Here is a 57,671-nt window from a genome sequence, read left to right on the forward strand (position 1 = left end):
CCAGGATTTGGTATGATCTTCCTTAAGAGGATGTACCAGTAGCAAAGCCAAAATCCCAACAATACTATAGGCTAAAATAAGATAGGAAACCCAACCTCTCGGAAGCTCCCAGTTAATAAGTATTTTGAACGAATAGAAATATAGAATGATTAAATAAATAAAAAGAAGCGGGATTAAAACAAACTGGGTAAAAAACTTTAAAATAACAGGATATTTTCCGTCTTTTTCCAGATGATCAAGTCCTCTTTCATTGAAAAGAAGAAAAATGAAACAGCTTCCGAATATAGCTAAAACGTAAAACGTATCAGTATATAATCTGTCGCTGAAATTAAAGTCAAACAGTTTGTCTACGGCAAGAATAGCCAGTTCAACCCCTCCTGTAAAGACTCCAGTAAAAACGGCGGTAAGAAAAATATTAATGAAAAGATTTTTATTGTATTGCCAAAATCTGAGTTCTCTGTCTCTGTTCAGAAAAGCGACAAAAGAAACTAATAAGTGAGATAATAATGCAGTAACAGCAATAATATAGCCGTAGACTTCCGTGAAATTCTTTTCTTTGGCAGGTAATATAAAATAGAATCCTATTAAAAAAGCAACTCCGGCAATTTCCAGAAAATAAGCCTTTCCAATCCTTTGGGAAAGCATTTTTAAAGCAAACATCAATGAGATTCCAATACAGCAGCAAATGGTGAATTTGGAAAAAGTGAAAAAAATATCTTTGTACTGATTGTTTTCAAACATACAAACAGCTCCGATAGAAGCGAGCAATGCCATTACCAGCACCATGGGATAACGAAGCAGGACTTCACCTGCTTTCAGTATAATTTCCTTAAATTTTGTTTTCATGATCAGGTTTTTATAGGTGTTTTAATTTTTTTTCTTCTTTTTCTTTTTGTCTTTGCTTTTTTTATCCTTTTTGGGATTCAGAATTTCGTTGGCAATTTCAAGTTTCGGCTCTTTGATTTTCACAGGCTTCATCTCAATTTTTAAATCAAAATAATCTTTAAGATCGTTTTGTGAAATCAGATTTTCATTGAATAAAAACTGAAGGATTTCTTTCCCGGAATGATTGAAGAAATTATTCGAAAGTTCTTTCAGTAAGAATTTTTTATAGTCATCAAAAGGAACCATAACGGTATATTTGAAAATTCTTCCTTCCTTTTCGGTGGAAAGATATCCTTTTTCAACCAATATTTTAAGATAGGTGGAAACCGTATTCTGGTGAGGCTTAGGCTCCTGATGCTGTTCCATTATATCCTTTAGATAAAAAGAGTTGAGCTTCCAGAAAAGCTTCATTAAATTTTCTTCTGCAGACGTAAGGTGATTGATTTTCATATGATCTTCCTGATTCTAATAATGTTGAAACTGTATGTTGCAATAAAGATAAATAAAAGATACCACAATTGCTATTCCTGCGCCCATAAATACTTCTTTTACAGTATGTCTTTTTAAAATGATCCTGGTTATTCCTACCATAGTGGCGATTCCCAACCATATGAGGCCCATTTTCAAATCCAGTGCAAAGAATAATGCCGCCACAAAAATATTGAAAGCCGTATGCATAGAGCTTTTAATGAAAAAATTACTGACCTGTAAGGCAAAAAGAAGGATAAGGATAAAGAGCATGACAAAGTCAATGGAGCCGCTTTTTATATAATGGAAAATAAGATAAGCAATAACACAAACTGCAATAAAAATATATAAAGTCTTCCTTTGTACCCGGTTGGAGACATCCATATTGGTATATCTCCTTGTTTTTACATTCCAAACCAGCCAGATAATGACAGGAAGGATAATCATTAATAATATAGGTAGGAAATACAGCATTGAATCTTTCAAAGAATACTCCTGAACACTCATATAAATGAAAAATATGAACAAAGAAACAAGAGGATTGAAAAAATCGGAGATAATTTTTGAAATGCTATGTATGAATGAAGGTTGTTTTTCTTCCATAATAAGTTTAAAATCCAAATATAAGACTAAACTGAAAAAACAATTGGTTATGTATACAATAAAACAAAGTTTTTTTTATAATTTTGCTCAACTATTTCATCATAAATAAGCAAAGAGCTAACACATGAAAGAATTTTCGAAAGAGGTATACCTGAAGTGGTATGAAGATATGACAATGTGGAGAAGGTTTGAAGACAAATGCCGTTCTCTTTATCTAAAACAAAAAATCAGAGGTTTCTTACATTTGTATAACGGCCAGGAAGCTATTCCTGCAGGTTTTACGCATGCAATGGATTTAACTAAAGATAGTATGATTACCGCTTACAGATGCCACATCCATCCAATGGCGATGGGAGTAGATCCTAAGAGAATCATGGCGGAACTTTGTGGTAAAGCAACAGGTACGTCAGGAGGAATGGGTGGTTCTATGCACATTTTCAGTAAAGAACACCGTTTTTATGGTGGACACGGTATCGTTGGGGGGCAAATCCCTTTAGGAGCCGGGATCGCTTTTGCAGATAAATATTTTGACAGAAAAGCGGTGAACATTTGTTTCTTCGGAGACGGAGCTGCAAGACAGGGATCACTGCATGAAACATTCAACATGGCGATGAACTGGAAGTTACCGGTAGTATTTGTTGTGGAAAATAACCAGTATGCAATGGGAACTTCTGTAAAAAGAACTGCGAACCACGAGGATATCTATAAATTAGGATTAGGATATGAAATGCCTTGTCTTCCTGTAGACGCAATGGATCCTGAAAAAGTGGCGGAGGCTGCTTATGAAGCTATTGAAAGAGCAAGAAGAGGAGACGGACCAACTTTTATCGAAGCGAGAACATACCGTTACAGAGGACATTCAATGTCTGATGCAGAACCTTACAGAAGCAAGGAAGAAGTAGCTATTCATAAAAATGATGACCCTATTGAATTGGTAAAACAAAGAATTTTAGCCAACAGCTGGGCCACAGAAGAAGAGCTGGAAGCTCTGGATAACAAATCAAGAGATTTCGTAGAAGAATGTATCGAATTCATGGAAAATTCTCCATATCCGACTGCAGAGAAAATCTATGAATATGTTTACGCTCAGGAAGATTATCCGTTCTTAGATAAATTAGAAAATAATAATTAGATAATTTGAGAATTTGAAAATGAGTTAATTATTTTTAATTCTCACATCATCACATTAACAAATTATCATATTAGAAAATTATGGCAGAAGTAATTACAATGCCTCGTCTTTCCGATACCATGACGGAAGGTAAAGTGGCAAAATGGCATAAAAAAGTAGGAGATAAAGTAAAGGAAGGAGATATTTTAGCTGAAATTGAAACAGATAAAGCTGTTCAGGATTTCGAATCTGAAATTGAAGGTACCCTTTTATACGTAGGTGTAGAAGAAGGTAATGCTGCAGCTGTAGACTCTGTTTTAGCAATTATAGGGAACGATGGGGAAGATATTTCCGGGTTAACCGGGGGAAGTACTCCTGCAGCTTCTGGTTCTGAAGAAAAAAAATCGGAAGAAGAATCTAAAACAGAAAACGAAAGTACAAGTGTGGAGCAAGCTTCAACAGAAGTTCCTGCCGGTGTAGAAGTTATTACAATGCCAAGGCTTTCTGACACCATGACGGAAGGTAAAGTGGCGAAATGGCACAAAAATGTTGGCGATACAGTAAAAGAAGGTGATCTTCTTGCTGAAATCGAAACAGATAAAGCCGTTCAGGATTTTGAATCTGAATTCAACGGAGTATTATTGAAGCAGGGTGTAGAAGAAGGCGGAGCTGCTCCGGTTGATTCTGTTTTAGCGATTATAGGTCCTGAAGGAACGGATGTTTCCGGAATAGGAGCTGGAAAACCTGCTGCACCATCTACAGAAAAGCCTGCAGAACAAAAACCTGAAGCTAAAACGGAAGAAAAAGCTGCTCCGGCTGCAAGCTCTTCATCTACTGATAGAATTGCTATTTCTCCATTAGCGAAAAAAATAGCTCAGGAAAAAGGAGTAGACATCAATAGCGTGCAAGGATCCGGAGAAAACGGAAGAATCATTAAAAAAGATGTTGAAAATTATCAGCCATCCTCGAAACCTGCCGCATCTGCCTCTGCTCCGGCAGCAAGTGCAGCTGCACAGGTAGCAGTAAACTTCGTACAGGGTGAAGATACAGAAACTCCAAACTCTCAGGTAAGAAATATTATTGCAAAACGTCTTTCCGAAAGTAAGTTCTCTGCTCCTCATTACTATCTGATGGTAGAGATCAATATGGATAAGGCCATTGAAGCCAGAAAAGAGATCAATTCTTTACCAGATACGAAAATTTCCTTTAACGACATGATTATTAAAGCAACAGCGATTGCTTTAAGAAAACATCCACAGGTAAATTCAAGCTGGGCAGGAGACAAGATCATCCACAGAGGAAACATCAATATCGGAGTAGCTGTGGCAATTCCTGATGGATTGGTAGTTCCGGTTCTTAAGAATACTGATCAGATGAATTACACTCAAATTTCGGCTGCTGTTAAAGACATGGCTTCAAGAGCTAAATCCAAAGGCCTTAAAGCAAACGAAATGGAAGGCTCTACGTTCTCTATTTCAAACTTAGGAATGTTCGGAATTGAAACTTTTACAAGTATCATCAACCAACCTAATTCGGCTATCCTTTCCGTAGGAGCAATCATTGAGAAGCCAATTGTTAAAGATGGGCAGATTGTGATTGGAAATACCATGAAACTTTCACTGGCGTGTGACCATAGAGTTGTAGATGGGGCTACAGGTGCGGAATTCTTACAGACTTTAAGAACATATCTGGAAAGTCCTTTAACTTTATTACTGTAACAGTTTAAAATATAATACATTAAAACCTCTCATTTCGAGAGGTTTTTTGTTTGATTGAATCTTGAAAAATTAGAAATTATCATTTACATTCTTGCCTGAATTTTAAAATCAATTTACTATTTTTGAATCATGATTAGAGCAAGGAATATCCATAAGTCTTATGGGAATTTAGAAGTATTAAAAGGAGTGGATATCCACATAAAAGTTGGAGAAGTAGTATCTATCGTCGGAGAATCCGGTGCTGGAAAATCAACGCTTTTGCAGATATTGGGAACATTGGATCAGCCCTCCAATTCTAAACATTATGAGACTGAAATTACCATAGCAGGAGAGTCATTCATCAATATGAATGATAAACAGCTTTCTAAATTCAGAAATCAGAATATAGGTTTTGTATTTCAGTTTCATCAATTACTTCCGGAATTTACCGCACTGGAAAATGTATTGCTGCCTACAAAAATTGCCGGGGCTAATGAAAAAGAAGCTGTTGAAAAAGCCTATGCTTTATTCGAAGACTTAAGGATTGAGCAAAGATTGCATCATAAACCTAATCAATTATCGGGAGGTGAGGCACAGAGGGTAGCGGTGGCAAGAGCTTTAATCAATTCTCCGAAAATCATTTTTGCTGATGAACCCACAGGAAACCTGGATTCAAAAAATGCAGATGATCTTCACCGTTTATTTTTTGATTTAAGAGACAAATATGACCAGACCTTTGTGATTGTAACCCATAACCCAAACCTTGCAGAAATTACAGATAGAAAGCTGATTATGAAGGATGGTATGATCATTGAATAAAACACGCCGTCTTATGATGAAACAATTTTTTTTCCTGTTCCTTTTCATTATTTCCTGTTCCAGAGTAGAATCTCAGGCAGGTAATGCGCTTGATGTTCCCCAATCAAAAATCTCAGAGATTAAAAACTTTGTTAAAGGTAAAAATTATAATCAGGATCTGGCTGTCTTTATCAATTTTAAGATACACTCCGGAAAATACCGTTATTTCGTTTATGATCTAAAGAATGATAAGATATTGCAAAAAGCAATAGTATCTCATGGCTCAGGTTCTGTAATCCCGAACTCGAATGTACTTAAATTCAGTAACATTGAAGGCTCTTATCAATCATCCTTAGGAAAATATGAAATAAAAGAAAGCTATATAGGAAAATTCGGAAAATCTTACAGATTAAACGGACTGGAAGACACAAACAGTAATGCCTTACAAAGAGCCATCGTTCTACATTCTTACGGCTGTGTTGCGGATAAAGAATCTCAAAACCCGGCATGCCTTAGTCTGGGATGTCCGATGCTTTCAACCAATGCCTTTAATCAAACTGCAAAATATATAGATCAATCAAAGCAACCGATTATTCTTTACGCATTTTATTAGCCCTCATTCCTAAAAACACAAATATTATGACTATCAAATTCCTAGCACAAGACGACCGCCCCAGAGAAAAATTTTTACTCAAAGGGAAAAGCTCACTTTCAGATTCAGAGCTTCTTGCCATTATTATGGGAAGCGGGAGCAGAGATGAATCTGCCCTGGAACTGGCTAGAAAAATATTGATTTCAGTGGGAAATAACTGGAATCAACTCAGCTTACTATCCGTAAAAGACCTGATGAAATTTAAGGGAGTCGGAGAAGTAAAAGCGATTTCCATAGCAACGGCTTTAGAAATCGGTCGCAGAAGGGCAGGTCAGGAAGTCTCTGAAAAACCTGTTATTTCAAATAGTAATGATGCATATAATGTTTTCAGGAATCAACTGTCTGATTTACGCACAGAGGAATTCTGGGCTGTTTTTGTGAATCAAAGTAACAAAATAATTCATCTCTCCAGGCTAACTCAGGGAGGGATCAGCCAGTCTGTTGTTGACGTAAGAATCTTATTCAAAACAGCTTTGGATCACTTGGCCACAGGAGTTATTATTGCTCATAATCATCCTTCGGGAAGCTTAAAACCGAGCCGTGAAGATATGACTATTACACAAAAAATAAAAGAAGCCGGAAAATTCTTAAGTGTTCAGCTTTTGGATCATCTCATTATAACACAGGATTCATATTTTAGTTTTTCAGACGAAGGATTATTATGATAAGAAAACTAAAATACCATGAAATTGATTTCAAAAAATACTCGGAATGCCTTGAAAACTCTGAGCAGAGAAAGTATTCTGCTTCAAAAGATTTTCTGGACATTACTTCAGGAAAGCAATGGGAAGTTTTAGTTTATAATGATTATGAAGCAGTAATGCCGGTTCCTTTTATCAGAAAAGCGGGATTGAAAATTGTAATAAACCCTAAGCTTTGCCAGCAATTAGGGATTTTTTCAAAAAACGATAATATTCAGACTAACGACTTGTTTTTGAATTTTCTGGAAAAAAAAAATATGATCTGGTATTATGCGTTCAATGATTTAAATAAATTCAGCAAACCGTTAAAACAAAGGAAGAACTTTCTTATTTTTCAGCAGCCCTATGAAACGGTAAAACAGAGATATTCACCCAAAAGAAAAAGGAAGTTGCGATTGGATGAAGAAGTACTTGCAAAATCTGAAATCCGGGAAGTACCTCTGAAAGAAATATGGGAATTTATTTCCGAAAATATGATCGGTGCAAAAAAACAGAAAGACAAAAAAGCATTTTTGCAGTTATTTCTGGACTTTGAAAAAGCCGGATATCTTACAATAACAGCTTTTTTCTATGATCATATGGTGATTAATGCTATTGCGGTATATAATGATCAGAAAACGGCAGCACTTTTAGGAACTTTTAATAATAAAGATTTCATCAAGCTTTCCGGATCATCTGTTATTATAGATCATGTTATTTCAAAAAATATAGAAAGCAAGATTTTTGATTTTGAAGGTAGTGAAGTTCCTGCTATTGAGGAATTTTTCAGAGGTTTCCGTCCGCAACTTGCAATGTATCCCGTAATTGCTCATTCCAAGCAGCAGCTCGTAAAGCAGGTCATAAAAATTTTTTCACACCTATTCTTTATTCACAGATAATACGGCATTCAGATGCTGCCTTATTTTATAACCAAAAGGTTCCAGGTCCTTGTTCAGATCTTCCGGAGTATAGGGGTGGTGAATTTCGATGATAATATTTTTAACTTTCTCCAACCAATAATTATTTTTACTTAAAAGATCAATTTCACCTCCTTCAATATCTACTTTAAGTAGATCTATTGGGTTCAATCCATACTCTTTCATTAAACTGTCAATAGAAACCGCTATCGTTGGTGTTCCTCTGTCTGAAACCTTTTGATTGTATGAAAGTTTTTCACCTCCGAAATTTACAATTCCGTCCTCAAAATAAACAGCTTTATTGACACATTCGATATTTTTGAATGCAGAGGTATTTTCTTTCAGAAGCAGAAAATTTTCTGTGGAAGCTTCAAGGGCTATAATTTTAGCCTCAGGATATCTTAAACTCAAATAAATTGAGGTCAATCCAATATGAGCGCCCAGATCAAGAATCACTTTTGGTTTTTCTTTAAGAATTTTGAGAGGTTTATCATAGGTTTTTTTCCAAAAAACTTCATAAAAAATATCGATATCCCCCTTAAAAGTTCTTAAATAGAGATTAAATTTTTTACCTTCTCTTTTAAATTTATAAACAAACGTTTCATTGTTGTTGGTATCAAGAGTGTTTCGTTTAAATCGAGAACTATATCTTTTAGAATTAATAATAAAAGCAACAAATGTTTTGACACTAACGCTTATTGTAGCATTAAATAAAAGCTTAGATATATAATTGTTGAAAGACACTGTGATTTATTTACGAGTTGAAATGTATATTATCATTCTGATCAAAAAGAATATAGAGGTTTCAAAATAAAATTTATGATTTTATGACAAGAATTGGCAAAAACTTCCTCAAAAGTACTAAATAATTAGTAATTTTGCCATCTTAAATTATGACAAGTTTTTCAGGATATTTACCGTATGCATTTGCATTAATTATTGCAATACCGTTTTTGGTTTTGCTGAGACAATTTGTATATACTTACATCAACTTAAAGAATCAGGAAATCAAGTTACTTTCAGTAAAATCCAATTCTGAGAATAAGACTCACTCTTATGAAAGAATGACCCTGTTTCTGGAAAGAATGAAGCCATCCAATCTTATTCAAAGATTTGATAAAAACCTGGCGGTTCATGAATTTATTTTTCTAACCGAAAAATCAATCCATGAAGAATTTGAGTATAATTCGTCCCAACAGCTTTATTTAACAAAAAATTCATGGCAGAATATTGTAAATTCTAAAAATGCAATCATAGATTTGCTTCATAAAACATATGAAAGCTTGAATAATAATCCGGATCTGGACGAATTTAAGACCGTTTTCATTATGAATTATATGAACGATGAAGATTATATTGCTGCCACAATAGAAGATTTAAGAAGAGAAATTTTAATAATAGCTTAATAAAAATAAAACAGATAGATAATGATTCCAAATTTTAAAGCACATCCATGGCATGGAATTTCTGCAGGAGAAGATGTGCCCAATGTTGTAAATGTGTTTGTAGAGATTGTTCCTTCAGATACGATTAAGTATGAAGTAGATAAAGAAACTGGATATTTAAAAGTAGACAGACCTCAAAAATTTTCCAATATTATTCCGGCATTATATGGATTTGTTCCAAGAACATATTGTCATGACGAAGTAAAGAAGCTCGCTGTTGAAAGTGGTGCGGATGATGTAACGATGGGAGACCACGACCCGCTGGATATTTGTGTTTTAAGTTCGCATAATATTCATTCAGGGGGAATGTTGATGGAAGCTATTCCAATCGGTGGATTTAAGATGATTGACGGTGGAGAAGCAGATGACAAAATTGTAGCGGTAATGGTAGGAGACCACGCTTTCGGTCACTTCAGGGACATCTCAGAATTACCTGAAGCAGAAGTAAAAAGATTGATGCACTATTTCCTTACGTATAAAAACTTACCGGATGAGCCTGCAAAATGTAGAATTCACGAAGTATACGGAGCAGAGCATGCTAAGAAAGTAATTAGAGCTTCACAGAAAGATTACGCAAATAAATTCGGAGGATAAAATTTTCTTCGTTTGAAATATAAAGGATAAATGGGTTCATTTATCCTTTTTTTATGGAATATAGCCGGGCTTTAAAAATATAAATTTTACAGAGTTATAATATTTTTGACGATATCATGGGAATTATTTATTATATTTAATTCTCTATTACCGAAAAAATATTAAACTATGGATCTATTTGTGTTAGTGCCAATTTTTGGTGTGGTTGCTTTATTGTATACTTTTTTACAGAGTAACTGGGTAAGTAAGCAAAACGCCGGAAATGAAAAAATGAAAATTATCAGCGGACATATCGCTGACGGTGCAATGGCCTTTTTAAAAGCCGAGTACAAGATTTTAACCTATTTCGTAGTTGTTGTAGCCATTTTACTGGCCGTGATGGGAATGAGTAATTCCAACTCGCATTGGAGTATCGGGATTGCTTTTGTAGTAGGAGCCGTTTTCTCTGCTTTGGCAGGGTTTATAGGAATGAAAATCGCAACAAAAGCGAATGTAAGAACTGCCGAAGCTGCAAAAACTTCTCTTTCCAAAGCACTTAAAGTTTCCTTTACCGGAGGGTCGGTTATGGGAATGGGGGTTGCCGGATTGGCTGTATTGGGCTTAGGTGCACTTTTTCTGATCATTAAACAAATCTTTGCACCGGATTCATCCCCGGATTCTCACGAAATGGAAAGAGCAATAGAAATCCTTACCGGATTTTCTTTAGGTGCTGAATCCATCGCCTTATTCGCGAGAGTTGGAGGGGGTATTTACACAAAAGCTGCAGATGTAGGAGCTGATTTGGTAGGAAAAGTAGAAGCGGGAATTCCTGAGGATGATCCTAGAAATCCTGCTACTATTGCAGATAATGTAGGAGATAACGTAGGAGATGTTGCGGGAATGGGAGCTGACTTATTCGGTTCTTATGTAGCCACTGTTTTGGCTACGATGGTTTTGGGACGAGAAACAATCTCTGAAGATTCTTTTGGAGGTTTCGCTCCGATCTTGTTGCCGATGCTTATTGCCGGTACTGGGATCATCTTCTCTATGATAGGAACTTTATTTGTGAGAATCAATGATAATGATGGAGCATCCACTTCTAACGTTCAGAATGCCCTGAATCTTGGAAACTGGGGAAGTATCGTTATTACAGCTATAGCATCTTATTTTCTGGTTACCTATATCTTACCGGAAACTATGGTTTTAAGGGGCCATGAGTTTACCAAAATGGGCGTTTTTGGAGCCATTATGGTTGGATTAGTTGTGGGAACTTTAATGAGTATCATTACAGAATTTTATACGGCAATGGGGAAAAGACCCGTTTCAAGTATTGTGAGACAGTCTTCCACAGGTCATGCTACCAATATTATCGGCGGACTTGCCGTAGGAATGGAATCTACATTATTACCTATTATTGTACTAGCCGGAGGAATTTATGGTTCATATTTATGCGCAGGACTTTATGGGGTGGCTATTGCAGCAGCAGGGATGATGGCAACTACGGCCATGCAATTAGCCATTGATGCTTTCGGGCCTATTGCAGATAATGCGGGAGGAATTGCCGAAATGAGTGAATTACCAAAAGAAGTACGTGAAAAAACGGATATTCTGGATGCTGTAGGAAATACAACCGCAGCAACAGGAAAAGGATTTGCAATTGCTTCTGCAGCGTTAACCGCTTTAGCTTTGTTTGCAGCTTTTGTAGGAATTGCAGGAATTGACGGTATTGATATCTACAGAGCTGATGTTTTAGCAGGCTTATTTGTAGGCGGAATGATTCCGTTTATATTTTCCTCATTAGCAATTACTGCGGTAGGACAGGCAGCTATGGCCATGGTGGAAGAAGTAAGACGACAGTTCCGTGAAATTCCGGGAATCCTGGAAGGGAAGGCTGAACCGGAATATGAAAAATGTGTTGCTATTTCAACCGATGCGTCTATTAGAAAGATGATGCTTCCGGGGGCTATTGCTATTATTTCTCCTCTTTTGGTAGGGTTTATTTTCGGGCCTGAAGTATTGGGCGGATTTTTAGCAGGAGCTACAGTGAGTGGTGTTTTGATGGGAATGTTCCAGAATAATGCCGGTGGAGCCTGGGATAATGCTAAAAAGTCTTTTGAAAAAGGCGTGGATATTAACGGGCAAACCTATTACAAAGGTTCTGAGCCTCATAAAGCATCCGTAACAGGAGATACGGTTGGAGATCCTTTTAAAGATACTTCCGGACCTTCCATGAACATTTTAATTAAGCTAATGTCAATTGTTTCATTAGTTATTGCACCTACTTTGGCTACTTTGCATAAAGATAAAATTGATGCTAACAGAAAAGCAAAAATAGAAGCTTTAACCGGAGTTGCAGGAGTACATTCTGTTACCGATTCCAACGCAGGAAATGGTATTGTAACATTAGCACCAACAGAAGTCAAAGGACGTTTGAATGAAAGCGGTGATTTTGTTTACGAAACCGGAAATATGCAGGAGATCAAACTGGAAGGAGGCCATACTATTTCTATGGGTGAAAACAGTCAGTTATACCGGTTATATAATGATGTAAAAGGAAAAAATCAGGCTGTTTTGGATCCGAACAAATGGTATACTATTGAAAATTTATACTTTGAAACAGGTTCAAGCGACTTAAAAGCAGGTTCTGAAGTTCAATTGAATAATTTAGCTGAAATACTTAATGCCTATCCTGGTTTAAGAGTGAAATTAGGAGGATATACAGACAATACAGGTAATGAAGAAAGCAATATGAAATTATCCAATTTGAGAGCACAAACCGCAAAGCTTAAATTGTTGGAAATGGGAATTGCTTCAGACAGAGTGGAAGCGGAAGGATATGGATCTCAATATCCTGTTTGCGAAGCCAATGATACGGATGAATGTAAAGCTAAAAACAGAAGAATTGATGTAAGGGTTCTTGCTTTGTAGAAGAGAAATTTATATAAACTTAAAGCACCACATTTTGTGGTGCTTTTTTCTATGTATTTTGTTACAAAACAGAGGTTATAAGACTAAGCTTAATTATGTGGGAAATCAAAGATTCTTTTTCAAATGCTCCAACGCCTGAATAATCACTTCATCCTTTTTAGAAAAACTGAACCTGATATAATTGGAATCCTGCCTTGAATTATAAAATGCAGAAAGAGGAAGGCAGGCCACCTTCTTTTCAATGGTCATCCATTTTGAAAACTCTATATCTGTCATGGTTTTAGATACATTTCTGAAATTAACGATCTGAAAAACACTTCCCTGAGCTTTCTGTTCCACTTCTAAAGGAGTTTCTTTAATAAGTTCATTGAAAATATCCCTCTTTCTTTGCATGAAAATCAGGTTTTCGGCAGGATCAAAAACTTCAAGGTATTTTGCAATGGCATATTGGGCCGGTGCATTGGCACTGTATGAAATATATTGTTGATGACATCTGAATTTGTTAGTTAATTCAACGGAAGCTAATAAATAGCTGACCTTCCATCCGGTAGAGTGAAACATTTTCCCAAAAGAAAAAATAGAGAAAGTCCTTTTCTTTAGATCCGGATGCAGGAACGGACTGTAATGCGCTGCGCCATCATAACAATATATATCATAAATTTCTTCGGAAATCAGGTAAATTTCCCTGTTCTCAATTAAAGAGTATAATTGGTTCCAGTCATGTTGTGACCATATTTTCCCGGTAGGGTTTTGAGGAGAATTAATAATGATGGCTTTTGTTTTTTCGGAAATACAATTCCGGAATTTTTCCCAGTTGATGCTGAAATCACAGTCTAAATCATAATATACAGGAATTCCATCATTGAGAACAATTGAAGGTGCATACGTATAATAGGAAGGTTGAATAATGATGACCTCATCTCCCTGATTTAAAATGCATTTCAGGGAAGTATATAATGCAAAGGTAGCACAGGGGACAATGCTTACTTCTTCTGTTTTAAGCTGAAGACTATTTTTTCTTTTTACATTGTATTTAATAATGCTTTCAATTAATAACGGATTACCCGCAAGAGGTTCATAATTGTGGTTGTTGTGATCAGCAGATTCTTTCAGATAATATTTTAAACGCGGATCGATATCGAAATCGGAAACCCCTAAAGATAAATCAAAGCTGTTATGCCGTGAAGCGAGATCAGACATTTCCGTAAAAAAAGAGTAATGTGTAAATCCATAAATATTCTCCATCTATTTGCATTTATATCAAATATAAGAAAATTTGGAATCCATGATCAATTAAATAAATTTTGTTATTTTTAAGCAAATTATTAAAAATGAAAAAACTACTTATTCCTCTGTTTGCTGCTGCTTTACTCGCAAGTTGCGAGGCAGTTAAGGTTTCTGATAACAGCACTTCTAATCATACTTCACCCGGTTCTAAAGATGATAAAGGCTTCCAGATTGCATATAAGGCAATTAAAGCAGATGATTTAAAGAAAAATCTATATGTGATTGCTTCTGATGAGATGGGGGGAAGAGATACGGGAAGCCCTGGACAGAAAAAGGCAGGAGAATATATGGTTAACTATTATAAAAGTCTTGGAATTTCCTTTCCTAAAACATTAGGTTCCTATTATCAAAAAGTACCTGCAGAGTATATGAAGCAAAGGGGTGGAGGAAACCTTCCTGATTCTGAAAATATTCTTGCATTTATCGAAGGAAGTGAAAAACCTGAGGAAATCGTTGTTATTTCCGCTCATTACGACCATGTAGGAACCAGAAACGGAGTAGTGTATAACGGAGCAGATGACGACGGAAGCGGAACAGTAGGGGTTATGGAGATTGCGAAGGCTTTTCAGGAAACTAAAAAAGCAGGAAAAGGCCCTAAAAGATCTATTTTATTCCTGCATGTAACTGGTGAAGAGCATGGCTTATTCGGTTCTGAATATTACAGCGATAACCCGGTATTTCCTCTTGCCAATACGGTGGTAGACCTTAACATTGATATGATAGGTCGTGATGATCCGGAAAACAGAGGAAAAGATTATGTTTACGTGATCGGTTCTGAAATGTTGAGTTCCGAATTGAAAGTTATCAATGAAGCAGCCAATAAGAAAACGAATAATCTTATACTGAATTATAAATATGATGACCCTAATGATCCTGAAAGGTTATATTACAGATCAGACCATTATAATTTCGCAAAGAACAATATTCCTGTAGCATTTTTCTTTGACGGGATCCATGAAGATTATCATAAACCTACCGATGATGTTGAGAAAATCGATTATTCTTTATTGGCAAAAAGAACCCAGTTGGTTTTTGCTACAGCTTGGGAAATTGCCAACAGAGAAAACAGAATCGTGGTTGACAAAAAATAATAATTATAGAGTTTAAATATAAAGTAGGCCTATAAGTTATTTCTTATAGGCCTTTATTAAAATATTGCTGATGACAATTCGTGACGCTAAAATAGAGGATATTCCGCAAATTCAGGTGATAAGGAACTCGGTTAAAGAAAACACCTTATCTGACCCGGGGCTTGTTACAGACAGAGACTGTGAAGAATTCCTGTTTCAGAGAGGAAAAGGTTGGGTATGTGAAATTAATGGGGAAATTGTTGGATTTTCTATTGTTGATAGGAAAGAAAATAACGTTTGGGCATTATTTCTCCACCCGGATTTTGAAAAGCAGGGAACAGGCAGAAAGCTTCATGATAGTATGGTGGATTGGTATTTTGAGCAGACAAAAGATACCCTCTGGCTTGGAACTTCACCGGGCACAAGAGCCGAAGCTTTTTACAGAAAAGCAGGATGGAAAGAAACGGGTAAACACGGAAAAGGGGAAATTAAATTCGAAATGACCTATAATCAATGGCAAAATAATAAATCATGAGACAAAAAATAAAATCAATCCGTCCTTTTGTTGGCGCTGGGAATTTTGAGATCAGCAGAAATTTTTATACTGATCTGGGTTTTGAAGAAATAATTTTAGAACCTAAATTATCTTTATTCAGGAAAAATGAAACTGCTTTTTATCTTCAGAATGCTTATGTGAAAGACTGGATTGATAATACCATGCTCTTCATTGAAGTGGAAGATACGGATGAATTTTGGAAAGAACTTCAATCCCTTAATCTTACAGAGAAGTATGAAGGAGTGAGACTTACTCCTGTAAGGACCATGGAGTGGGGAAAGGAGTGCTTTGTACATGATCCTTCCGGAATTTTATGGCATTTTGGAGAGTTTTTTACTAAATGATTGAAAATGATCTACGCTTTTGATACATATTATTGTAATGACGTTGCCAATACGATCTGTATAGCTTTTGAAAACTGGAATTCTGAAAAGGAAAATAATATTTTCATTGAAAAAACAGCCATCACGTCCGATTATGAAAGTGGCGCTTTCTATAAGAGGGAATTACCTTGTATAATGAGTTTGCTGAAAAAAATTCAACTTAAAGATGGAGATATGATCATAGTAGATGGCTACGTTACTTTGGATGATCATGGAAAAATCGGTTTGGGAGGTTATCTTTTTGAAGCCCTTGAACAAAAATATCCAGTGATCGGAATTGCCAAAAACGGATTTTCGGCCCCGGATTCTCGAAGAAGACATATATACAGAGGAGAGAGTAAAACACCTCTTTTCCTTACAGCGATGGGAATTGATGTGGATGAATTAGTCCCGAAAATAAAGCAAATGTATGGCTCATACAGAATTCCGGCACTTTTGAAAAAGCTGGATCAGTTGACGAGAGAATAGTTTTTAATGATTTTAATTTTTATTAAATTCGTTAGGAAATTAACTACCATGAAAAAACTATTACTTTTCACATTACTTTTCATAACTATTGTAACCAACGGACAGGCTAATTCAAAACCCTTCAATTCTCTTACGGATAAAGATCTTAAAAAGTTTACTTATTCTGAAAATCAATCTGTTATTAAAATATTTAATAAAACAGATAATCCTGATGTGGTCTCTCAATATCTAGAGATCAAAAATAATTTTCTCTATTTTCATTCAGTTATTGAGCACAAGTATAGCAAGACCATTAGATTCAAGAAAGTTATTTTCCAATATGATGACAAGAAAATAGAGTATATTATACCTAAAACAAATGTGAAGTCGTGGAGTTTGCATTATTTTATTGAAGAATCAGATGTGATCATCAGTTCGGAGATGGTTGTTAGATTCAAAGAAATGCTGGATGCCAAATCTAAAATTGAAGTTACACTTGTGGGAGATCCTGAAGTAAAATTCTACTTAAGTAATAAAGAAAAAAAATATTTTAAAAGAATGCTTGAACTCTATGATAAACTTAAAAAATAGATTGTGTGTTTTGAATTAGTTGTAAATCATGTAGATTTTGCTAAATAGAGAGTATGAATTTGATATAAATGATAAATGTCATTACGAACACTATTTTTATTAATTCTAAATAAATATAAATTTGTCTTAATAAAAAATAGAAACCTTGAACTTCTATGATGACATGAAAGATCGTTAAATAAAAGGAATACATATCTAATCATATCCATATCAATTTTTTGTTTTTTTTAACCGGTGAGCCATATCTCATCGGTTTTTAATTTATAGAAGCGGATTTTCCGTTTTGACTACTTCTTACCCCAATTTGGCAACTCTACTCTTTTATTGAAAGCAGAACTTTGTCTTGTAATTTTAAAAGAATAAAAAATGAAAACAATTTTTATAACAGGAGCTTCTACCGGATTAGGAAAAGCTACTGCCAGATTATTTCAAAGTAAAGGATGGAATGTAATTGCTACGATGAGAAATCCTGATTCAGAAACGGAGCTTGCCACATTGGAAAATGTAACATTGCTTCCACTGGATGTCACCAATTTAGAGCAGATACAGACCACTGTAAAAAAAGCTCTTGAAATCAGTGATATTGATGTAGTTTTCAATAATGCGGGCTATGGTTTGATAGGACCTTTGGAAGCATTATCTGATGACCAGATTTTAAAACAGCTGGATACTAATTTATTAGGAGTAATTCGTGTAACTAAAGCTTTCATTCCGTATTTCAGAGAGAGAAGAGAAGGACTGTTTATTTCAACTACTTCCATTGGCGGATTGATAACCTTTCCATTAGGTTCAACTTATCATGCTACCAAATGGGCGCTGGAAGGATGGAGTGAAAGCATGGCTTTCGAACTTAATACATTCGGAGTACATATTAAAACAGTTTCTCCCGGAGGAATAAAAACTGATTTTATGAGCCGTTCCCTGGATATGGCGACTCAACCTGAATATGAAGGAATGATCAACACCATGTTTTCAAATACTGAAAGCATGATGGATGGTGCCTCTACTGCTGAAGAAATTGCTGAAGTAGTTTATCAGGCCGCAACCGATGGTAAAAAGCAATTGAGATACGTCGCAGGGCAAGATGCAAAAGCTTTGTATGCACAACGTTTGGAACTGGGAGACGAAGCATTCAGGGAGCAGTTTGGCAAACAGTTTATTTAAAACTTCAATGGATAGCCACACGGGAACCGGAATCTGTGTGGCTTTTACTTGTTTAAATTCATACATTTATATCATGGAAAAGAAAGATATTACCCCGCTGAAGATTTCATCCATTTCTGAACTACATCATTTATTAATGCTTCCAAAGCCGCTTCATCCTATGATCAGCCTGGTGGATAATACTAAAATGAGTGTAAATACAGAACTGCTTAATAAAAATTTCGTATTAAATTTTTATAAGATCTCCTATAAGATCTCTGTAAACGGGAAAATGGGGTATGGGCAAGGCTATTATGATTTCAATGAAGGCGGTATGATGTTCACTGCTCCCAATCAGGTTTTATCTACAGATGAAGGTGCCGAATATTATGGATATACCTTATTCATTCATCCAGATTTTATCAGAAACTATCCATTAGGAAAAACAATCAAGAAGTACGGCTTTTTCTCTTATGATACCGATGAAGCGCTGCATTTATCAGATAAAGAAAAAAATAATATTCTAAGTCTTTTAGATAGTATTAATGAGGAATTACATACATCCATTGATGAAATCAGCCAGGATGTAATTGTCTCTTATATTGAAGTTTTATTGAATTACAGTAATAGATTTTATAAACGGCAATTCATTACCCGGAAAGCGGTCAGTAATAATTTGCTCTCAAAAATGGAACAGCTCCTGGATGATTACTTCAATCAACAGGAAACGCTGACGAAAGGGCTTCCTACCGTTGAATTTCTTGCTTCGGAACTTAATCTTTCACCCCACTATCTAAGTGATATGCTGAGAAACCTTACCGGGCAAAGTGCTCAGCAACATATTCATGAAAAATTAATTGAAAAAGCTAAAGAATATCTTACAACAACTGATTTTTCAGTAGCGGAAATAGCCTATCATCTCGGCTTCGAGCATTCCCAGTCTTTTAATAAACTATTCAAAAAGAAAACCAATACGACTCCTTTGAGCTTTAAGCAGTCTTTTAATTAAAATTTATTTATTCCTTCTAATTGTAATACAATGAAAAAAAGTGCAGGCCTATTACTATTCAAGAAAAGTAAAGAGGGATTATTGTATTTCCTCGTCCATCCCGGAGGTCCTTTCTGGAAAAATAAAGATTTGGGATCCTGGTCAATTCCTAAAGGCGAAATGTCGGATGATGAAGATGCTCTTGAGCGGGCCAAAATAGAATTTCAGGAAGAAACAGGCCAGGAGATTGCAGGTGAATTTATTCCATTATCCGCTATCCAACAGAAGGGAGGGAAAATAGTGTACGCATGGGCTGTAGAAGGAGATGTAGACCTCAGCTCGTTAAGCAGCAATACTTTCGATCTGGAATGGCCGCCAAAATCCGGTAAAATACTCCAGGTTCCGGAAGTAGATCAATGGGAATGGTTTACCTTAAATGAGGCCAAATCTAAAATTAATCCTGCTCAAGTTTCATTTTTGTTGGAAGTACAAAAGTTATTGGAAAGCAATATATAATATGGTTTTATTAAAAAAAATACAGGTTAAATAAAGCATATTTAATTAAAAGGCATAAAATATGCTTGTATTGTAATATATAACTTTAAAATTTTTTAGTCATGAGAAGTATATTATGGTTAATTGCAGTCATTTGTATTGTTGTATGGCTTTTAGGAATGTTAGGAGTTGTACCGGGAATCAGCACAGGGTATTTACTGCATGTCTTGCTGGTCATTGCCATTATTGTGATCCTGTATAATATTATTACAGGCAGAAAACCCCTTGATTAAATTAAATCCCGCTCAAAAAGCGGGATTTAATTTTAGCAATTGCCTATAAATAGGCTTCAAATAGTTGGTCTTACTCTTAGGCTAATCAGGAAGTTTAAAAGAATTCTTATTCAATATGTCAATTTCATCTTTACCGCTATATTTTTATAATAAATTCTTTTTTATGTTATTGTAATTCAGTTGGGTATGAAAAATTGACAGCATTTCTGAAAAAAAGTCATACGCTGGCCAATGGTATTTTTTTTGTAGTATTTGAAAAAAGCCGGCCGGCTTAGGCATTTTTAATTTTTTGTTTAACTAAATAAAAGAGGTTATTATGAATCTAGCAAAAAGGAATTGGAATTTTCCATTGATTCCCTCAATGTTCGAGGATATGTTTAACCGAGAGCTTTTAAATTGGGGAAACAGCAATTATTCATCAACGAGTACAACAGTGCCGTCTGTGAATATTAAAGAAACAGGTGATGCCTATGAAGTAGAAGTAGCAGCACCCGGCATGGAAAAAAATGATTTTAAGGTTACACTGGATGGTAATCTTTTAACCATATCTTCTTCAAAAGAAGATCAAAGGGAAGAGAAGAATGACAATTATACAAGGAGGGAATTTAGCTACCAATCCTTCCAAAGAAGCTTTCAGCTTCCAAAAGATGTGGTGGATCAGGATAACATCAATGCCAGATATGATAACGGCTTGTTGCGTCTGACTATTCCTAAGAAGGAAGAAGCTAAAAAGAAAGAACCTCGGTTAATTGAGATTTCTTAATAAAAAAGAGGCTGTTTTAAAATAAAACAGCCTCTTTTTTATTGCTATAACATTGAGGATGACTCATTGCTCATTAAACTTTTACTTTCAATCAATACGCACTTCGCTATGTCATCAAGGGTAAGTCGTTTTTGAATCAGCTGATTTTAACAAAATTTGTTTAAAGTAATTGTAGGATAAAAACGAAATGATAAATTTGTCTTCTAATTTTATAACTGTATCATCCTCTACCAATAATAACAACAATACCAATATGGAAAAAGCTAATCTAAAAACACTTGGGCTTATTGGTGGAACGTCCTGGCATTCCACCGTGGAATATTATAGTATTATGAATCAAAAGACAAATGATATTTTCCAAAATAATACTAACCCGCCATTGGTATTGATTAATCTGGATCAACATCATATACACCTGCTACAGCAGTCAGGAAGGTGGGATTCCATAGCGATGATTTTGGCCGATGCGTGTGACAGGTTGCAAAAAGCGGGTGCTGAAGCGGTGCTTTTCTGCGCCAATACTCCACACAAAGTGTATGATGAGGTACAGAGGCATAGCGCCATTCCTATTTTGCATATTGGAGATGCAATAGGGAATGCTATTACGAAAATGGGACTAAACCAGGTAGGTCTTATAGGAACAATATTTACTATGGAAGAACCTTTTATTATACAATGGTTGAAAGATAAATATAATGTTGATACTATCGTACCGAATGACAAAGAACAAAGACAGGAGCTCCACTCCATAATACAAAAAGAATTATCGTTGGGCGTTTTAAAACCGTCAACAAAGAAATATGTTCTTGATCAAATGCTTTCATTGAAAGCCGGGGGTGCAGAGGGAATCATACTAGGATGTACCGAGTTTCCGCTCCTTATACAACAGGAAGATATAGATATCCCGATATTTAATACCACATTACTTCATGCACAAGCCGGGGTTGACTTTATTATAGGCTAGGAGAGCTGTATTTACTTTTGTATTTTAAAAAGTAAAAACAGGAATTATGATTATAAAATACATAATTCCTGTTGAGTAGCCCCACCAGGAATCGAACCTGGATCTAAAGTTTAGGAAACTTCTATTCTATCCATTGAACTATGAGGCCTGATGCCTCAAAGATAAGAAGAAAATGACACTGAAAAAAAGTCCAAAAAAAGAATCCGTTCTTTAGGAACGGATTCAATAGATAAAACATCTCATTTTTTTAATTAGACAACAATAAAAAAGCACAGCCGACAATGCTGTGCTTAAATTTTTATTTCAAATTTAATTGCAATTTCAAAGCTGAAAAAAGCAAAAAATGTTTCCACCTCAGTTTTATTACATAGTAAATGTAAGTATAATTTCAATACGAAAGATAAATTTAATGTTAAAATTCACAACTTATCCACATTTTTTTGTGGATAACTTCAGGGCTTTAATTCTTTTATAAAATTCCAGATAAAAAAGTTTAATGTTTTTTTCTCCTCGGGGCTTGCTTTATCATCCATTTTACCGTGGTTGATTTGTGTTGGCTGAACAACAATACTGTACTTTTTCTGCTCATTCGAATCGGGAAGTACTCCTTCATCGGCAGGAAAGTCATTGGAGCGTAAGGTATAGATTTTGGGTGCAGAAGTTTTAGGAAGATACATTCTCCGGTGATCCAATGTAATGATCTTATACACTTTTTCCGGATATTTTGTGGCCAATAAAGCGATCATGTCACCTCCGTTAGAATGTCCGATTAGTGTCAGATGCTGATAATCAAGCTCAGGTTTTGTTTTCTTCAGTTCATTCACAACGAACAGGATATTGTCAACACCTCTTTCCCAGAACGGCATGCGTACAATCTGTGGTTTTCCATCTGTAGGAATGAGATCATCGGTTGGAAGCTCATGCTGGATACTCACCACAAAATAACCTTTGGAAGCCAGATTTTCCGTGAGATAAGAATAATGCAGGTAATCTCCGCCTTTATTTTGCCCGTATCCATGGCTGAAAATTACGATTTGCTGATTTGAAATTTTATTTTTCAGATCAGGTCTATAAAAGGCTACAGGAATTGTACGGTTTCTGCTGGTATCATATAATGTTAGAGTATCAAGTTTCACTTTATAGGCGGGGAGGAAAGCAGCTGTCTTTTTAGAATTACAGCTTGACACCAATAAAAGGGTAAAAATACAGAAGGTTAATTTGAAAATCATTTTTCAGGATTTTGGGTGATTCAAAAATAGAATATATCCGGATATTTTAAACATTATTTGTTATCTTTGATTCATCAAAATCTCTTTACACATACTATAACACATTCAGGATAATCTGCCTGAATTTAAGGCTCAGATTTTCCTGAGCCATTCCCGTCTATTATTTCAATTTATGCAAATTGTCGTTGAACAGTTTGTATTTCGATAATCCTAATATAGTAAGAGAATCATATGAAAAAACATACCATTGCCGTAATCGGCGGAACAGGAAAATCAGGACAATATCTTGTCCGGCATCTGTTAAGCGAAGGATATTCCATAAAACTATTACTCCGGAATCCTGAAAATTTCACACTTACAAATTCTTTAATCAAAATTATAAAAGGTGATGTAAGAGATTATAATGCAGTTAATGAGCTGATTAAAGATTGCACTGTGATAATAAGCACTTTAGGACAACCAAAAGGGGAGCGTTCCATATTCAGTGATGCTACCGGAAATATTATCAAAGCCATGAATTCGCATTCTGTTAAAAGATATATTGTAACTACAGGTTTGAGTGTAGATACTCCTTCAGATGCAAAAAATGATAAAATAAGAATGGCGACAGAATGGATGTATGCGAATTATCCTGAAACCACCAGCGATAAACAAAAAGAATATGAACTTCTTATAAAAAGCAGCCTGGACTGGACTTTGGTAAGGCTTCCCCTGATTGTACAAACTTCAGAGACTTTTTCAGCAGAAGCTCATCTGAAAGATTGCAAAGGAGAGAATATAAGTGCCGTAGATCTGGCAGAGTTTTTAGTTTCCCAGATCAATGATGCAGATTACCTGCGTAAAAGTCCTTTTTTATATAATAAGAGAAAAGGATTAATTGATTAAAAGAATAGAGAGTCATTGACTCTCTATTGTATTAATTATTTCAGCTTTTCCTTAATATACTGAGCTGTATGTGACTTTTTATTTTTTATCAGCTCCTCCGGTGTTCCTGCAAATACGACTTCTCCACCATGTTTCCCGGCTTCAGGACCAATATCAATAATGTGATCGGCACACTTGATAATATCGGGTTGATGCTCAATAACAATCACGGAATGCCCTAGGTCAATCAAAGCCTGTAAAGATTTCAGCAATTTTTTGATATCATGAAAATGCAGGCCGGTTGAAGGTTCATCAAAGATGAACAATGTTTTGTCCGTTGTAACTCCTTTCACCAGGAATGAAGCCAGCTTTACGCGCTGAGCCTCTCCTCCTGAAAGGGTAGATGAGCTTTGGCCTAACTGTAAATACCCTAATCCTACTTCCTGTAAAGGGGTCAGCTTAGTTACAATTTTATCCTCACGGTTTTCTCTGAAAAATTCAATGGATTCATCAACGGTCATATGCAGGATATCGGAAATGTTCTTTTCATCGTATTTCACTTCCAGAATCTCGCTTTTAAAGCGTGTTCCCTTACATACTTCACATTCCAGCTCAATATCTGCCATAAATTGCATGGAAACATTGATCACTCCTTCGCCTTTACATTCATCACATCTTCCTCCGTCCACGTTGAAAGAAAAATGCTTAGGCTTATATCCCATCATTTTAGCCGTTTTTTGTTTGGCAAACAAATCCCTGATATCGTCATAAGCTTTTAAATAGGTTACGGGATTAGAACGGGAAGATTTTCCGATAGGATTTTGATCGATCAGTTCAATGTTTTTAATCAGCTTTTTAGGAAATTCAACGGAATCGTAATCGCCTTTTTTTCCGCCCATGCCCAACTGGATCTGAATGTCGTTGGTCAGGATTTCCTTCATTAAAGTAGATTTTCCGCTTCCTGAAACTCCTGAAATTACTACCAGGCTTTCCAGTGGGACATCTACGTCTATATTTTTAAGGTTATTTTGACGGGCTCCCTTGATGTGAATCCATTCTTTAGCTTTTCTTCGTTGTTTAGGAACTTCAATTTCCATTCTGCCGGTCAGATACTTCGAGGTCAGTGTATCTGCATTTTTCAAATCTTTGTAATCCCCTGCAAAAACCAGCTCTCCTCCAAGATATCCCGCTTCCGGGCCTATATCAATAATGTAGTCTGCGGCTCTCATTACATCTTCATCGTGTTCCACCACAATAACGGTATTCCCTAAATCGCGGAGGTTTTTCAATACTTCAATTAAGTTTTCCGTATCTCTGGAGTGTAGCCCGATAGACGGCTCGTCCAAAATATAGATGGAGCCGACCAGGGAACTTCCTAAACTTGTAGCCAGATTGATTCTCTGGCTTTCTCCTCCGGATAGGGTATTGGAAGTCCGGTTCAGCGTTAAATATCCTAAACCTACTTTTAATAAAAATTCAAGACGTGTCGTAATTTCGTAAAGCAGTCTTTTGGCCACTTCCTGATCATGCTCAGACAGCTGCAGGCTCTTAATTAATGGAGAAAGCTCATCCAGCGGGAGCTCGATCATGGATTGGATATTGTGAGCATCAATTTTCACCCAGCTTGTTTCTTCACGCAAACGAAGCCCGTCACAGGTAGGGCATAATGTTTTTCCACGATAACGGGAAAGCATAACGCGGTATTGAATTTTATATAAATTTTCTTCAAGCATTTTGAAGAAATTGTTGATCGATGGAAAACTGCTGCTGCCGTCGCCTTTCCACAAAAAGCTTTTCTGTTCTTTGGTTAATTGATGATAAGGTTTATGAATAGGGAAGTCACCGGCTTTTTTAATAAAAGCTTTTTTCCATTCACTCATACTTTCTCCTTTCCAGGAAACCACAGCATCCTCATAAATGGATAAGGTTTTATTGGGAACCACCAGATCTTCATCAATTCCGATCACTTTTCCGTATCCTTCACAGGCAGGACAGGCTCCATAAGGGTTATTAAAACTGAAAAAATGAACATTAGGTTCCAGAAATTCTATTCCGTCCAGTTCAAATTTATTGGAAAACTCTTTGGTTTTACCTGTTTCTGTATTTTTAAGGGAACAGTATCCTCTTCCTTCATAAAATGCCATCTGGATAGAATCTGCCAATCGTTGAAGAAAGCTTTCATCTTCCTCATAGGAGAAGCGGTCAATAACCAGATTAATGGTCATTCCCTTTTCAGGAGTGAATCCAAAACTTTCAAGATCTTCTATTCCTGCCAGATTTCCATTAATTTCTAGTCGGGTAAATCCGGCAAGCTTTAAAATATTCAGGGTTTCGCTGAAATCAGCAATATTGTATTCCAGGGGAGCTGTCAGTAAAAAAGAATCATTTTCTTTGGAAGCCTTGATGAAATCTACAACATCAGACACGGAATCTTTTTTCACTTCCTCCCCGGAAACCGGAGAATAAGTTTTCCCGATTCTTGCGAATAAGAGTTTCATGTAGTCGTAAATTTCCGTTGAAGTTCCTACGGTAGAACGTGGATTGGAGGAAATGACTTTTTGCTGAATGGCAATAGAAGGAGCCAATCCTTTAATATCATCCACTTTCGGTTTCTCAAGCTTTCCTAAGAACTGGCGGGCATACGAGCTTAAACTTTCCACATATCTTCTTTGCCCTTCTGCATAAATTGTGTCAAAAGCAAGAGAAGATTTACCACTTCCGGAAACTCCTGTGATAACAATGAGCTTATTTTTCGGGATTAATACATCTATGTGTTTCAGGTTGTTAAGGTGTGCATTCTTGACAAAAACCTGTTTTTTTATATCTATTTCTGTAGTTGTAGCCATAGTAAAATTAAGACTAACAAAATTACGAATTTTCAATGTATATTTTTAGTCAATTTCATAGAGAAAATTAAAATAAATTATATAAAAGAATTCCGAAATTTAATTAATTTAATAATCATAATTTGATATTGATAGAATATTATTTATTACTATCATTAAAATTTATAATTTTCATTACTTTTTTTATTTGAACTCTTGTTTTGTGTGTTGAAATTATTTAAAATTGCATTCATAAATATGTAATATAGAATGAGAAAACTATTCAGAGATCTAGTTACACATTTAATGAGAAAAAGATAAAGTATTACTAAATCAGTTTCCCACACAAGATGTAGCTTTTGCTGCATCTTTTTTTATGATAACAATCATTTGCCTGTCTTGGCGAACTCCACTACTTTTGGAACCTGCAAAAACTCTTTCAAAATCAACTGAGAATAAATAATCGGATATGCTAAAAAGAATTGGTAGTGTGTTTTTTATGGGATCTTTACTTTTTGTGAATGCCCAGGAGAAAACGGACGATATTGAAACCATAGAAGTTCAGGGAAAGCTTGTTTCCACCCCTTACAAAAGTGCCAATCAGAATATTTCTGTCATTACTAAAGATGAAATCGCCAACTCGCCCGCAAAAAGCATAGATGAAATTCTTCAGCAGATTCCGGGAATGGATATCAGAAGAAGAGGTGCAAACGGGGTGCAAAGTGATATAGGATTCCGGGGAAGCTCATTTGAGCAGGTTCTTCTCCTTTTAAACGGAATACGAATGAATGATTCCCAGACCGGGCATAATTCGTTGAATCTTCCTTTGGATCTTGAAGATGTAGAACGGATCGAAGTCATTAAAGGTCCTGCGGCAAGAAGATTCGGTCAAAACGCCTATGCGGGAGTAATCAATATTATCACGAAAACATATTCCGGCAAAAAAGTAAGAATAAGCGCCGAAGGGGGAGATTATGAAACTTACGGATTCGGATTGAATGCCCAGCTTGGAAACGAAAAGTTTTCTAATTCGCTTCAGGCTAATTCCAACAGTTCTCAAGGATATATGCATAATACCGATTATGAAATCAGGAATGTATTTTATCAAAGCAGGCTGAATATTAAAAATGGCAATTTAAAACTACAGGCGGGATTTTCCGAAAAGAAATTCGGAGCCAATGGTTTTTATGCTTCACCTAAGGCAACGGAACAATATGAAGAAACTCAGGCTTCTGTTGTAAGTCTTGCCCATCAGCAAAATTTTGGAAAATTAAAATTTAATTCCAATATATATTGGAGAAGAGGACAGGATATGTATCTGTATAACAGGGAAAAACCTGAAATCTACAGAAATATGCATATTGGTAATAATGTGGGCGGAGAAGTGAATTCCAGTTATTCTTGGGGACTGGGAACAACAGGGCTTGGGGTTGAACTGAGAAAAGAATTTTTGGCAAGTAATAACCTTGGGGAGAGAAACCGCTTTGTATCCCAGGTTTTCTTTGAGCATCATTTCTCGTTGCTGGAAAACAGGCTGAATATTTCCCCCGGAGCTTCATGGGCTAATTATTCTAAGGAAGGAAACTTTTTCTACCCGGGATTGGATATAGGGTACAACTTTGACCAGAATAATAAGCTATACGGAAATATTTCAAAAGTCTATCGTGTACCTACTTTTACGGATTTGTATTATTCAAGTAAAACAGAACAGGGGAATATCGATTTGCTTCCTGAAAATGCTGTTTCAGCAGAATTAGGGTATCAGTTTCAGAACGCAAAGCTTTTAGCCAAAGTCAGCGGTTTTATGAGAAATTCCAATAATTCTATCGATTGGGTGAAAAAATCGTTGGAAGATCAGGTTTGGTATGCTCAGAACGTAGGAGAAATAGATACAAAGGGAATTGAAGTGGAGCTGAACCACAAAGTTTTTAACTGGTTAACATATTCCGCCGGATATACGTATCTGGATACTTCTTTTAAAGAATCGAACGGAGTAGTGTCGAGGTATGTATTGGATAATCTGAAGCATCAGTTTGTCGCTAAACTGGAGACCAGATTCCTGAAATATTTCACTCATGAATTTATTTACAGATATAATGAAAGGGTGAATTTGGGAAGCTATAACCTGTTGGATCAGAAAACAAGCTATACTCAAAATGACTTTTCAATCTATGTACTCATTAATAATGTTACGAGAACGAAATATACGGAAACGTTTGGGGTTCAAATGCCTGACAGATGGTTCCATGTAGGATTCTCTTATAATATTAATGTTAAGTAAACTTAATATTACCGAATTGTTAAATCCTATATTTTTGCAAAAATTTTTTTTCATGAAACTTGTATTAAGCCTAAGCTTATTGCTTACCATTACATTTTTTAAAGCACAAGAACATATCTCCAGCTTCAATGCACTGACTTTAACATACAAGTTTCATCCTAAATTTTTCCTATATGCAGAAGGTCAGTTAAGAGGTAATGAGGATTTTACTTATCCGGATTATTATGAAATTAAAGGAGGATTAGGATATAATCTTACCAAAAATCATAAACCATTTGTAGGCCTTGGGAGATACGCCAATTACAAAAATCACTCTTTAAGCAGGGAAGAATTCAGGGTTTGGTTACAGGATGTCATCGATATTAAAAAAGGTATCGTAAAATTTGAAAACCGTTTTCGTGCAGAAAAGAGCTGGTTTTATGAGCCAAAAACGGATAAAACCTCACAGAGAATGAGATATCGTTACCGGTTGAATATTACCGTTCCTTTAAATGCCCAAAAAGTAGAACCTGGGACCTTGTTTGCCAATGTATACGACGAAGTTTTCTTTGTAACCCCTATGAAACCGACTTTTGCGAGAAACAGGGTATATGGTGGAATTGGCTATCAGATTGATGATAACTTTGGATTGGCAACGGGATATCTTTGGCAAAGAGAATTTGAAGCTGCAGGGAACAAAAACCTTCACTTCGTGTATCTGGCTTTAAACATCAATATAGACGGTACCAAACACGAAACAAAAACTTACGATTTCCCCGGAGCCGACTAATATTTCTCAATCAAATACCGGTATGCTTTCAGGTATTTGTTGAATCTCTTGATGTCTTTGGGTGTTAATTCCCGGTTTACTCTTCTGAGGTCCATATTATCACGAAGATCATTCAGTTTTACGGCGACAGCCAAAGGAGATCTTTCTGTTCTTTTTACAAAATCGTCATAGTTCTCTTCCGGGTCAAATTTGGTAAGGCAGCTGATGGCGAATAAAATATATTCCGGGAAGCCTTCTGTTCTGAGAAATTCGAGGCTGAACTCTTCCGGATGATCTTCCACCACATCATGGAGCACCCCCACAATCTTTTCATCGATGGTTTTACCATATTCCATTACCCTCATCACATGTGCAATGTAGGGAGCATGGTATTTGTCAGTCTGGCCTTTATGTGCTTTGTCAGCAATTTTTATTGCTTTATGGAGTAATTCTTCTTTTGTCATTCTGGTCACAATGGATTACAAAAATAAAAAATGCCCCAACATTTCGAGGCATTTTTGTATCAATATTTTCACATATTACAAGTTTGTTTCATCTTCTACGGATGCATGGTGGGCATTGCTTTTTACGGATTCAATTCCGTTTTCCATGCCGTTTTCAGATTCATACATCTGGCTGTTGCCTATTACCTGTCCGTTAGCGGCTTTAAGATTGAAATAATATCTGTTATCCGAAGCAGTTTTTCGCTCAAATTTTGAATCATCCTGAGCATTGGTTTTTACAGATTCAATTCCGTTTTCACACGCTGTCTTGGAACCGTATCCCTGACTGGTTAAAATGACTTGTCCGTTTCCCGCTTTAAGATTAAACTGAAAATCACCGTTTGTTCGTTTAGAGATAATAAATTTTCCCATGATATTAATATTTAGTTAAAGGTTTTTAGCTTTTATTTGGATATCTGTTTTTTAAAGACTGTCAGGATTTTTTGTTTTCAAGTCAGATTTTTTGAAACCCTATTTTTCATTACTGGAAAATCAACAATAAAAATCCATAAAGCATTCTACATTTAATATTTTTAATAAAAATAAAAAAAAATTATTGAAAATAAAAAAAACGTCTCAAAATGAGACGTTCAAAATCAAATTATATGTTTAAAGAGACTAATATGTTCCTTTTTCAATATAATGAGCGGCAATTTTTTCAGTTAAAGCTACTACATTCGGATGATTGGTATATTTGGTAAATCTTCTTAATCCGGAAAGCATCATTCTCTGCTCATCACCTTCAGCGAAAGAAACAATTCCTTCTTTGGCAGCTACAATAATTTTTTCCACAGCCCTGTAAAGATTTAGCTGAGCCATTGCAGCTTCCACAGAATCAGCTGAGAAGTGTTTTTCTACTCTTAAGACCGTTGATTCCGCCATGTAGATCTGGTTGAGGATTTCAGAAGCATTCAATAGTAAATGTTGCTGTTTCTCAATATCCATCATATATTTTTGAAGGGCTGCCCCTGAAACCATTAAGAAAACTTTCTTAAGATTTGCAATAATTGCTTTTTCCTCACTCATGAAGGCAGAATAATCAGGAACTTCAAATGACGGAATTCCCATCAATTCTTTGCTGATGGCCATTGCAGGGGATAATAAATCCAATTCTCCTTTCATAGCTCTTTTAATCAACATTCCAACTGCTAATAATCTGTTGATTTCGTTGGTCCCTTCATAGATTCTTCCAATTCGGGCATCTCTCCATGCAGATTCCATTGGAGTATCTTCTGAGAATCCCATTCCACCGTAGATCTGGATTCCTTCATCAGCTGTGGTTTGAGTAAGATCAGATACGAAAACTTTAAGAATGGAAGCTTCTACCGCAAATTCCTCAACACCTTTTAATTCAGCCTGTTGATGATCCATTCCTCCGGAAACCAGTTCTTCAATCTTATCTTCAACATTTTTAGCCAAACGGTAAGAACCGGCCTCACTTACGAAAATGCCTGTCGCCATTTCCGCAATTTTCTTTCTGATGGCTCCGAAAGTTGAGATAGAAACGCCAAACTGTTTCCTCTCATTTGAATATTGAATAGAGTGATTTAAAATTCTTCTTTGCCCGTCAAGATTGGCCGCTGCTAATTTAATTCTACCAACATTCAAAGCGTTTAAAGCGATTTTGAAACCATTATTTCTTTCCCCCAGCATATTTTCTACAGGAACTTTCATGTCATTGAAGAAAACCTGACGGGTAGAAGATGAACGGATTCCCAATTTATGCTCTTCCTCACCTAAGGTCAGACTGTTTGGATCTTCCAGTTCTGAGCGGTTAATCACAAAACCGGTAATGTTTTTATCATCATCAATTTTTGCAAACAATGTAAATGTATCTGCAAAACCGGCATTGGAAATCCACATTTTTTGCCCGTTGATGATGTAATGTTTTCCATCTTCAGAGAGTCTGGCTCTTGTTTTTCCTGAATTGGCATCAGAACCGGCATCAGGCTCTGTCAAGCAATAAGCACCGAATTTTGTTCCTGTAGCCAAATCCGGCAGATATTTCTTTTTTAGCTCTTCGGTTCCATAAAGAAGAGTAGGAAGGGTCCCGATTCCGGTATGAGCTCCATACGCTGTTGCCAATGAACCATTTCCTCCGGAAACATAGTCACAAGCCAACATGGTGCTTACGAATCCCATTCCAAGCCCGCCATATTCCTCCGGAACAGCAACGCCTAAAAGGCCCATTTCTCCAAGTTGACGCATTTTTTCTTCAGTCAGTGCATAGTCTTTTTTCTCAAAACGATCATGCTGCGGAACAACTTCACGGTCTATAAATTCTTTCGCAGAATCGCGAAGCATTTTTTGTTCTTCCGAAAGTTCTTCTAAAGAGAAGATTTCGTTTGCAGGAATTTCTTTGATCAGGAATTCTCCTCCTTTTAGTGTTTTATTAAGTGTATCACTCATTATTTTATTATTTTAAATTTTAGATTATAAATTATAAATTATTGATTCTCTGTTATAAATTTTCAGATGAAGTTTTAATGATTCTAGTTAAAATATTAATGATGCTTTCAATGTCTCTCAAATAAGTATCTATTTCAATCCTAACTAAATTCGAAGATTGATAAAGCCTTAACCAATATTTTGTTTCTCTTGCTTCTTTATTGGCAATTGACAGTTTTGCGATAAAATCTTTTTTAGACTGTGCAGCAATTGCTTCTTCTACATTTGCGCCAATTGAAGTTCCACAACGAAGAATTTGTTTTGATAAAATAAACTCATTTTGAGATTTACATTCAGTATAAAATTTAATTATTCTTAAAGCAAATTCAAATGTTTTTATCTGAATTAAATTATCTTCTTTGAAACTCATTCATCTAAAATTTATAATTTAAAATCTATAATTAATTAAAGAAGCTCGAAAATTGAAGCTGCTCCCTGTCCTGTTCCTACACACATGGAAACCATTCCGTACTTGTTTCCGCGTTTTCTCATTTCGTCAAGAAGCTGAACTGTTAACTTTGTTCCGGTACATCCAAGAGGGTGCCCCAAAGCAATAGCACCTCCGTTTACATTGAGAATGTCAGGATTCAGGCCTAATTCTTTTTTGATAGCAACGGATTGAGAAGCAAAGGCTTCGTTCAATTCGATTAATTCGATGTCTTTTAATTCTAGACCGGCTTGTTTCAAAGCTTTTGGAATTGCATAAATGGGTCCCATTCCCATGATTCTTGGCTCAAGCCCGGCTGCTGCATATGCTACCAGTCTTGCTTCGGGTTGTAGCCCTAGTTCCTTTACCATTTCTTCACTCATAACCATTACGAAAGCGGCTCCGTCACTCATTTGAGATGAATTTCCGGCCGTTACACTTCCGCCATTGGCGAATACGGGTTTTAATTTGGCAAGACCTTCCAGTGAGGTATCTGCTCTTGGACCTTCATCCACAGAAAAATCAAATTTTTTAGTCTGCATTTTCTGGTTTTCATCCAGGAAATTATATTCAACAGGAATTGGAACAATCTGATTGGCAAATCTTCCTTCCTGATTCGCTTTTAAAGCCTTCATATGAGATTCAAAAGCAAACTGATCCTGTTCTTCTCTGGTGATTTTATATTGTTTGGCTACTTCTTCGGCAGTGTAACCCATTCCCCAGTAATAATCAGGGTTTGTTTTGGCGATGTCGGTCTCAGGAACCGGTTTGTAGCCACCCATCGGGATATAAGACATGGATTCTGTACCCCCTGCGATGATGCAATCTGCCATTCCTGCCTGAATTTTTGCAGAAGCAATCGCAATCGCTTCACTTCCCGATGCACAGTATCTGTTGACCGTAACTCCCGGAACTTTATCTGTATTGAGTCCCATCAGTGAAATCAAACGGGCAACATTCAGGCCTTGCTCAGCTTCCGGCATTGCATTTCCTACGATAAGGTCGTCAATCCTGTTTTTGTCTAATTGCGGAAGCTCAGCCATTAATTTTTCAATAACTGTAGCCGCCATTACATCGGGTCTTGTAAATCTTAAACTTCCTTTTGGAGCTTTTCCAACGGCAGTTCTGAAACCCTTTACTATATATGCTGTTTTCATAAATTGTATAATGTATTAATGTATAATGTACAATGTATTTTAAGTGTTAACTTGAATAAACTTGTTTCAGTTTAATAATCATATTTTGAATATGTTGTATTTCAATAAGAGTTTTCTGAAATCTGTCTTCCGGAAAAAATTCAGATTCCTTTGCTATTGTAATTTGAGTTTCAAACTCAAATGAAGAACCCAATGCAATATTTAAAAAATGTGAAAATTGTGCCTTAGTGTCTCTTCCTGCTCCCTTAGCTATGTTAGAAGGAATAGAGTATAAACATCTTCTTGATTGAGAAGTAAGACCAAATAATTCATCTTTTGGAAATTCTTTGGAAAAGAAATAATACATTTTACAAAGTTGAATTGATTTTTTCCAAACCTCCAATTGCCTGAAATCATGCATACTAAAAAATATTTTTTACGTTAATACTTTTTACATTTTACAGAATAATCTAGTTTCTCAATGGTTTTCCATTCTGTAACATGTACTGAATTCTCTCCAACGTTTTTCTTTCGCCGCAAAGCTGAAGGAAAGTTTCTCTTTCAAGATTCAATAAGTATTGTTCCGTAACGACAGTAGGTTCAGAAAGATTTCCTCCCACCATTACGTTGGCTAATTTATCTGCAATTTTCTTGTCATGCTCAGAAATATAATTTCCGGTCAGCATCTGGTCGGTTCCTACGTAGAACATTCCCAAAGCATCTTTACCTAAAACTTTTACTTTCTGTTCTATAGGTTGTGTATATCCTTGTTCTGCCAATAATTTTGCGATTTTTTTAGCTTCTGCGATCTGTCTGTTTTTGCTTACGGAAACGATATCTTTTCCTTTTTCAAGGATTCCCATATCATAAGCTTCATAAGCTGAAGTTGCTACTTTACCCATTGCAATATTCATAAAGGCATCACGAAGCCTGTTGTTTTTCACATCATCATTATGGAATTCTCTTGACGTTCTCAGTGTCAATTCTTTTGTTCCACCACCGCCGGGAATCACACCAACTCCGGTTTCTACCAATCCGATATATGTTTCTGCTGCGGCAACCACTCTGTCGGCATGCATAGTCATTTCGCAGCCTCCGCCTAATGTCATTCCGTGAGGAGCAACCACCACAGGAATAGAGGAGTAGCGAACTCTCATCATCGATTTCTGAAAATAAGCGATCGCCATATTCAGATCATCCCAATCCTGCTCGATAGCCATCATTAAAATCATTGCTAAATTTGCTCCTACAGAGAAATTCGCACCCTGATTTCCAATAACTAATCCGTCATATTCTTTTTCAGCCAGATCAATAGCCCTGTTGAGTCCATCCAACACTTCACCCCCAAGAGAGTTCATTTTTGAACGGATCTCGAAGTTGATAATTCCATCGCCTAAATCCTCAATAGCAGCCCCTGAATTACTCCAAAGTGTTTTGTTTTTTCTGATATTATCTAAAATAATAAAGGCATCCTGGCCTGGAATTTTATTGTATTGCCCTGAGCTTTTGTCAACGTAAATGCTTTGTCCTTCATCATTAACCTTATAGAAGGTCTCTACATTTTTAACCCAGTCTGAAACTTCGTAGCCGGCTTCTTTAGCCAATTCAATACCTTTTTGGACCCCTACGGCATCCCAGATTTCAAAAGGCCCGTTTTCCCAGCCGAAACCTGCTCTCATGGCATCATCAATTTTATAGATATCATCCGAGATTTCAGGTACTTTATGAGAAACATACGAGAATAATGCTCCTAAGGATTTTCTGTATAATTCACCTGCCTTATCTTTTCCGCCGATTAAAACTTTGAATCTGTCAATCGGTTTGTCAATAGTTTTTGTTAGTTCCAGTGTAGGGAAGGATGATTTACCCTGAAGCTCATATTCTAATGTATCAAGGTTCAATCCGTGGATTTCAGATTTCCCCTCAGCATTTTTTACTTTTTTATAGAATCCCTGTTCTGTTTTTGATCCCAGCCATTTATTATCTACCATTTTCTGGATATAGCCAGGAAGTGCAAATACGTCATTGAAATCATTGGCTTCCGCTCCGCTCTGACGAACTCCGTTGGCAACCATTACCAATGTATCCAGACCTACAACATCTGCTGTTCTGAATGTAGCAGATTTTGGACGTCCGATAACAGGTCCGGTTAATTTATCAACATCGGAAACCGTCAAACCTAATTTTTGAACGTTGTGAAGCAAATCCATCATGGAGAAAACTCCGATTCTGTTGGCAATGAATGCAGGAGTATCTTTAGCTAAAACGGTTGTTTTACCTAAGAATTTTGCTCCATAGTTCATGTAGAAATCTATAATTTCAGGATCTGTATCGCTTGTAGGGATGATCTCTAAAAGAGGAAGATATCTTACAGGATTAAAGAAGTGTGTTCCTGCAAAATATTTTTTAAAGTCCTCACTTCTTCCCTCCGTTAATAGATGGATGGGAATTCCTGAGGTATTAGAAGAAATTAATGTACCAGGTTTTCTGAACTGTTCGATTTTTTCATAGACGGATTTTTTAATATCGAGTCTTTCCACTACCACTTCAATAATCCAATCCGTATCTTTTATTTTTGGTAAATCGTCATCAAAGTTTCCGATTGTAATTCTGTCAGCAAATTTCTGTGAATAGAGCAAAGCCGGGCTGGCTTTTTTCAATTTCTCAAAGTTTTCGGCAGCAATTCTGTTCCTTACTGCTTTATGTTCCTTTGTCAAACCTTTTTTCTGTTCAGCCTCAGTCAATTCAAAAGGAACAATATCCAGCAAAGATACTTCCACGCCAATGTTGGCAAAGTGCGCTGCGATACCGCTTCCCATAATTCCTGAACCGAGAACCGTTACATGTTTGATTCTTCTTTTCATCTGTAAATTATTATTTATTTGTTAATTGGTCAGATGGAACCTTTCGGTTTCATTTTAATTTATTTTCTGTTGTTTAGATCGTTGGCAATTTTCATAATTTCAGTCATAACGTCCTTGAAAACTTCCATTTTCTCAGAAGGAATTCTTTCCATTACTTTTTTGTTGAAGTTCACTACAACTTCCTTTGAAAGGTTTCTTGAGTTTAAGCCTTTTTCGGTAAGCTTAATGATCACTTCACGTTTATCGGTGGTAGTTTTTTCCTTATAGATATATCCGTTATCTTCCAGAAGCTTGATGATTCTGGTTAAAGAAGTGGGTTCAATAGCCATTTTAGGTCCCAGGTTTGTACTTCTTGTACCTTCCTTTGGATCTATTTTAAGAAGTGTAAGAGCCTGAACGGCTGTTGAATCGTACTCATGAGCCATATCAGAGTACATTTTCGAGACAGACAACCAGGTCTGCTTTAAAATTAAGTCTACGTTTTCTATTTTATCCTTGTTATTATCCATCATTTTTCTTGTAATGGTTTTATCCAAATTTAGTAAATATTATGCATGCATAGCATTTATTTACGTTAATTTTTGTTAAACATCTGATAATAAATGGATTAAATTATATGATAAGCATAATATTATGCATGCATAGTATGTGATATAATTAAAGAAAACTAAGTATTAATGAATGTTCTTAATGAAATTAATGATTTCTTCAAAAGATTCGCATTCGTGTTTTAAATTGTTATCAGAAATCACCCAAAAGTCATTATGAAATTCAAAACTAAAATCTGAAAGGTCTTTTTGAAAGTTTTTTTGAAGTAAGGAATACAACATTTCCTTATGAAAAGCCGGTGCTGAGATTTTGGGAGCAACAAAGTTTTCATTCACCTGAAATAATGAGGCGTTGGTTAATTCTTTATGTCCTAGAAGAATATCTTCAACAATTCCGGAATAGAGTTGATTGTCTTTGATATACCATATCTTATCTGCAAATTCTTTGGCTAATCGCCAGTCATGGGAGGAAAAAAGAATAAGTTTTTGCTGTTCTTTAGCTAATTTCCGGAGTGTTTTGAGAATGATGATTTTATTTTTTTCATCCAGGTGGGTAGTCGGTTCATCCAAAATAATTACCGGTGAATTTTGGGTTAACGCTCTTCCGATAAAAGCTTTTTGAAGGTTACCATCTGAAAGGTTTCTGAGGGATGTGTGTTTATATTGAGCTAAATTCAGTTCTTCGATGATTTCTGAAACTTCATCCCTGTCTTTCTTCTTCAATTCGAAATAAAAAGGATAGTAAATATATTTTCCCAAAGAAATCAGGTCTTCAACCGTATAATTCTGGGGAACAATCGATTTAGAAAAAACGACGGCAATATTTTCGGCAATTTCTTTAACCGAAAGACCTTTTACATTCTTATTATTAATCAAGATTTCCCCATTTAGTAAAGGAATCTGATGTAAAATAGATTTGATCAAAGTGGTTTTTCCTACACCGTTATTACCGATCAACAAGCACACGTCCCCCAATTTCAACTCTGCATTGGCATTTGAAATTAGACGGCTAGTATACCCAATATTGGCTTGTTTGACGTGCAGGTGCATTTACTTTGTTTATTTTATTTCGTTAGTTTTTGTTATCGAAATTGATTCATTCCATCAAACCTTATTCTGTTTCAAAAGCATAAATAATATCACAGGAATTCCAAATATAGAGCTTATTACATTCAAAGGGATCATTGTTTTCTCTGCAATAATGGAAAATAAAATCATGATCAACATGCCTAACAACATGTTCAAAATCCACTGCTGCCATAACTTGGCGGGATTATAGATCAGCCTGCAGAAGTGGGGTACAATTATTCCTATAAATAAAATGGGTCCCAGGAATGCCGTAATGGAGGCTGAAAGCAGAGAAGATGCGGTGATGATCAATAGTTTCAGATGCTGCAAATTAACCCCTAAGCTATGAGCATATGAGCTTCCTAATGAATTCCCTATCAAAGGCTTGATGGTTCTAAAGCAAATAAATAATCCTGCAAGGACTAATAAAGATAATACCCAGATCTGGTTTCTCGTCACCATATTATTGGCTCCGAATGACCATAGAATATAGTTTTTCAAACTTTGATTTTCGGCATAGAGCTGTAGTAAAGAAACAAATGCCCCCGCAAATGCAGAAACTAGAAACCCAAATATAATGAGGTATGATTTGTCCTGAAATTTATTAGACATAGATAACAAAACCAACATCAGCAGTAAGCTTCCTCCAATAGCGGATATACTGAGAAAACTGTTTTGTAAAAATTCCGGTAACTGAATGTCTGAGGAAAAGAATATATAAAATGCCACTGATAAACTGGCTACAGAAGTAATCCCTAAAATATCGGGCCCTGCCAGAGGATTCTGGAAATATTCCTGCATCAGAAAGCCGGAAGTGGGAATGGAAATTCCTGCCAGAAGCATTACCAAAACCCTGTTAATACGGATCTCAGCAATCTGGCTGTTTCCGGAGTCCTGGACAAAATCATTGAAATTTAAAGTTAAAAATCCTGTGTTCAGATTGATAATCGCAGCAATAATGATAGCGATCAGGAATACCAAACATAGGATTTTAAATGTTTTTGACATTATTCAGAATGAATTCTGTAATATTATTTTAGAAAGGAATTGATCTTAGAGTCCAACAAATCTTCTGACATCATTCCCAGGGTTTCATCCGTTTTATCACCTTTTCTGATATGGGTGAAAGGAATGGAACCTCCGTCCCATTGTTTAAAGTTGTTTTTGAAGAAATTAGGGTCCAGTTTCTGTCCGTCCAGCAAAACAATATGGGCTGCAAGATTGTTTTCTTCTGCGAATTTTTTAACGGCACCGTTCCATTCAGATTTATCATCCAGGCTTATGAAGGTAAATTTTACAGGTTTACCTTGAAGCTCCTGCATTTTGTCTTTAAAATGAGGAATCTCTCTCATACACGGACCACACCAGGTTGCAAAGAAATTAGTAACATATAGAGTGTCATTATTTTTGGCTAAAATCTGACTTACTTTTTCAGGAGACGCTTCAGGACTGCTGTAAGCTGTACTTTCAGGCTCCGGGTTTTGTGCCACAGCAGCTGAATCTGCAGGTGGAGTGGTATCGTCAGTTCTCTGACCTTCCTTTTTACATCCCGTAAGAGCAATCAGCACAAGCGTGGATAAAATTATCTTCTTCATAAATTATTTTTTATCTATTTTTGAATTGAAGTATGGAACAACAAATCTATAAAGGGAAACTGGTACAGTTTCATTGGTTAAAAATAGCGAAAAAGGAAGAACTTACCAAAAATACTTTTTCTCTGGAGTTTGAAATTCCAGGGAATCTGCAGGAGAATTTCAAGTTTGAAGCCGGACAGTTTGTGAGTGTGAAATTTCAGGCCCATGGAAAAGAGGTTATTAACGATTATTCAATGACTTCGGCTCCTTATGAGAAAAAAATATGCTTGGGGATAAAGGTTGGTTCTCCTGAAGGTGCAACTGCTGAGTTATTTAACAATTACAATGTTGGTGATGAATTATTGGTGAGTGAGCCGAGCGGAAGGTTTACGCTCGTTTCAAAGCCGAGCGAATTCAGGACAATCGTTGCATTTGCCGGTGGAATCGGAATTACTCCTATTTTGAGCCATTTCAAGAACATTCTTCATAATGAACCCAGAACAAGATTGTTTCTGTTTTTCGGAAACAAAAGATCAGAGGAACTGATTTATAGGGAGCTATTGGATAATCTTGCCAGGACATGTGGCAATAGGCTTCAGATTTTTTATTTCTTTTCACAGGAGAAAACGGCTGATCAGTTTTTTTACGGAAGACTGGATGAAAAGAAATTGAATTTAATAATCAATCAGATTCTCCACCTTGATGATACGGATGAAGAATCCACCATTTGGGATGCGGTAGATGAAGTGCTGATCTGTGGAAAAGGAGAGATGATCAAGACATTGGCAAATGCATGTTATCATCATGGAATTCCAAAAAAAAATATTCATTTTGAGCTTTTTGAAGAATATAATAATGATATTTATCCTATCGAAAAAGAATTTCCATTGATTGAAAATGTAGAGGTGGATTTCAAAATGCTGGGAAAAGAATATCATACTGAACTCCCTGATAACACGGAAAAAATATTGCAGCAATTGCTGGTTCAGAAATTTCCGGTACCTTATTCTTGCAAATCCGGGATTTGTGGGAGCTGTGAATGTATTCTGGAAGAAGGGGAAGTGGAATTGCTGGAAAATGAATATTTAACAGAAAAAGAGGAAAAACAGGGACATATCTTAGCCTGCATGTCAATTGCCAAAACTAAGAAAATAAAGCTTAACTTTGATCTCATTTGAGAATCGTAAAAAACATATTTAACCTTTTATTTTTATCAATGGAAATCGGAATTCTGTTGATATGCCTGTCCAATGCCTGGGTTTTTGCCCTTACGAACGGTAGAACGTATACCAAAATATCCAAAATACCACCCCGGGAAATCGCTCTTGTATTAGGTACTTCGCCCAAAATGAGATCGGGCTTATCCAATCCGTATTTTACAAAAAGAATGGATGCAGCGGCTTTGTTGTATCATCATGGAAAAATAAAACAAATCATTGTCAGTGGGGAAAAGAGCAAAGGATATAACGAACCCGCTGCCATGAAAAAATATCTGATCTACCAGGAAGGAGTTCCTGAAGATATTATTGTAGAGGACCCCAAAGGTTTTAATACCTACAAAAGTATATTGCGCTGTAAGGATGTTTATAAAAAAGATGATATCATTATTGTTTCCCAGGGGTTTCATAATCTGAGGGCATTGTTTTTTGCCAGAAACAATGATATGAATGCATTGGGGTTTGATGCCCAGGATGTAAGCAAAGCTGAAAGCTACTACAGAAATCAATCGCGGGAAATTCTTGCCAGAGTGATTGCTGTCGTTTATTTCATACTGGGAATATCCCCGGATTAGAAAGGATATCCGAAAGCAATATTCAAAGTAGGTTTGAAGGGCTGGAAATATTTAAATCTCCATTTTTCACCATCCGGTTTATTTGGGTCATAAATTTTATACGCCAGATCCAATCTTAACGTAATATAAGCAACGTTTACTCTTAATCCGAATCCGCTACCGATACCCACTTGCCTTAAGAACCTATTGAATTTAAACTCATCGCCAAATCCATCATTATAATTGCGAAGACTCCAGGTGTTCCCAATGTCTGTAAAAATTGCCCCTTCATACATTTCATTAAAAGGAACCCTGTATTCTATATTGGTCGTAAGCTTCACATTGTCCGTCATGTAGGTACGAACTCTTTCATCAACCTGAGAATCGGCAGGACCAAGACCTCCAAAGGCCACCCAGGCTCTTATATCATTGGAACCCCCGTTAAAGTAAGAACGGATAACAGGCATGGAAGAAGAATTTCCATAAGGAATCCCAACTCCTATGAACTGGCGAAGCACTAATGTTTGGTTACTGTTGAATCTGAAATATTTTCTTACATCAATATCAAATTTAACAAACTGGGCATACGGTATGCCGAAGATTGTTCTTTGCGGGTTTGTGATGACACCTCCTTCATCTCTTTTTTGATTGAAAACGCTTAAAATGTTACCCGCCAATTCAACTTTTCCGTTAAAATAAAAGGCATTAGGGTAATCCTTTTTTCCAATTTCATTATATACAAAATTATAGATCATGGATGAAATGATCACATCCTGTGTCTGTCTGTCTTTGTTGATCAGTGTTCCTAAAAATGCTGTCAGACGATCGGTTCCCTGCTGATCAAGGTTACTGCGATATACTGCATCTGAAACAATTTGTTGGGAAACCTGGTCAATAGTCGTTTGTCCGGCACTGAATGCCTGTCCGGCTGCAGGATTATAGGCAAAATAATCAGTGAAAATTTCACTTCTTACCTGCTCATCATTGACAAAGTAATCATAATAGGCATCCTTATTCTTGGTTAAACTCAACTGCGTATTGAAAAGAGTAAGCCGGTGGGATACTTTATCATTTACCGTAGCCATATAATTCAGTCCGGTATTGAAATTCACCCTTCCCAGGCCGATATTATTTTGGATGGAAGCTCCTAAAACAATAGATGAAGTAGGGCTATATCGTTTAGGTAATAATTTATAATAATCGAACGGTAACAGAAGTCTTGGGAAATTAAGGGCAGCCTGTGCTGAAATTTCATACGCCAACACTCTTTTGTCTATATTTTTTGTACTTCTGATGGATCCGAAAGTTCCCGAAAGGCTGGTTGAAAGGTTCTCTGCTCCGTTAAAAACATTCCGGGTAGTTAAATCCACTGATGGAGAAACTCCCAAATTCAGTAATTGAGAATAGTTAATATCCGTTCCTACCTTAAGTTCATATTTAGGAAGCGGTTTCAAGATATACATTACATCAATAATACTGTCGTTAGGCGCAGTATCGCCACCTCTCCGCAATGAATCTTTCGCTTTCAGGATGCTGAAATTATTCATGGATAGGAGGTTTCTTTTGGTGAGATCCAGCTTTTTCTGATCGTATACTTGTTTATGTCCTACGGTAATGGCCCTCCACAATGCTCTGGTCTTATACTGCTCATTCACTTTGTGAAATCTTATCCCCCGTAAGCTGTCTTTAAAAGTATTTTTAGAATAGTCGCCCATTTCATCAACAACAGCAACGTCTATATTGCCTATTGTTGCAATTTTATAGGGACTGTCTGCAGAATCTTTGTGAATTTCCAACGTAAGCGGAACCTGCTTTCTGCTTTTCAGTGAATCAGCAACGAAATAAATTTCTTCATTGGTACTGTTGAATTTGTAATACCCTCTTTCCCTCATCATCTCATTGATTCTTGTCACTTCTTTTTCCAGAACGGTCTGATCCAGAATCTGCCCGGATTTTATAAGACTGCTATGAAGCTTTTGCTTGTAGAGATCTTTAATATTGGCATCCGGAATATTATAATAATAATCCTTGATATAAGTGGGATCATTGTGAGTAATATAATAAGTTACAGCCGCTTTTTTTGCAGCCGAATCCAATTCATGTTTAAACTTTACCTGTCCGTCCCAATATCCTCTGTAGGTAAGCCTTTTATCAATAGATTCCGCTCCTTTTTCCGTTCTTGTCTGATCCAGAATTACAGGTGGTGATCCCCAACTATGAAATAATCTGTCCCAGAACAGGTTTTTCCCGATGCTGCTTTTCATATTGTACTTCAGGAAAAGAGAATCTCTTAATTTCTGATCTCTCATTTCACTGGGATAGGTCATGTATTCATTAAGGATGGTGTCGTATTTTGGATTGGCCATATTGTAGAACCACAGGCCTACCGGCATGAAAAGTAGCTGTTTCTTGTTGGGTTTTTGCTGAACATAACTTTTCAGCTCATCATCAAAAAACTGTTTTTTATCTTCAAACTCGAAATTGTTTTTGGTAAGCAGATATTCCCCGTCCGGAACCTTTTTCGTAGTGCTACAAGCATAAAGGAGACCAACAAATGTTGCAAATGAGATAATTTTATAATATTTTTGAGGAGAATTCTTATAATGCTTACAGCTCATACAATAAAAGTTTTACAGTCTTTGGATAAAAAGAAGTTCAGGCAAAAATACAATTTGTTTTTGGTTGAAGGTAATAAAATCATTTGTGAACTCTTTGAATCTAACTTTAAAATTAAAGAAATATTTTCTACTGATCCACAAAAATTAGACCGTACAGATGTACCGGTTACACATGTCTCTGAAAATGAGTTGAAAAAAGTAAGCTTTCTAAAGACTCCGAAAGATTCCATAGCGGTTTGTCATCTCAATTCTGAGCAAAAAATGGAAGATCAGAATGTTCAGCTGGTATTGGACGGAATTCAGGACCCGGGGAATTTAGGAACAATTATTCGTTTGGCAGACTGGTTCGGAATCGAACAAATTATCTGTAGTAATGATACGGTAGATTTTTATAATCCAAAAGTGATACAGGCCAGTATGGGATCTTTTACGAGGGTGAATATGGTGTACTGTGATCTTGTGGAATATCTTTCGGAAACTGAAAACATCAATATTGGAACTGATATGGAAGGGGAGAACATCTACACTTTCCAAAGACCCGAAAAAATCAACCTGATTTTAGGAAATGAAGGCAACGGAATGCGCCCGGAAACGGAAAAACTGCTTCAGAAAAATATCAGTATTCCCCGATTTGGAAAATCACAATCTACGGAGAGTCTGAATGTTTCTATGGCAGCAGGAATTATTTTAGGGCAGTTGTTTTCTCAAAAATAAAAATTAGAGGTTAGAAGTTAGATTTGATGATAAAGGTGAAGATTTATCAAGCAATTACTAAAGATTGAATGTTCTGTAATTTACTTTTCCTAACTTCTAACGACTAACTTTGGTTTTATATCAGTTGTTCCATACTGGAAACACTTTTGTTCTTCTGGTAATTTTCCAATTTTTTTCTAACAAATTTCAGGGCAACGGGAGCAAGGTAAATCATGGCCAGACCCAACAATTTTTTCTTCCAGTTCGGGCTGCTCATGCTTTTCTTGGCATAATTTCCCACTAACGCTGTGATCCCAAGTTTGATGACGGCATCCATCGCATTTCCTTTGAAAGCAGAATTGGCAATACCCATTGCGGTATTTTTGCTGATAAGCATATCTTTTACTTCGGAAGTAATCTGTTTGGCAATGACATCCTTTCTGAGTACAATTTTCTCATCACCGTCTTCATCTACTTTTTCCTGCAGATACTGATCCGTTAAACCATTGGTGAAGGCACTTAAGCTTTCCTTGGTGTTTTTGAAGGTAAGAAGGTTTTCCAAATCATCGATCTCAGTCTTCAATAATTTTTTCTTTCTCCTTAATTCCTCTAAGCTCTCATAATTTCTGCCCATAGTTTAATGATTTAAAAATTTAATAACCTGATCTGCCACAGAGTTTACAATGGTTTTCTTAAAAGCGATAATAAAAAACATTACAAAAAGGTAAAATGCCGCAACAATTAAAAAACCGTAAGAAGTATTATCTAATGCTTTACCTATAAGAAATGCTATTCCAAAATTGAAAAGAATGATAAAAAAAGCAAAAGCTACTAATAATACTACAAGGTAAGTAATGATCCCTGCGGAAAGTGAAGATTTTTCTGTCGCTTCAATTTTCAGCAGGTCTATTCTCTTCGTTGCATATTCTTTAATAGTCTCTATCATTATTTTTATTTTAAAGTTACAAAAAAAGGAACTTTAATGCACAAAGTTCCTTTTAATAATTTCAAATTATTGAATCTTACTTTTTTAGATCATTTAATTCTGCTTCTACGTCTTTTACAACATCCGTAGTTTTAGAAACAATCTGATCTTTATATTTGTCATAGCCATCTTTCACTGTATGAGCTACATTGCTGGCTGTTTCTTTAAAGGTAGAAGAAATGTTGCTGTATTGATCTTTTACTTTTTCAGAAACTTCCCCATACTTGTTTTTAGCCTGATCTTTAAGATCGTTTGCTTTATTTTTTATCTTTTTTCTAGTTTCTTTACCTTCTTCAGGAGCATAAAGCATTCCTAATACCACACCTGCTGCAGCACCTGCAAGAAGTCCTGCCAATATACCTGCTGTATTGTTTTTTTTAGACATTTTTCGTTTTTTTAATAGTTAATAAAGATTAGTTTTTTATAGTAATAATGATTACAATTTATATACCAAAGGAAATTTTGTCTTATTAAAATTTGTTAAAACTTTTTAAGTAGGACAGGATGCTTTCAATTGTTTCTTTCTTGGTAAGAAAGGTATTATCTATAACGATGGCGTCATCAGCTTGCTTTAATGGTGCGATTTCTCTTTCACTGTCTATTTTGTCTCTTTCAATCAGGTTTTCTTTTACCTGTTGCTCTGCCGCTTCTATTCCAAGGCTTAAAAGTTCATGGTACCTTCTTTTGGTTCTTTCATCAATGCTCGCCGTCAGAAAGAATTTGAAGTCCGCATTTGGCAGAACTACTGTCCCAATGTCACGCCCATCCATAATAATGCCGCCTTTTTCTGCCAAGGTGCGTTGATATTGAAGTAAAAAATCCCGCACTTCTTTTTGTTTGGCGACTAAACTTACATTATCGGAAACTTCATTGGAACGGATTTCCTTGGAAATATCCTTGTGGTCAAGATGAAGAATCAATTCACCATCCTGGTTTTTAAACTCAAGTTCAATGTGCTGTAATGAGGAAAAAAGCTGTTCCAAATCTATTGATCCGTTTCCATCCATACAGTTCTGAAGGGCATACCAGGTGATTCCCCTGTAAAGTGCACCCGTGTCCAGATGGATAAGCCCAAGCTTTTCAGCAATGACCTTTGAGATTGAACTTTTTCCGGTAGACGAGTACCCATCGATAGCTATTACAGGTTTTTTCATACCGCAAATTTCAAGAAATTTTCTTAAAAATCAAGAAACCTTAAGAGATTTTCTTAAGGTTTCTTGTTTATTTTAGTGTAAAGGCTTCAGTTTATTTAATATCCTGCGTGGCTGGTAAGGTCTACGGAAACACCTATTTGATTTACATTGGAAGAATTATGATATCTTACATGAGCATAATCGATACGGAACCTTGAAAGCTTGATTCCAAACCCCGCAGATAGTCCTGAAAAGTTTCTCTGATCCACTACAGCGAGTTCATTTCCTCTTTTTACATTATATCCCAATCTGATATTGAAGTTCTTTTCCGGGAATAGTTCTGCCCCTAAAGAGAAGTGATCTGCAATTTTTCTTCCTACATTTACTTCCTGGCCGTTTACATTGTACTCGGAAGAAATATCAAGTTGCTGAAGATCATGTGCGGTAATGGTAATGGCAAGGGGAAAAGCTTTTAATATCTTGGTATATCCGAGATCTACCCTAAATGGAAGCTTTTCTCTTTCTCCGTTGAACGATTTGAATTGGTATCCGAAATTCCTGAAGACTACGGCAACCACTTCTTTACTTTTTTTGTTGTGGTAAGTAACTCCAGCATTTCCTGCTATGGCAGAAGATGTATAATTATCAATTTTAGAAGTGATAAAATTTAAGCTTCCCCCAATGGTCCAGTCTTCTTCAAACTGGTAAGCATAACCGGCACCGATGGCAACATCAGAAGCGCTGAAATTACCGTTTTCAAAACCACTGTCGTCTGTTCTGGGAATATCACCGTAGTTCATATACCTTGCATTGACAGTAGCCATATGACCGTTATCAAAATCTTTGGCAAAGGCGATGGTTCCATACTTGGAATCGGCAAGATAAGCCGCACCATTCACAGAAAGCTGTTTGTCAGAATCCTTATTCAACAAGGCCGGATTGGCAATCGCAAAAGAAACATCATAATCTCTTATGGTAATTGCATCACCTCCTAAAGCAGCCTGTCTGGCAGATACAGGAATGTTTAAAAAAGGATAGACATGGGTTCCCGTTTGTGCATGAGAAACCAATCCTGACAGAAATAATGAAAAAATGATAATTTTCTTCAATTCAATTTATAATTAATGCAAAAATAATCCTTTTTCGTACTTTTCAAAATATTTCTAAGATTATTTACACTTAAATATTTTTCTTTTTTCAATATTTTTAATGATTATATTTGCAAAGTCAAATTTTAGGGAATTTCCCGACTAAAAAATTTTATTAAAATTAAAGATGAAATATAAAAGAATCCTTTTGAAACTGAGTGGTGAGGCCTTAATGGGGAACAGACAATATGGTATTGACAATGAAAGGCTGCAAGAATATGCTGCAGAAATCAAAAAAGTAGTGGATAAAGGCTGTGAAGTAGCCATCGTAATTGGAGGAGGAAATATTTTCCGTGGAGTAGCAGGTGCTGCAAAAGGGATGGACAGAGTTCAGGGAGATTATATGGGAATGTTAGCCACGGTCATCAACGGGATGGCTTTACAGGGAGCCCTGGAAGATGCAGGAATTAAAACAAGGCTGCAATCTGCTATTGAAATGGACAAAGTGGCTGAACCTTTTATTAAAAGACGTGCGGTAAGACACCTTGAAAAAGGCAGAGTGGTTATTTTCGGTGCCGGAACAGGAAATCCATATTTTACCACAGATACAGCTGCCACATTGAGAGCAATTGAAATAGGAGCCGATGTAATTTTAAAGGGAACAAGAGTAGACGGAATCTACGATAGCGACCCTGAAAAGAATGCAGATGCTGTAAAATATAATTCATTATCTTTCGATGAAGTTTTTGAAAAGAACCTTAAAGTAATGGATATGACTGCATTTACTTTAAGCCACGAGAATAAATTACCGATTATTGTTTTTGATATGAACAAAGAAGGCAATTTAGTGAAAATTGTAGAGGGAGAAAATGTTGGTACTTTAGTTGATTTGTAAAGAGGAGTCTGGTGGTAGGGCTTAGGATTCAGAATGAAATTATTCATTGCCCCATTACTTATTACTCATCATTATCAATGATCATTTTATAAATAATGTGTAACCTTTCAAATTTTAATTATATAATGGAAGAATTAGATCTTATATTAGAATCGGTAAATCAGGACATGGATGCAGCTATCAAACATTTGGATCATGCGTTTCAAAAGATCAGGGCAGGACGTGCTTCTACGGCAATGGTTCAGGATGTAATGGTGGAATATTACGGAGCTCCAACTCCTATCAACCAGGTTGCTAACGTTTCCGTACCGGACGCCATGACGATTTCTATTCAACCTTGGGATAAAACAGCGATTAACGCTATTGAAAAAGCTATTATCAATTCTAATTTAGGTTTTGCACCTTCTAACAACGGGGAAAACATTATCCTTAATGTTCCGCCTTTAACAGAAGAGAGAAGAAGAGATTTGGCTAAACAGGCTAAAGCTGAAACGGAACAGACGAAAATTGTCGTAAGAAATGCAAGACAAGACGGTTTAAAAGAACTTAAAAAGCTGGAAGGTGTTTCTGAAGATGTTATCAAAGGGGTAGAAGACGAAATTCAAACGCTTACCGATAAATATGTAAAACTTTGTGATGAACATCTTAAAGTGAAAGAAGCTGAAATTATGAAAGTATAATTTTCAGTTTTAAAATATAAAAAGAGGCTTCATTTGAAGCCTCTTTTGTTTATAAGCATTGAATTTCTCCTCGCTTTTCACTATTCCTTATCAGCAATTCATAAGCTTTCAGTAATTCTTCTGCAGAACAATTTATCTCTTTACTGGCAATTTTTTGAGGATCCGGATTGTGGGGAGTATTTGATCTTTTTGTATATTTTTTTTCAAGACATTTTATCGCTTTACCATGTTGCAGATAAATCCTCTGTTCACTAATATTATCTTTTATAATAGGTTTTTCCGGAGTTCCTCCATCAAAGTTCCATGATGTGTCTTCTCTAAAAATAAAAAAAGGCTCGTTATTTTCGATATAATAGTTTTCTATGGAAGAAAAATGGCTGTATTCTGCATATGAATGTTGTATCACCTTTATTCCCTCCTGATCTGAATAAAAAACCACTTTTCCCGACCTTTCATTATTACAGCTGTATTCAAATTTTACGGAGTCCAGCTTTTTAGTGGTAAGAAGATTGTTGAGAACGGCGTATTTTTTTCTTATACTTTCTATGGGGGAAAGGCTCTTTGGTGAATCTATTGTAATTGTATCTGTTATAATACTATCCGTATGCCGGAAGTTCTTATCCTTAATGGAGCCGGATTCTTTCTTACATGAAAAAAACGATAGTAAGCCGGCTATTATAAAAAGAGTTCTCATGATCAGCGATTATAATCAGAATATTACAAAAAATATGCAGTTTTTAGAATAATGCCGGAAATAAAAAAGATCCGGAATTTCCGGATCTTTTATTTTATTGATATCTCTTATGTTCTTTATTTTTAGAAAATCTTTTAATGATTGGTTTAAATAATGCTTTATATTTTTCCGCATCAAACAGTTGTGAATCCGTAAGTGCTTTATAAGTCATCCAGACCCCGAAAGGTAAAAGAATCATATTAGGCAGCCACGCGGCAAGATATGGATTCATTTTCCCGCCCCATGCAATATTCTCGATCGCAAGGTTCATCACATAAAAGATGATGAAAATAACAATGGCTATGATTACGGGTACTCCCATTCCTCCTTTTCTAATGATAGATCCTAAGCTGGCCCCGATCAGGAAGAAAATAATACAGGTAACAGAGTAGGAGACAATTCTCTGCTGGTAAATAACGACTTTACTGAAGTATTTTACATTGGGTTTGATGTCATTGGATTTTCCTTCCAGTGTTACTTTTAAATTATCCAGCCTGTTATAGGCATTATAAATGATTTCCAGCTTTTTATCTGTTTTTACGGTATCCAGCTTGATTTGAGATTTCACGGGAGCTTTGGATTTGTTCTTATCCATATAGCTGACCATGGAATTGGTCTGATTAAGCGCATCATTGCTTATATTGGCAAAGAATTTATCATTCTCCTTTTTATTCTTGAGAATGGTTTCATTAAGTTCATTATAGGATTGAAAACGATAGTCATCTGTAATCTGTTCCTTTTCAATAGCCTTATTGATAATCTCACTAATGTCGAAATGAGAAACAAGAGTGTCAAATTTAATGGCCTGATCCGGTTGCTTGTATCTTGCATTTTCCCCTTTTCCTGCTAAATTATCTTCAAATACATATCCGTTATATAAAACCAGTTTGAGGAAGTTTTTATTCGCAGCAGGTACAAATTTCCCTTTTTCGGCGACAATGGACTGCTGGTTTTCAAATGTGCTGGCTTTTTTGTGGACAAATACCCCGTCAATATTTTCTCCGTTTTCCCCGTAGATCTTATCAAATTTTACCATGTATCCGGGAATCTGATCAATAAACTGTCCGGGTGTGAAGTTAAGGGCCGGTTTCGTCTGGGCAATATTGAAAAGCATATTTTTAGCTTTTCTCTGAAAATCAGGAATGATATTATTGGAGAAGAAAAACAGCATTACCGCCAACATTACAGATACTCCTAAAAGCGGTGTCATCACTCTTGTTAATGAAATACCTGCTGCTTTCATGGCTGCAAGCTCATACCTTTCTCCAAATTCACCGAAAGACATAATACTGGCCAGAAGAATGGTAAGCGGCATTACCATACTGATAACGCTTACTCCCAGATAAAAAAGAAGCTTAAGGATCTGCCAGTAGCTTAACCCTTTCCCCATAAACTGACCCAGCTGCACCCAGATGATATTCACGATGAATATGAAAAACAATACACTGAATATAAAGAAAAAAGGGCCAAAGAAGGTTTTTATGATATATCGGTCTAGTATTTTTAACATGCGCCAAAATTAATCAAAAAGCCACAAAGTTTACTTGTGGCTTTTTATATTTTTTTATTATCAGGTGAAATTGCAAATTGTCCATCGTAAAATTGGTCCAAAAAACAATTTACAGTTCTGTTATGATATAATTTTTATATTTATTCTTGTCAAAAACGAACATGTTCGGATCCAGGTCCTGGTTTTCCTTATATTCCTTAATGGCAATTACCGCTACATCCTGGTTGGTGCCGTGCTGCTCCAGCTTTACCATTTGTTTTTTAGCTGAATCTACAAACAGGTAGACATATTTCAAACCATTTGCTTTTACAGGAGTCAGCTTAATAAAGTCTGTATTTACGCCATTTACAGTTTTCTTCCCGTTATAAGTTACATTATAATCCTTTCTGTAGCTCGTAAGATAATTGATAGGAGAAAACATGCTGCCACCGTTAGGCTTGGCAATCGTTACTTCCATATCTTCCGCATTGATATTATAGATCTTATTGCCATCGAAAACCTGTTCTGTATCCATGATTTTCAACTTGTACTTATCTCCGGCAGCATAGTAAATTCCGGGCTCGGTTTTAGTCACCTGCCCTTTGATTCCGCTTCCGAAAGAAAATTTAAAATAGGTGTTGTTTTTAGAATTGTAGTTGGCCGTAATATCATCAAGGATTTTTTTAGCCTTTGCATCTATTTTCTGTGCATTGGCAAACCCAACCGCTCCTATAACCAAACTTCCTAATATGGCTTTTGAAATAATATTTTTCATTTTTTCTAATTAATACTTTAATCTTTAGACATTTTCTGATCTCAAAAGTTAAACGTCATGACGTTTTTCCCTTTATTTACGCAAATCTTCCAAAAACTGTTCCAAAGAATGAAGATCACTGATTAAAACCTCTCTTGCTTTTGCCCCGTTGAATCCGCCTACAATACCACTGGCTTCCAGCTGATCCATAATTCTTCCGGCTCTGTTATACCCTAATTTCAATTGTCTCTGAAGCATTGAGGTAGAACCCTGCTGTGTGGAAACAATGATTCTTGCCGCTTCTTCAAATAAAGCATCCTTTTCGTTCGGGTCAAAAGCACCTACCGTACTTGTGGAATCTTCAGAAACATATTCAGGCAACATAAATGCAGAAGCATATCCTTTCTGTTCTCCGATATATTCAGCGATTCTTTCCACCTCAGGAGTATCTACGAATGCGCATTGAAGCCTTAAAATTTCGTTTCCGTTGAAATACAGCATATCTCCCTTACCAATCAGCTGATCTGCTCCCGGAGAATCAAGAATTGTTCTTGAATCTACACTGGAAATTACTCTGAATGCAGCCCTTGCCGGGAAATTGGCCTTGATCATCCCTGTAATTACGTTAACGGATGGTCTTTGTGTAGCAACAATCAGGTGGATTCCAACGGCTCTTGCCAGCTGGGCCAATCTTGCAATAGGTAATTCAACCTCTTTTCCGGCTGTCATGATCAAATCAGCAAACTCGTCTACTACTAAAACGATATAGGGCAAATAACGGTGTCCGTTTTCAGGATTAAGTTTTCTTTCACTGAATTTCTTATTGTATTCTTTCAGGTTTTTACAGAAAGCATTCTTCAAAAGGTCATATCTTGTATCCATCTCGATACAAAGAGAATTCAGAGTATTGATTACTTTATTGGTATCCGTAATGATGGCTTCATCCGTATCCGGAAGTTTAGCCAGGTAATGTCTTTCAATTTTAGAGTATAATGAAAGTTCCACTTTTTTAGGATCAACCATTACAAACTTCAATTCGCTCGGGTGTTTTTTATAGAGTAGGGAGGTAAGAATAGCATTAATCCCTACTGATTTACCCTGTCCTGTTGCTCCTGCCATCAACAAGTGAGGCATTTTAGCCAAATCTGCCATGAAAATTTCATTAGAAATGGTTTTTCCGAATACCACCGGCAAATCCATATCCGTATTCTGGAATTTCTGTGAAGCGATAACGGAGCGCATAGAAACCATGGTAGGATTTTTTCTTGGAACTTCTATTCCTATTGTTCCTTTTCCGGGCATTGGTGCAATAATTCTGATTCCTAATGCAGAAAGATTTAATGCAATGTCATCCTGTAATTTTTTGATAGCCGCAACTCTGATTCCCGCTTCCGGAACAATTTCGTATAAAGTAACGGTAGGACCTATGGTGGCTTTAATTTCAGCAATTCCTACATTGAAATTCTTTAAAAGTCCGACAATCTTATTTTTGTTTTCCTCCAGCTCTTCCTTGTTGATAGAAATTTCCTCGCTTCCGTAATCTTTTAACAGATCTACTGTCGGCATCTGGAAGTTTGCCAGATCTAATTTGTGATTGTATAGCCCGTGCTTTTCAACAAGTTCCTGAGATTTTCTGTCAGAATCATCCAAAATATCCACTACAGGTGCTACTTCTACATTGAATTTGATATCTTCTTTCGGAGCTGTTGCTGTTTTAGTATTAAAATCAAAAGCTTCTTCCAGGGTTGCTGCCGGAGTAACAGGTTTTGTCGTAAGGTTTAGATTGACAGATGATGAGAAGTCCTTTTCCTCTTCATCAAATGAAGTCTGATTCGGGGTAGTAATAGGTGCTAAATTAGTGGAAACCGGAACTTCAGGAAAACCTTTCGGAACACTTACAGGATCCTGAATGGTTGCGCTTTCTGTTACATCCGTAACCGAAACATTATTCACCGGAGTATCTTTACTTTCTTCTTCCAATTCATTATCCGCTTCAAAATTCTCATCAGAATTGGGCATCATGGATTTTACTCTTCCTATGGTGTTTTCATTAATTTCTTCCAGCTTGGCTTTTATTGAACTTGGACGAAGATTGAATTCTAAGATGAAATATAAAATAATACTTGCTGCCAACACCAGCCAAAGACCTACGGTCCCGATAATGGCATTAAGAGAATCCATGATCTGATATCCATAGACGCCTCCTAAAACACCTTGCCCTTTGGTAATGGCTCCCATGAAAATAGGAATCCAGCAAATGAAAAATAAAGAATGTCCAACGGTTTTCCATGGCTTAAATATCTTCTTCTTCAAAATCAGTGTTCCAAAGACCAGAAACAGGAAAGCAATGATAAAAGAGGCAACCCCTATACTTTCGAATATGAAAATATTTCCGAGCCAGTCTCCGACTTTCCCAAAAACATTTGAGGATTTTATACTTTTATCCAGCATTGTTCCCGCCTGGCTCTGGTCTGCCTTCCAATTCATTAAATAGGAAATGAATGACAAAGTAAGCACTACAGAAAAAAGTATAAAGGTAAGCCCGAAAAATATACGTGGCTTAGATAAAATTCTGCCTTTTTCAGGCGATTCCGTTTGTTTGGTTTGTGTCTTTTTATCCATAATATCAATGAGGGCAAATTTAATGTTTTTTCAATAGTAAAAGAATCTTTTTCGTGAAAATTATAATCCTTGGTTATGCTCATTTTTGAGGGTTTCGATGAATGATTTTCTATAAATCTGTCCTTATTAAGAATGAATCAAAATAAGTGTAAGCAGGCTCTAAAATGATAAATAACAGTTTTTTTTGTCGACCTTTTAATTAATCATCCTTATTTTTGCATGTCAAGTAAAAAAATCATGAAGAAGCTCCAGGATATTCTTATCTCAACCAGAACAATGGCAGTGTTGTTGCTCATTTTTGCATTCGCAATGGCTTATGCAACATTCTTAGAAAATGATTATGGAACCCCTACCGCAAAAGCATTAATTTACGAAGCAAAATGGTTCGAACTGATCATGTTTCTGCTCATCTTAAACTTCATCGGAAATATCGGAAGATACAGACTTTGGAAAAGAGAAAAATGGCCGGTTTTGGTGTTCCACCTTGCTTTTGTCCTTATTTTCATTGGCGGAGCCATTACAAGATACATCAGCTTCGAGGGAACCATGCATATCAGAGAAGGAGAAACATCCAATGAGATCGTAACAGATAAAAACTTCTTTAAAATTCAGATCGAAGAAAAAGGGGATGTTTTGAATTATGAGGATATTCCTTATCTCATGTCTCCATTACATAAAGATTTCAAAGCAACTTATGATTTCCACGGAAAGCAGATTAAAGTTTTTGCAAAAGAATATGTTCAGAGAAAAAAGGACAGTTTAATTGCTGAACCAAACGGAGCAGAATACCTTCATTTGGTATCTACCGGACAAACCGGAAGACAGAATATTTACATCAAACCGGGAGAAACCAAATCTATCAATGGTACGCTGGTAACTTTTAACAGAGCTATTGAAGGGGCTGTTGAGTTTAAGAGCGAAGGTGGAAAGTTGTTCATTAAAACCCCGGTTGACGCTACTTATATGACAATGGCCACGCAGGCTACAGGCAACACGAAAAAAGATGAATTTCAGCCTCTGGCATTGAGAAGCTTATACAGCATCAACGAACTTAAATTAGTCGTTCCTGAAGGTCTTAGAAAAGGAAGGTTACTGGCTTTTGAAGGTGACAGAAAAAAAGATGCTAATGTTCCTGATATGTTAACGGTGGAAATTCAGGGACCTAAAACAAAGCAATTGGTTGACCTTTCCGTTGAAAAGGGAAATCCGAATGCTTACAAGCAGGTGACTATGGACGGATTGAACATTATGGTTGGTTTCGGACCGAAAGTTTACAACACCCCTTTTGCTTTGAAGCTGGATGACTTCGTTATGGAAACTTATCCCGGAAGCTCTTCACCAAGTGCCTATGAAAGCCACGTGAAAATTATTGACGAAGGAAAACAAACTCCTTATAAAATCTATATGAATCACGTCCTTAATCACGGAGGATACCGTTTTTTCCAGGCTAGTTTTGATCCTGACAGAATGGGAACGGTATTGTCAGTCAATCATGACTATTGGGGGACTTTAATTTCATATATAGGATATACATTTTTATTCCTGGGAATGTTCCTGATCTTTTTCTGGAAAGGATCTCACTTCTGGAAACTGAATAAAATGCTGACGGATGTTAACAAGAAAAGAGCGGTAACAGTCATTTTATTAATGCTGAGTTTAGGGTTGAACGCTCAAAAAATTGAAACACACGGAACGACTGACGGAAGCAGGGAACATATTCATGTAGAAGGAGACGGGCACAATCATGCACCTGCTCCTGAAGCGGCTCAACCACAGCAAAAGCCACAACAGAACTCATTAGCGGCTCCTTTAGGAAAAATGAGAATGATTTCTGCTGATGAGATTATTGCCAGAAATAAAATCAGTAAAGAGCATGCGGATAAATTCGGATATCTTTTAGTTCAGAATTTCGAAGGAAGAATTGTTCCTATTAATACAGAGGCATTAGATATTTTAAG

Annotated in this window: 57 protein-coding genes and 1 tRNA gene (2 of these 58 cut by a window edge); 29 read left to right on the forward strand and 29 right to left on the reverse strand. The window is 36.2% G+C overall.

Features of this window, described 5'->3' with window-relative positions; genetic code table 11:
- The 3 genes in view from BCF58_RS10710 to BCF58_RS10720 are tightly spaced (at most 21 nt apart) and all read right to left on the reverse strand, a layout consistent with a single transcriptional unit that may run on beyond the window.
- Nucleotides 1-846, reverse strand: partial view of a DUF4153 domain-containing protein gene (locus BCF58_RS10710; RefSeq protein WP_121461770.1) — the 5' end (the start) only. Its footprint begins 942 nt before the window's first position; 846 of the gene's 1,788 nt are visible here — the first part of the coding sequence; its start codon is at nucleotides 844-846; its stop codon lies off the left edge, out of view.
- A 21-nt stretch (nucleotides 847-867) separates the two neighbouring features.
- Complete coding sequence (locus BCF58_RS10715) at nucleotides 868-1,335, reverse strand: BlaI/MecI/CopY family transcriptional regulator (RefSeq protein WP_121461771.1); 468 nt, start codon at nucleotides 1,333-1,335, stop codon at nucleotides 868-870.
- Between the two features lie 15 nt (nucleotides 1,336-1,350).
- A complete protein-coding gene (locus BCF58_RS10720) occupies nucleotides 1,351-1,956 on the reverse strand; it encodes a phosphatase PAP2 family protein (RefSeq protein WP_121461772.1) in 606 nt (201 codons plus the stop codon).
- A gap of 124 nt (nucleotides 1,957-2,080) precedes the next feature.
- Between BCF58_RS10720 and pdhA the strand changes: the two genes are divergently transcribed.
- From pdhA to BCF58_RS10750, 6 genes are all read left to right on the forward strand, one after another.
- Entirely contained in the window at nucleotides 2,081-3,088 is a 1,008-nt protein-coding gene (gene pdhA, locus BCF58_RS10725) for a pyruvate dehydrogenase (acetyl-transferring) E1 component subunit alpha (protein WP_121461773.1), read from the forward strand.
- An 80-nt stretch (nucleotides 3,089-3,168) separates the two neighbouring features.
- The gene (locus BCF58_RS10730; RefSeq protein ID WP_121461774.1) at nucleotides 3,169-4,785 is read left to right on the forward strand and encodes a pyruvate dehydrogenase complex dihydrolipoamide acetyltransferase; all 1,617 of its coding nucleotides are present in this window, start codon (nucleotides 3,169-3,171) and stop codon (nucleotides 4,783-4,785) included.
- A gap of 129 nt (nucleotides 4,786-4,914) precedes the next feature.
- Nucleotides 4,915-5,583, forward strand: coding sequence for an ABC transporter ATP-binding protein (locus BCF58_RS10735; protein ID WP_121461775.1), 669 nt, complete (start codon nucleotides 4,915-4,917; stop codon nucleotides 5,581-5,583).
- A gap of 13 nt (nucleotides 5,584-5,596) precedes the next feature.
- Nucleotides 5,597-6,175: a murein L,D-transpeptidase catalytic domain-containing protein gene (locus BCF58_RS10740; RefSeq protein ID WP_121461776.1), complete on the forward strand. Its 579-nt coding sequence runs from the start codon at nucleotides 5,597-5,599 to the stop codon at nucleotides 6,173-6,175.
- 26 nt (nucleotides 6,176-6,201) lie between these two features.
- Nucleotides 6,202-6,879, forward strand: coding sequence for a RadC family protein (gene radC / locus BCF58_RS10745; protein WP_121461777.1), 678 nt, complete (start codon nucleotides 6,202-6,204; stop codon nucleotides 6,877-6,879).
- Nucleotides 6,876-7,793: a hypothetical protein gene (locus BCF58_RS10750; RefSeq protein ID WP_121461778.1), complete on the forward strand. Its 918-nt coding sequence runs from the start codon at nucleotides 6,876-6,878 to the stop codon at nucleotides 7,791-7,793. Before radC ends, BCF58_RS10750 begins: the two co-directional genes overlap by 4 nt.
- Here BCF58_RS10750 and BCF58_RS17400 read toward each other — a convergent pair.
- Entirely contained in the window at nucleotides 7,773-8,267 is a 495-nt protein-coding gene (locus BCF58_RS17400) for an FkbM family methyltransferase (RefSeq protein WP_170149003.1), read from the reverse strand. The genes BCF58_RS10750 and BCF58_RS17400 overlap by 21 nt on opposite strands.
- Before the next feature lie 437 nt (nucleotides 8,268-8,704).
- On the opposite strand from BCF58_RS17400, the gene BCF58_RS10760 reads away from it, so the two are divergent.
- The 3 genes from BCF58_RS10760 to BCF58_RS10770 all read left to right on the forward strand — a co-directional run bounded on the left by BCF58_RS10760 (nucleotide 8,705) and on the right by BCF58_RS10770 (nucleotide 12,757).
- Entirely contained in the window at nucleotides 8,705-9,217 is a 513-nt protein-coding gene (locus BCF58_RS10760) for a DUF7935 family protein (protein ID WP_121461780.1), read from the forward strand.
- Nucleotides 9,218-9,238: 21 nt separating this feature from the next.
- Nucleotides 9,239-9,850, forward strand: a complete 612-nt coding sequence (locus BCF58_RS10765; protein ID WP_121461781.1) for an inorganic pyrophosphatase — start codon at nucleotides 9,239-9,241, stop codon at nucleotides 9,848-9,850.
- A 168-nt stretch (nucleotides 9,851-10,018) separates the two neighbouring features.
- The gene (locus BCF58_RS10770; protein ID WP_121461782.1) at nucleotides 10,019-12,757 is read left to right on the forward strand and encodes a sodium-translocating pyrophosphatase; all 2,739 of its coding nucleotides are present in this window, start codon (nucleotides 10,019-10,021) and stop codon (nucleotides 12,755-12,757) included.
- Between the two features lie 105 nt (nucleotides 12,758-12,862).
- Here the strand turns inward: BCF58_RS10770 and BCF58_RS10775 are convergent, their stop codons facing one another.
- A complete protein-coding gene (locus tag BCF58_RS10775) occupies nucleotides 12,863-14,002 on the reverse strand; it encodes an aminotransferase class I/II-fold pyridoxal phosphate-dependent enzyme (RefSeq protein WP_121461783.1) in 1,140 nt (379 codons plus the stop codon).
- A gap of 86 nt (nucleotides 14,003-14,088) precedes the next feature.
- On the opposite strand from BCF58_RS10775, the gene BCF58_RS10780 reads away from it, so the two are divergent.
- The 11 genes from BCF58_RS10780 to BCF58_RS10830 all read left to right on the forward strand — a co-directional run bounded on the left by BCF58_RS10780 (nucleotide 14,089) and on the right by BCF58_RS10830 (nucleotide 21,737).
- On the forward strand, nucleotides 14,089-15,135 hold the full coding sequence (locus BCF58_RS10780; protein ID WP_121461784.1) for a M28 family metallopeptidase: 1,047 nt from the start codon (nucleotides 14,089-14,091) through the stop codon (nucleotides 15,133-15,135).
- 70 nt (nucleotides 15,136-15,205) lie between these two features.
- Entirely contained in the window at nucleotides 15,206-15,649 is a 444-nt protein-coding gene (locus tag BCF58_RS10785; protein WP_121461785.1) for a GNAT family N-acetyltransferase, read from the forward strand.
- Nucleotides 15,646-16,014 (forward strand): VOC family protein, encoded by a 369-nt coding sequence (locus BCF58_RS10790; protein WP_121461786.1) that lies wholly within the window; start codon nucleotides 15,646-15,648, stop codon nucleotides 16,012-16,014. Before BCF58_RS10785 ends, BCF58_RS10790 begins: the two co-directional genes overlap by 4 nt.
- A gap of 6 nt (nucleotides 16,015-16,020) precedes the next feature.
- Nucleotides 16,021-16,521 (forward strand): endonuclease V, encoded by a 501-nt coding sequence (locus BCF58_RS10795; protein WP_121461787.1) that lies wholly within the window; start codon nucleotides 16,021-16,023, stop codon nucleotides 16,519-16,521.
- A 48-nt stretch (nucleotides 16,522-16,569) separates the two neighbouring features.
- Nucleotides 16,570-17,091, forward strand: coding sequence for a hypothetical protein (locus BCF58_RS10800; RefSeq protein ID WP_147462054.1), 522 nt, complete (start codon nucleotides 16,570-16,572; stop codon nucleotides 17,089-17,091).
- Nucleotides 17,092-17,457: 366 nt separating this feature from the next.
- Nucleotides 17,458-18,255 carry an SDR family oxidoreductase gene (locus BCF58_RS10805; protein ID WP_121461789.1) on the forward strand — a complete coding sequence of 266 codons (798 nt, stop codon included), beginning with the start codon at nucleotides 17,458-17,460 and terminating at the stop codon, nucleotides 18,253-18,255.
- Between the two features lie 73 nt (nucleotides 18,256-18,328).
- Nucleotides 18,329-19,243, forward strand: a complete 915-nt coding sequence (locus tag BCF58_RS10810) for a helix-turn-helix domain-containing protein (protein ID WP_121462048.1) — start codon at nucleotides 18,329-18,331, stop codon at nucleotides 19,241-19,243.
- A 30-nt stretch (nucleotides 19,244-19,273) separates the two neighbouring features.
- On the forward strand, nucleotides 19,274-19,738 hold the full coding sequence (locus BCF58_RS10815; protein WP_121461790.1) for an NUDIX hydrolase: 465 nt from the start codon (nucleotides 19,274-19,276) through the stop codon (nucleotides 19,736-19,738).
- Nucleotides 19,739-19,839: 101 nt separating this feature from the next.
- A complete protein-coding gene (locus BCF58_RS10820) occupies nucleotides 19,840-20,010 on the forward strand; it encodes a lmo0937 family membrane protein (RefSeq protein ID WP_121461791.1) in 171 nt (56 codons plus the stop codon).
- Nucleotides 20,011-20,326: 316 nt separating this feature from the next.
- Nucleotides 20,327-20,773 carry an Hsp20/alpha crystallin family protein gene (locus BCF58_RS10825; protein ID WP_121461792.1) on the forward strand — a complete coding sequence of 149 codons (447 nt, stop codon included), beginning with the start codon at nucleotides 20,327-20,329 and terminating at the stop codon, nucleotides 20,771-20,773.
- A 196-nt stretch (nucleotides 20,774-20,969) separates the two neighbouring features.
- Nucleotides 20,970-21,737, forward strand: a complete 768-nt coding sequence (locus BCF58_RS10830) for an aspartate/glutamate racemase family protein (RefSeq protein WP_170149004.1) — start codon at nucleotides 20,970-20,972, stop codon at nucleotides 21,735-21,737.
- 76 nt (nucleotides 21,738-21,813) lie between these two features.
- Here the strand turns inward: BCF58_RS10830 and BCF58_RS10835 are convergent.
- Both BCF58_RS10835 and BCF58_RS10840 read right to left on the reverse strand, forming a co-directional pair.
- A tRNA-Arg gene (locus BCF58_RS10835) sits at nucleotides 21,814-21,885 on the reverse strand.
- A gap of 304 nt (nucleotides 21,886-22,189) precedes the next feature.
- Nucleotides 22,190-22,966 (reverse strand): alpha/beta hydrolase family protein, encoded by a 777-nt coding sequence (locus tag BCF58_RS10840; protein WP_121461794.1) that lies wholly within the window; start codon nucleotides 22,964-22,966, stop codon nucleotides 22,190-22,192.
- A 231-nt stretch (nucleotides 22,967-23,197) separates the two neighbouring features.
- Here BCF58_RS10840 and BCF58_RS10845 point away from each other — a divergent pair, with 231 nt between their 5' ends.
- A complete protein-coding gene (locus tag BCF58_RS10845; protein ID WP_121461795.1) occupies nucleotides 23,198-23,851 on the forward strand; it encodes an NAD(P)-dependent oxidoreductase in 654 nt (217 codons plus the stop codon).
- Nucleotides 23,852-23,886: 35 nt separating this feature from the next.
- On the opposite strand, the gene uvrA is transcribed toward BCF58_RS10845, so the two are convergent.
- Nucleotides 23,887-26,676, reverse strand: a complete 2,790-nt coding sequence (gene uvrA / locus BCF58_RS10850; protein ID WP_121461796.1) for an excinuclease ABC subunit UvrA — start codon at nucleotides 26,674-26,676, stop codon at nucleotides 23,887-23,889.
- 448 nt (nucleotides 26,677-27,124) lie between these two features.
- On the opposite strand from uvrA, the gene BCF58_RS10855 reads away from it, so the two are divergent.
- Nucleotides 27,125-28,936 (forward strand): TonB-dependent receptor plug domain-containing protein, encoded by a 1,812-nt coding sequence (locus tag BCF58_RS10855; protein ID WP_121461797.1) that lies wholly within the window; start codon nucleotides 27,125-27,127, stop codon nucleotides 28,934-28,936.
- Between the two features lie 52 nt (nucleotides 28,937-28,988).
- Nucleotides 28,989-29,705: a DUF2490 domain-containing protein gene (locus BCF58_RS10860; protein ID WP_121462049.1), complete on the forward strand. Its 717-nt coding sequence runs from the start codon at nucleotides 28,989-28,991 to the stop codon at nucleotides 29,703-29,705.
- On the opposite strand, the gene BCF58_RS10865 is transcribed toward BCF58_RS10860, so the two are convergent.
- The 11 genes from BCF58_RS10865 to BCF58_RS10915 all read right to left on the reverse strand — a co-directional run bounded on the left by BCF58_RS10865 (nucleotide 29,702) and on the right by BCF58_RS10915 (nucleotide 40,273).
- Nucleotides 29,702-30,148 (reverse strand): phosphohydrolase, encoded by a 447-nt coding sequence (locus tag BCF58_RS10865; protein ID WP_185144834.1) that lies wholly within the window; start codon nucleotides 30,146-30,148, stop codon nucleotides 29,702-29,704. The genes BCF58_RS10860 and BCF58_RS10865 overlap by 4 nt on opposite strands.
- A gap of 75 nt (nucleotides 30,149-30,223) precedes the next feature.
- A complete protein-coding gene (locus BCF58_RS10870) occupies nucleotides 30,224-30,559 on the reverse strand; it encodes a YegP family protein (protein ID WP_121461799.1) in 336 nt (111 codons plus the stop codon).
- Nucleotides 30,560-30,805: 246 nt separating this feature from the next.
- The gene (locus BCF58_RS10875) at nucleotides 30,806-32,596 is read right to left on the reverse strand and encodes an acyl-CoA dehydrogenase family protein (RefSeq protein WP_121461800.1); all 1,791 of its coding nucleotides are present in this window, start codon (nucleotides 32,594-32,596) and stop codon (nucleotides 30,806-30,808) included.
- A gap of 52 nt (nucleotides 32,597-32,648) precedes the next feature.
- A complete protein-coding gene (locus BCF58_RS10880) occupies nucleotides 32,649-33,005 on the reverse strand; it encodes a four helix bundle protein (RefSeq protein WP_121461801.1) in 357 nt (118 codons plus the stop codon).
- Between the two features lie 35 nt (nucleotides 33,006-33,040).
- A complete protein-coding gene (locus BCF58_RS10885) occupies nucleotides 33,041-34,219 on the reverse strand; it encodes an acetyl-CoA C-acyltransferase (RefSeq protein ID WP_121461802.1) in 1,179 nt (392 codons plus the stop codon).
- Nucleotides 34,220-34,265: 46 nt separating this feature from the next.
- A complete protein-coding gene (locus tag BCF58_RS10890) occupies nucleotides 34,266-34,619 on the reverse strand; it encodes a four helix bundle protein (protein ID WP_121461803.1) in 354 nt (117 codons plus the stop codon).
- A gap of 49 nt (nucleotides 34,620-34,668) precedes the next feature.
- The gene (locus BCF58_RS10895) at nucleotides 34,669-37,062 is read right to left on the reverse strand and encodes a 3-hydroxyacyl-CoA dehydrogenase/enoyl-CoA hydratase family protein (protein WP_121461804.1); all 2,394 of its coding nucleotides are present in this window, start codon (nucleotides 37,060-37,062) and stop codon (nucleotides 34,669-34,671) included.
- Nucleotides 37,063-37,121: 59 nt separating this feature from the next.
- The gene (locus BCF58_RS10900; RefSeq protein WP_121462050.1) at nucleotides 37,122-37,571 is read right to left on the reverse strand and encodes a MarR family winged helix-turn-helix transcriptional regulator; all 450 of its coding nucleotides are present in this window, start codon (nucleotides 37,569-37,571) and stop codon (nucleotides 37,122-37,124) included.
- A gap of 165 nt (nucleotides 37,572-37,736) precedes the next feature.
- Nucleotides 37,737-38,660, reverse strand: a complete 924-nt coding sequence (locus BCF58_RS10905) for an ABC transporter ATP-binding protein (RefSeq protein WP_121461805.1) — start codon at nucleotides 38,658-38,660, stop codon at nucleotides 37,737-37,739.
- Between the two features lie 54 nt (nucleotides 38,661-38,714).
- On the reverse strand, nucleotides 38,715-39,686 hold the full coding sequence (locus BCF58_RS10910; RefSeq protein WP_185144835.1) for a FecCD family ABC transporter permease: 972 nt from the start codon (nucleotides 39,684-39,686) through the stop codon (nucleotides 38,715-38,717).
- Nucleotides 39,687-39,709: 23 nt separating this feature from the next.
- A complete protein-coding gene (locus BCF58_RS10915) occupies nucleotides 39,710-40,273 on the reverse strand; it encodes a TlpA family protein disulfide reductase (RefSeq protein WP_121461807.1) in 564 nt (187 codons plus the stop codon).
- A 32-nt stretch (nucleotides 40,274-40,305) separates the two neighbouring features.
- On the opposite strand from BCF58_RS10915, the gene BCF58_RS10920 reads away from it, so the two are divergent.
- Both BCF58_RS10920 and BCF58_RS10925 read left to right on the forward strand, forming a co-directional pair.
- On the forward strand, nucleotides 40,306-41,430 hold the full coding sequence (locus BCF58_RS10920; protein WP_121461808.1) for a flavin reductase family protein: 1,125 nt from the start codon (nucleotides 40,306-40,308) through the stop codon (nucleotides 41,428-41,430).
- On the forward strand, nucleotides 41,427-42,044 hold the full coding sequence (locus BCF58_RS10925; RefSeq protein WP_121461809.1) for a SanA/YdcF family protein: 618 nt from the start codon (nucleotides 41,427-41,429) through the stop codon (nucleotides 42,042-42,044). Before BCF58_RS10920 ends, BCF58_RS10925 begins: the two co-directional genes overlap by 4 nt.
- Here the strand turns inward: BCF58_RS10925 and tamL are convergent.
- The gene (gene tamL / locus BCF58_RS10930) at nucleotides 42,041-44,641 is read right to left on the reverse strand and encodes a translocation and assembly module lipoprotein TamL (RefSeq protein WP_121461810.1); all 2,601 of its coding nucleotides are present in this window, start codon (nucleotides 44,639-44,641) and stop codon (nucleotides 42,041-42,043) included. The two genes, BCF58_RS10925 and tamL, sit on opposite strands and share 4 nt — an antisense overlap.
- Between tamL and BCF58_RS10935 the strand changes: the two genes are divergently transcribed.
- Nucleotides 44,627-45,355 carry a TrmH family RNA methyltransferase gene (locus BCF58_RS10935; protein WP_121461811.1) on the forward strand — a complete coding sequence of 243 codons (729 nt, stop codon included), beginning with the start codon at nucleotides 44,627-44,629 and terminating at the stop codon, nucleotides 45,353-45,355. The genes tamL and BCF58_RS10935 overlap by 15 nt on opposite strands.
- Nucleotides 45,356-45,470: 115 nt before the next feature.
- Here BCF58_RS10935 and BCF58_RS10940 read toward each other — a convergent pair whose 3' ends face one another.
- From BCF58_RS10940 to porQ, 5 genes are all read right to left on the reverse strand, one after another.
- Nucleotides 45,471-45,968: a phosphoribosyl-ATP pyrophosphatase gene (locus BCF58_RS10940; RefSeq protein ID WP_121461812.1), complete on the reverse strand. Its 498-nt coding sequence runs from the start codon at nucleotides 45,966-45,968 to the stop codon at nucleotides 45,471-45,473.
- Between the two features lie 3 nt (nucleotides 45,969-45,971).
- Entirely contained in the window at nucleotides 45,972-46,280 is a 309-nt protein-coding gene (locus BCF58_RS10945; RefSeq protein WP_121461813.1) for a phage holin family protein, read from the reverse strand.
- 76 nt (nucleotides 46,281-46,356) lie between these two features.
- Nucleotides 46,357-46,704: a YtxH domain-containing protein gene (locus BCF58_RS10950; RefSeq protein ID WP_121461814.1), complete on the reverse strand. Its 348-nt coding sequence runs from the start codon at nucleotides 46,702-46,704 to the stop codon at nucleotides 46,357-46,359.
- An 85-nt stretch (nucleotides 46,705-46,789) separates the two neighbouring features.
- Nucleotides 46,790-47,473, reverse strand: a complete 684-nt coding sequence (gene cmk / locus BCF58_RS10955) for a (d)CMP kinase (protein WP_121461815.1) — start codon at nucleotides 47,471-47,473, stop codon at nucleotides 46,790-46,792.
- A 95-nt stretch (nucleotides 47,474-47,568) separates the two neighbouring features.
- The gene (gene porQ, locus BCF58_RS10960; RefSeq protein ID WP_121461816.1) at nucleotides 47,569-48,561 is read right to left on the reverse strand and encodes a type IX secretion system protein PorQ; all 993 of its coding nucleotides are present in this window, start codon (nucleotides 48,559-48,561) and stop codon (nucleotides 47,569-47,571) included.
- 166 nt (nucleotides 48,562-48,727) lie between these two features.
- Between porQ and pyrH the strand changes: the two genes are divergently transcribed.
- Both pyrH and frr read left to right on the forward strand, forming a co-directional pair.
- Nucleotides 48,728-49,435 (forward strand): UMP kinase, encoded by a 708-nt coding sequence (gene pyrH, locus BCF58_RS10965; RefSeq protein WP_121461817.1) that lies wholly within the window; start codon nucleotides 48,728-48,730, stop codon nucleotides 49,433-49,435.
- Between the two features lie 125 nt (nucleotides 49,436-49,560).
- A complete protein-coding gene (gene frr, locus BCF58_RS10970; protein WP_121461818.1) occupies nucleotides 49,561-50,115 on the forward strand; it encodes a ribosome recycling factor in 555 nt (184 codons plus the stop codon).
- Nucleotides 50,116-50,164: 49 nt separating this feature from the next.
- Here frr and BCF58_RS10975 read toward each other — a convergent pair whose 3' ends face one another.
- The 4 genes from BCF58_RS10975 to BCF58_RS10990 all read right to left on the reverse strand — a co-directional run bounded on the left by BCF58_RS10975 (nucleotide 50,165) and on the right by BCF58_RS10990 (nucleotide 55,713).
- The gene (locus BCF58_RS10975; RefSeq protein ID WP_121461819.1) at nucleotides 50,165-50,809 is read right to left on the reverse strand and encodes a hypothetical protein; all 645 of its coding nucleotides are present in this window, start codon (nucleotides 50,807-50,809) and stop codon (nucleotides 50,165-50,167) included.
- A 94-nt stretch (nucleotides 50,810-50,903) separates the two neighbouring features.
- Nucleotides 50,904-52,358 (reverse strand): LptF/LptG family permease, encoded by a 1,455-nt coding sequence (locus tag BCF58_RS10980; RefSeq protein WP_121461820.1) that lies wholly within the window; start codon nucleotides 52,356-52,358, stop codon nucleotides 50,904-50,906.
- A 109-nt stretch (nucleotides 52,359-52,467) separates the two neighbouring features.
- A complete protein-coding gene (locus tag BCF58_RS10985; protein WP_121461821.1) occupies nucleotides 52,468-53,112 on the reverse strand; it encodes a LolA family protein in 645 nt (214 codons plus the stop codon).
- A 72-nt stretch (nucleotides 53,113-53,184) separates the two neighbouring features.
- Nucleotides 53,185-55,713 (reverse strand): FtsK/SpoIIIE family DNA translocase, encoded by a 2,529-nt coding sequence (locus BCF58_RS10990; protein ID WP_121461822.1) that lies wholly within the window; start codon nucleotides 55,711-55,713, stop codon nucleotides 53,185-53,187.
- Nucleotides 55,714-55,950: 237 nt separating this feature from the next.
- Between BCF58_RS10990 and ccsA the strand changes: the two genes are divergently transcribed.
- Nucleotides 55,951-57,671, forward strand: the 5' portion of a protein-coding gene (gene ccsA, locus BCF58_RS10995; protein ID WP_121461823.1) for a cytochrome c biogenesis protein CcsA. It continues 1,546 nt past the right edge of the window; the window shows 1,721 of its 3,267 coding nt (coding positions 1-1,721); its start codon is at nucleotides 55,951-55,953; its stop codon lies beyond the right edge, outside the window.

It is taken from the genome of Chryseobacterium defluvii (assembly GCF_003634775.1).
GTDB classification, from domain to species: Bacteria; Bacteroidota; Bacteroidia; order Flavobacteriales; family Weeksellaceae; genus Chryseobacterium; species Chryseobacterium defluvii.

Excerpts from the sequence above, each read along its gene's own strand:
- BCF58_RS10765 (WP_121461781.1), top strand. The coding sequence starts at position 9,239 with ATGATTCCAAATTTTAAAGCACATCCATGGCATGGAATTTCTGCAGGA.
- BCF58_RS10865 (WP_185144834.1), bottom strand. The coding sequence starts at position 30,148 with ATGACAAAAGAAGAATTACTCCATAAAGCAATAAAAATTGCTGACAAA.
- BCF58_RS10920 (WP_121461808.1), top strand. The coding sequence starts at position 40,306 with ATGGAACAACAAATCTATAAAGGGAAACTGGTACAGTTTCATTGGTTA.
- BCF58_RS10790 (WP_121461786.1), top strand. The coding sequence starts at position 15,646 with ATGAGACAAAAAATAAAATCAATCCGTCCTTTTGTTGGCGCTGGGAAT.
- BCF58_RS10825 (WP_121461792.1), top strand. The coding sequence starts at position 20,327 with ATGAATCTAGCAAAAAGGAATTGGAATTTTCCATTGATTCCCTCAATG.
- BCF58_RS10770 (WP_121461782.1), top strand. The coding sequence starts at position 10,019 with ATGGATCTATTTGTGTTAGTGCCAATTTTTGGTGTGGTTGCTTTATTG.
- BCF58_RS10750 (WP_121461778.1), top strand. The coding sequence starts at position 6,876 with ATGATAAGAAAACTAAAATACCATGAAATTGATTTCAAAAAATACTCG.
- pyrH (WP_121461817.1), top strand. The coding sequence starts at position 48,728 with ATGAAATATAAAAGAATCCTTTTGAAACTGAGTGGTGAGGCCTTAATG.
- BCF58_RS10935 (WP_121461811.1), top strand. The coding sequence starts at position 44,627 with ATGCTTACAGCTCATACAATAAAAGTTTTACAGTCTTTGGATAAAAAG.
- BCF58_RS10795 (WP_121461787.1), top strand. The coding sequence starts at position 16,021 with ATGATCTACGCTTTTGATACATATTATTGTAATGACGTTGCCAATACG.
- BCF58_RS10885 (WP_121461802.1), bottom strand. The coding sequence starts at position 34,219 with ATGAAAACAGCATATATAGTAAAGGGTTTCAGAACTGCCGTTGGAAAA.
- BCF58_RS10940 (WP_121461812.1), bottom strand. The coding sequence starts at position 45,968 with ATGGGCAGAAATTATGAGAGCTTAGAGGAATTAAGGAGAAAGAAAAAA.
- BCF58_RS10845 (WP_121461795.1), top strand. The coding sequence starts at position 23,198 with ATGAAAAAACATACCATTGCCGTAATCGGCGGAACAGGAAAATCAGGA.
- radC (WP_121461777.1), top strand. The coding sequence starts at position 6,202 with ATGACTATCAAATTCCTAGCACAAGACGACCGCCCCAGAGAAAAATTT.
- BCF58_RS10985 (WP_121461821.1), bottom strand. The coding sequence starts at position 53,112 with ATGAAAAATATTATTTCAAAAGCCATATTAGGAAGTTTGGTTATAGGA.
- BCF58_RS10990 (WP_121461822.1), bottom strand. The coding sequence starts at position 55,713 with ATGGATAAAAAGACACAAACCAAACAAACGGAATCGCCTGAAAAAGGC.
- BCF58_RS10890 (WP_121461803.1), bottom strand. The coding sequence starts at position 34,619 with ATGCATGATTTCAGGCAATTGGAGGTTTGGAAAAAATCAATTCAACTT.
- BCF58_RS10800 (WP_147462054.1), top strand. The coding sequence starts at position 16,570 with ATGAAAAAACTATTACTTTTCACATTACTTTTCATAACTATTGTAACC.
- BCF58_RS10810 (WP_121462048.1), top strand. The coding sequence starts at position 18,329 with ATGGAAAAGAAAGATATTACCCCGCTGAAGATTTCATCCATTTCTGAA.
- BCF58_RS10780 (WP_121461784.1), top strand. The coding sequence starts at position 14,089 with ATGAAAAAACTACTTATTCCTCTGTTTGCTGCTGCTTTACTCGCAAGT.
- BCF58_RS10875 (WP_121461800.1), bottom strand. The coding sequence starts at position 32,596 with ATGAGTGATACACTTAATAAAACACTAAAAGGAGGAGAATTCCTGATC.
- frr (WP_121461818.1), top strand. The coding sequence starts at position 49,561 with ATGGAAGAATTAGATCTTATATTAGAATCGGTAAATCAGGACATGGAT.
- BCF58_RS10975 (WP_121461819.1), bottom strand. The coding sequence starts at position 50,809 with ATGAGAACTCTTTTTATAATAGCCGGCTTACTATCGTTTTTTTCATGT.
- BCF58_RS10945 (WP_121461813.1), bottom strand. The coding sequence starts at position 46,280 with ATGATAGAGACTATTAAAGAATATGCAACGAAGAGAATAGACCTGCTG.
- uvrA (WP_121461796.1), bottom strand. The coding sequence starts at position 26,676 with ATGGCTACAACTACAGAAATAGATATAAAAAAACAGGTTTTTGTCAAG.
- BCF58_RS10880 (WP_121461801.1), bottom strand. The coding sequence starts at position 33,005 with ATGAGTTTCAAAGAAGATAATTTAATTCAGATAAAAACATTTGAATTT.
- BCF58_RS10905 (WP_121461805.1), bottom strand. The coding sequence starts at position 38,660 with ATGCACCTGCACGTCAAACAAGCCAATATTGGGTATACTAGCCGTCTA.
- BCF58_RS10900 (WP_121462050.1), bottom strand. The coding sequence starts at position 37,571 with ATGGATAATAACAAGGATAAAATAGAAAACGTAGACTTAATTTTAAAG.
- BCF58_RS10785 (WP_121461785.1), top strand. The coding sequence starts at position 15,206 with ATGACAATTCGTGACGCTAAAATAGAGGATATTCCGCAAATTCAGGTG.
- BCF58_RS10735 (WP_121461775.1), top strand. The coding sequence starts at position 4,915 with ATGATTAGAGCAAGGAATATCCATAAGTCTTATGGGAATTTAGAAGTA.
- BCF58_RS10775 (WP_121461783.1), bottom strand. The coding sequence starts at position 14,002 with ATGGAGAATATTTATGGATTTACACATTACTCTTTTTTTACGGAAATG.
- BCF58_RS10730 (WP_121461774.1), top strand. The coding sequence starts at position 3,169 with ATGGCAGAAGTAATTACAATGCCTCGTCTTTCCGATACCATGACGGAA.
- BCF58_RS10950 (WP_121461814.1), bottom strand. The coding sequence starts at position 46,704 with ATGTCTAAAAAAAACAATACAGCAGGTATATTGGCAGGACTTCTTGCA.
- BCF58_RS10895 (WP_121461804.1), bottom strand. The coding sequence starts at position 37,062 with ATGAAAAGAAGAATCAAACATGTAACGGTTCTCGGTTCAGGAATTATG.
- BCF58_RS10855 (WP_121461797.1), top strand. The coding sequence starts at position 27,125 with ATGCTAAAAAGAATTGGTAGTGTGTTTTTTATGGGATCTTTACTTTTT.
- BCF58_RS10760 (WP_121461780.1), top strand. The coding sequence starts at position 8,705 with ATGACAAGTTTTTCAGGATATTTACCGTATGCATTTGCATTAATTATT.
- BCF58_RS10980 (WP_121461820.1), bottom strand. The coding sequence starts at position 52,358 with ATGTTAAAAATACTAGACCGATATATCATAAAAACCTTCTTTGGCCCT.
- BCF58_RS10870 (WP_121461799.1), bottom strand. The coding sequence starts at position 30,559 with ATGGGAAAATTTATTATCTCTAAACGAACAAACGGTGATTTTCAGTTT.
- BCF58_RS10910 (WP_185144835.1), bottom strand. The coding sequence starts at position 39,686 with ATGTCAAAAACATTTAAAATCCTATGTTTGGTATTCCTGATCGCTATC.
- tamL (WP_121461810.1), bottom strand. The coding sequence starts at position 44,641 with ATGAGCTGTAAGCATTATAAGAATTCTCCTCAAAAATATTATAAAATT.
- pdhA (WP_121461773.1), top strand. The coding sequence starts at position 2,081 with ATGAAAGAATTTTCGAAAGAGGTATACCTGAAGTGGTATGAAGATATG.
- BCF58_RS10840 (WP_121461794.1), bottom strand. The coding sequence starts at position 22,966 with ATGATTTTCAAATTAACCTTCTGTATTTTTACCCTTTTATTGGTGTCA.
- BCF58_RS10860 (WP_121462049.1), top strand. The coding sequence starts at position 28,989 with ATGAAACTTGTATTAAGCCTAAGCTTATTGCTTACCATTACATTTTTT.
- BCF58_RS10915 (WP_121461807.1), bottom strand. The coding sequence starts at position 40,273 with ATGAAGAAGATAATTTTATCCACGCTTGTGCTGATTGCTCTTACGGGA.
- cmk (WP_121461815.1), bottom strand. The coding sequence starts at position 47,473 with ATGAAAAAACCTGTAATAGCTATCGATGGGTACTCGTCTACCGGAAAA.
- BCF58_RS10820 (WP_121461791.1), top strand. The coding sequence starts at position 19,840 with ATGAGAAGTATATTATGGTTAATTGCAGTCATTTGTATTGTTGTATGG.
- BCF58_RS10805 (WP_121461789.1), top strand. The coding sequence starts at position 17,458 with ATGAAAACAATTTTTATAACAGGAGCTTCTACCGGATTAGGAAAAGCT.
- BCF58_RS10715 (WP_121461771.1), bottom strand. The coding sequence starts at position 1,335 with ATGAAAATCAATCACCTTACGTCTGCAGAAGAAAATTTAATGAAGCTT.
- BCF58_RS10720 (WP_121461772.1), bottom strand. The coding sequence starts at position 1,956 with ATGGAAGAAAAACAACCTTCATTCATACATAGCATTTCAAAAATTATC.
- BCF58_RS10740 (WP_121461776.1), top strand. The coding sequence starts at position 5,597 with ATGATGAAACAATTTTTTTTCCTGTTCCTTTTCATTATTTCCTGTTCC.
- BCF58_RS10815 (WP_121461790.1), top strand. The coding sequence starts at position 19,274 with ATGAAAAAAAGTGCAGGCCTATTACTATTCAAGAAAAGTAAAGAGGGA.